At 44.8% G+C, this 57671-nt stretch carries 54 protein-coding genes, 2 tRNA genes, 1 pseudogene and 1 riboswitch (1 of these 58 running past the window's edge); of the genes and pseudogenes, 5 read left to right on the top strand and 52 right to left on the bottom strand.

The features are described 5' to 3' along the window. Positions 1-636: the 5' portion of a DegV family protein gene (locus ACTQ50_RS10100; RefSeq protein ID WP_441484084.1), read on the bottom strand. Its footprint begins 204 nt before the window's first position; 636 of the gene's 840 nt are visible here — the first part of the coding sequence; the start codon lies at positions 634-636; its stop codon lies off the left edge, out of view. Positions 637-796: 160 nt separating this feature from the next. Between ACTQ50_RS10100 and ACTQ50_RS10095 the strand changes: the two genes are divergently transcribed. Continuing rightward, entirely contained in the window at positions 797-1300 is a 504-nt protein-coding gene (locus tag ACTQ50_RS10095; protein WP_441484083.1) for a DUF5721 family protein, read from the top strand. A gap of 30 nt (positions 1301-1330) precedes the next feature. Here the strand turns inward: ACTQ50_RS10095 and ACTQ50_RS10090 are convergent, their stop codons facing one another. From ACTQ50_RS10090 to ACTQ50_RS10065, 6 genes are all read right to left on the bottom strand, one after another. Beyond that, positions 1331-1720, bottom strand: coding sequence for a sporulation initiation factor Spo0A C-terminal domain-containing protein (locus tag ACTQ50_RS10090; RefSeq protein WP_441484082.1), 390 nt, complete (start codon positions 1718-1720; stop codon positions 1331-1333). A gap of 413 nt (positions 1721-2133) precedes the next feature. Next, the gene (gene htpG / locus ACTQ50_RS10085; RefSeq protein WP_441484081.1) at positions 2134-4200 is read right to left on the bottom strand and encodes a molecular chaperone HtpG; all 2067 of its coding nucleotides are present in this window, start codon (positions 4198-4200) and stop codon (positions 2134-2136) included. 239 nt (positions 4201-4439) lie between these two features. Further along, positions 4440-7157: a hypothetical protein gene (locus tag ACTQ50_RS10080; RefSeq protein WP_441484080.1), complete on the bottom strand. Its 2718-nt coding sequence runs from the start codon at positions 7155-7157 to the stop codon at positions 4440-4442. A gap of 180 nt (positions 7158-7337) precedes the next feature. Then, positions 7338-7595: a glyoxalase gene (locus tag ACTQ50_RS10075; protein WP_441484079.1), complete on the bottom strand. Its 258-nt coding sequence runs from the start codon at positions 7593-7595 to the stop codon at positions 7338-7340. A 34-nt stretch (positions 7596-7629) separates the two neighbouring features. Then, complete coding sequence (locus ACTQ50_RS10070) at positions 7630-8298, bottom strand: HAD family hydrolase (RefSeq protein WP_441484078.1); 669 nt, start codon at positions 8296-8298, stop codon at positions 7630-7632. A gap of 12 nt (positions 8299-8310) precedes the next feature. Further along, the gene (locus tag ACTQ50_RS10065) at positions 8311-8898 is read right to left on the bottom strand and encodes a Maf family protein (protein WP_441484077.1); all 588 of its coding nucleotides are present in this window, start codon (positions 8896-8898) and stop codon (positions 8311-8313) included. 147 nt (positions 8899-9045) lie between these two features. Between ACTQ50_RS10065 and ACTQ50_RS10060 the strand changes: the two genes are divergently transcribed. Beyond that, positions 9046-9465 carry a hypothetical protein gene (locus tag ACTQ50_RS10060; protein WP_441484076.1) on the top strand — a complete coding sequence of 140 codons (420 nt, stop codon included), beginning with the start codon at positions 9046-9048 and terminating at the stop codon, positions 9463-9465. 190 nt (positions 9466-9655) lie between these two features. Here the strand turns inward: ACTQ50_RS10060 and ACTQ50_RS10055 are convergent, their stop codons facing one another. The 10 genes and pseudogenes from ACTQ50_RS10055 to ACTQ50_RS10010 form a co-directional block, all read right to left on the bottom strand. Continuing rightward, the gene (locus ACTQ50_RS10055; RefSeq protein WP_441484075.1) at positions 9656-11323 is read right to left on the bottom strand and encodes a glutamine--tRNA ligase/YqeY domain fusion protein; all 1668 of its coding nucleotides are present in this window, start codon (positions 11321-11323) and stop codon (positions 9656-9658) included. A gap of 194 nt (positions 11324-11517) precedes the next feature. Next, a tRNA-Thr gene (locus ACTQ50_RS10050) sits at positions 11518-11590 on the bottom strand. A gap of 233 nt (positions 11591-11823) precedes the next feature. Beyond that, a complete protein-coding gene (locus ACTQ50_RS10045; RefSeq protein ID WP_441484074.1) occupies positions 11824-15900 on the bottom strand; it encodes a SpaA isopeptide-forming pilin-related protein in 4077 nt (1358 codons plus the stop codon). Then, entirely contained in the window at positions 15897-16532 is a 636-nt protein-coding gene (locus ACTQ50_RS10040; protein ID WP_441484073.1) for a hypothetical protein, read from the bottom strand. The genes ACTQ50_RS10045 and ACTQ50_RS10040 overlap by 4 nt, the downstream gene beginning before the upstream one ends. Further along, positions 16529-16990 (bottom strand): signal peptidase I, encoded by a 462-nt coding sequence (locus tag ACTQ50_RS10035; protein WP_441484072.1) that lies wholly within the window; start codon positions 16988-16990, stop codon positions 16529-16531. Before ACTQ50_RS10035 ends, ACTQ50_RS10040 begins: the two co-directional genes overlap by 4 nt. 38 nt (positions 16991-17028) lie before the next feature. Beyond that, positions 17029-18312, bottom strand: a complete 1284-nt coding sequence (locus ACTQ50_RS10030; protein WP_441484071.1) for a hypothetical protein — start codon at positions 18310-18312, stop codon at positions 17029-17031. Between the two features lie 19 nt (positions 18313-18331). Then, a complete protein-coding gene (locus tag ACTQ50_RS10025) occupies positions 18332-19108 on the bottom strand; it encodes a SipW-dependent-type signal peptide-containing protein (RefSeq protein ID WP_441484070.1) in 777 nt (258 codons plus the stop codon). 15 nt (positions 19109-19123) lie between these two features. Further along, positions 19124-19813: a hypothetical protein gene (locus ACTQ50_RS10020; RefSeq protein WP_441484069.1), complete on the bottom strand. Its 690-nt coding sequence runs from the start codon at positions 19811-19813 to the stop codon at positions 19124-19126. Positions 19814-19823: 10 nt separating this feature from the next. Then, on the bottom strand, positions 19824-20312 hold the full coding sequence (locus tag ACTQ50_RS10015) for a hypothetical protein (protein ID WP_441484068.1): 489 nt from the start codon (positions 20310-20312) through the stop codon (positions 19824-19826). Positions 20313-20806: 494 nt separating this feature from the next. Further along, positions 20807-20944: pseudogene (locus ACTQ50_RS10010) on the bottom strand (DUF6783 domain-containing protein); the annotation flags it as partial. Between ACTQ50_RS10010 and ACTQ50_RS10005 the strand changes: the two are divergent. Next, positions 20882-21103 carry a DUF6783 domain-containing protein gene (locus ACTQ50_RS10005; protein ID WP_441484108.1) on the top strand — a complete coding sequence of 74 codons (222 nt, stop codon included), beginning with the start codon at positions 20882-20884 and terminating at the stop codon, positions 21101-21103. The pseudogene ACTQ50_RS10010 and the gene ACTQ50_RS10005 sit on opposite strands and share 63 nt — an antisense overlap. Here the strand turns inward: ACTQ50_RS10005 and sigH are convergent. The 23 genes from sigH to ACTQ50_RS09890 all read right to left on the bottom strand — a co-directional run bounded on the left by sigH (position 21001) and on the right by ACTQ50_RS09890 (position 43238). Next, on the bottom strand, positions 21001-21588 hold the full coding sequence (sigH, locus tag ACTQ50_RS10000) for an RNA polymerase sporulation sigma factor SigH (protein WP_441484067.1): 588 nt from the start codon (positions 21586-21588) through the stop codon (positions 21001-21003). The genes ACTQ50_RS10005 and sigH overlap by 103 nt on opposite strands. Positions 21589-21602: 14 nt before the next feature. Then, positions 21603-22334 (bottom strand): 23S rRNA (guanosine(2251)-2'-O)-methyltransferase RlmB, encoded by a 732-nt coding sequence (rlmB, locus tag ACTQ50_RS09995; RefSeq protein WP_441484066.1) that lies wholly within the window; start codon positions 22332-22334, stop codon positions 21603-21605. A gap of 77 nt (positions 22335-22411) precedes the next feature. Further along, positions 22412-22837 (bottom strand): Mini-ribonuclease 3, encoded by a 426-nt coding sequence (locus tag ACTQ50_RS09990; protein WP_441484065.1) that lies wholly within the window; start codon positions 22835-22837, stop codon positions 22412-22414. Continuing rightward, positions 22822-24231, bottom strand: a complete 1410-nt coding sequence (cysS, locus tag ACTQ50_RS09985) for a cysteine--tRNA ligase (protein ID WP_441484064.1) — start codon at positions 24229-24231, stop codon at positions 22822-22824. The genes ACTQ50_RS09990 and cysS overlap by 16 nt, the downstream gene beginning before the upstream one ends. Positions 24232-24316: 85 nt before the next feature. Next, positions 24317-24790, bottom strand: a complete 474-nt coding sequence (gene ispF / locus ACTQ50_RS09980; RefSeq protein ID WP_441484107.1) for a 2-C-methyl-D-erythritol 2,4-cyclodiphosphate synthase — start codon at positions 24788-24790, stop codon at positions 24317-24319. Positions 24791-25038: 248 nt separating this feature from the next. Continuing rightward, positions 25039-25410 (bottom strand): RidA family protein, encoded by a 372-nt coding sequence (locus ACTQ50_RS09975; RefSeq protein ID WP_226820429.1) that lies wholly within the window; start codon positions 25408-25410, stop codon positions 25039-25041. A gap of 85 nt (positions 25411-25495) precedes the next feature. Beyond that, entirely contained in the window at positions 25496-26998 is a 1503-nt protein-coding gene (locus ACTQ50_RS09970) for a serine hydrolase (RefSeq protein ID WP_441484063.1), read from the bottom strand. Positions 26999-27059: 61 nt separating this feature from the next. Beyond that, entirely contained in the window at positions 27060-29420 is a 2361-nt protein-coding gene (locus ACTQ50_RS09965) for an ATP-dependent DNA helicase (protein WP_441484062.1), read from the bottom strand. A 63-nt stretch (positions 29421-29483) separates the two neighbouring features. Then, on the bottom strand, positions 29484-30263 hold the full coding sequence (locus ACTQ50_RS09960; RefSeq protein ID WP_441484061.1) for a TIGR03915 family putative DNA repair protein: 780 nt from the start codon (positions 30261-30263) through the stop codon (positions 29484-29486). Beyond that, positions 30260-31603, bottom strand: a complete 1344-nt coding sequence (locus ACTQ50_RS09955; protein WP_441484060.1) for a putative DNA modification/repair radical SAM protein — start codon at positions 31601-31603, stop codon at positions 30260-30262. The genes ACTQ50_RS09960 and ACTQ50_RS09955 overlap by 4 nt, the downstream gene beginning before the upstream one ends. Positions 31604-31924: 321 nt before the next feature. Further along, the gene (locus ACTQ50_RS09950) at positions 31925-33244 is read right to left on the bottom strand and encodes an aspartate kinase (RefSeq protein ID WP_441484059.1); all 1320 of its coding nucleotides are present in this window, start codon (positions 33242-33244) and stop codon (positions 31925-31927) included. Positions 33245-33318: 74 nt separating this feature from the next. Continuing rightward, on the bottom strand, positions 33319-34002 hold the full coding sequence (tsaA, locus tag ACTQ50_RS09945; protein ID WP_441484058.1) for a tRNA (N6-threonylcarbamoyladenosine(37)-N6)-methyltransferase TrmO: 684 nt from the start codon (positions 34000-34002) through the stop codon (positions 33319-33321). Between the two features lie 56 nt (positions 34003-34058). Next, positions 34059-35171, bottom strand: a complete 1113-nt coding sequence (locus ACTQ50_RS09940; RefSeq protein ID WP_441484057.1) for an MGDG synthase family glycosyltransferase — start codon at positions 35169-35171, stop codon at positions 34059-34061. Further along, positions 35168-35785 (bottom strand): glycerol-3-phosphate acyltransferase, encoded by a 618-nt coding sequence (locus ACTQ50_RS09935; RefSeq protein ID WP_441484056.1) that lies wholly within the window; start codon positions 35783-35785, stop codon positions 35168-35170. Before ACTQ50_RS09935 ends, ACTQ50_RS09940 begins: the two co-directional genes overlap by 4 nt. Further along, entirely contained in the window at positions 35782-36123 is a 342-nt protein-coding gene (locus ACTQ50_RS09930; protein ID WP_441484055.1) for a DUF1622 domain-containing protein, read from the bottom strand. Before ACTQ50_RS09930 ends, ACTQ50_RS09935 begins: the two co-directional genes overlap by 4 nt. Then, positions 36120-37286, bottom strand: a complete 1167-nt coding sequence (gene rlmD, locus ACTQ50_RS09925) for a 23S rRNA (uracil(1939)-C(5))-methyltransferase RlmD (RefSeq protein WP_441484054.1) — start codon at positions 37284-37286, stop codon at positions 36120-36122. The genes ACTQ50_RS09930 and rlmD overlap by 4 nt, the downstream gene beginning before the upstream one ends. A 74-nt stretch (positions 37287-37360) precedes the next feature. Further along, positions 37361-37915, bottom strand: coding sequence for a phosphatase PAP2 family protein (locus ACTQ50_RS09920; protein WP_441484053.1), 555 nt, complete (start codon positions 37913-37915; stop codon positions 37361-37363). 166 nt (positions 37916-38081) lie between these two features. Then, a complete protein-coding gene (locus ACTQ50_RS09915) occupies positions 38082-38999 on the bottom strand; it encodes an LCP family protein (protein WP_441484052.1) in 918 nt (305 codons plus the stop codon). A gap of 62 nt (positions 39000-39061) precedes the next feature. Next, the gene (locus ACTQ50_RS09910) at positions 39062-39853 is read right to left on the bottom strand and encodes an immunoglobulin-like domain-containing protein (RefSeq protein WP_441484051.1); all 792 of its coding nucleotides are present in this window, start codon (positions 39851-39853) and stop codon (positions 39062-39064) included. A 27-nt stretch (positions 39854-39880) separates the two neighbouring features. Next, positions 39881-40612, bottom strand: coding sequence for a YveK family protein (locus ACTQ50_RS09905; protein ID WP_441484050.1), 732 nt, complete (start codon positions 40610-40612; stop codon positions 39881-39883). A 38-nt stretch (positions 40613-40650) separates the two neighbouring features. Further along, positions 40651-41382: a CpsB/CapC family capsule biosynthesis tyrosine phosphatase gene (locus ACTQ50_RS09900; RefSeq protein ID WP_441484049.1), complete on the bottom strand. Its 732-nt coding sequence runs from the start codon at positions 41380-41382 to the stop codon at positions 40651-40653. Positions 41383-41437: 55 nt separating this feature from the next. Further along, positions 41438-42145: a polysaccharide biosynthesis tyrosine autokinase gene (locus ACTQ50_RS09895; protein ID WP_441484048.1), complete on the bottom strand. Its 708-nt coding sequence runs from the start codon at positions 42143-42145 to the stop codon at positions 41438-41440. A 229-nt stretch (positions 42146-42374) separates the two neighbouring features. Further along, a complete protein-coding gene (locus tag ACTQ50_RS09890; RefSeq protein WP_441484047.1) occupies positions 42375-43238 on the bottom strand; it encodes a 3D domain-containing protein in 864 nt (287 codons plus the stop codon). A gap of 213 nt (positions 43239-43451) precedes the next feature. On the opposite strand from ACTQ50_RS09890, the gene ACTQ50_RS09885 reads away from it, so the two are divergent. After that, positions 43452-43524: transfer RNA gene (locus ACTQ50_RS09885), tRNA-Gly, on the top strand. Between the two features lie 221 nt (positions 43525-43745). Here ACTQ50_RS09885 and ACTQ50_RS09880 read toward each other — a convergent pair. From ACTQ50_RS09880 to ACTQ50_RS09825, 12 genes are all read right to left on the bottom strand, one after another. Continuing rightward, positions 43746-44930, bottom strand: a complete 1185-nt coding sequence (locus tag ACTQ50_RS09880; protein ID WP_441484046.1) for a phosphoribosylaminoimidazolecarboxamide formyltransferase — start codon at positions 44928-44930, stop codon at positions 43746-43748. A 111-nt stretch (positions 44931-45041) separates the two neighbouring features. Continuing rightward, a complete protein-coding gene (locus ACTQ50_RS09875) occupies positions 45042-45755 on the bottom strand; it encodes an IMP cyclohydrolase (RefSeq protein WP_441484045.1) in 714 nt (237 codons plus the stop codon). Between the two features lie 68 nt (positions 45756-45823). Next, positions 45824-45907: riboswitch (ZMP/ZTP riboswitch) on the bottom strand. A gap of 160 nt (positions 45908-46067) precedes the next feature. Next, positions 46068-46841 carry a peptidoglycan recognition protein family protein gene (locus tag ACTQ50_RS09870; protein WP_441484044.1) on the bottom strand — a complete coding sequence of 258 codons (774 nt, stop codon included), beginning with the start codon at positions 46839-46841 and terminating at the stop codon, positions 46068-46070. Then, a complete protein-coding gene (gene guaB, locus ACTQ50_RS09865) occupies positions 46841-48298 on the bottom strand; it encodes an IMP dehydrogenase (RefSeq protein WP_441484043.1) in 1458 nt (485 codons plus the stop codon). Before guaB ends, ACTQ50_RS09870 begins: the two co-directional genes overlap by 1 nt. A gap of 81 nt (positions 48299-48379) precedes the next feature. Then, positions 48380-48886 (bottom strand): DUF6106 family protein, encoded by a 507-nt coding sequence (locus tag ACTQ50_RS09860; protein WP_441484042.1) that lies wholly within the window; start codon positions 48884-48886, stop codon positions 48380-48382. Between the two features lie 197 nt (positions 48887-49083). Further along, positions 49084-50706, bottom strand: a complete 1623-nt coding sequence (groL, locus tag ACTQ50_RS09855; RefSeq protein WP_441484041.1) for a chaperonin GroEL — start codon at positions 50704-50706, stop codon at positions 49084-49086. A 45-nt stretch (positions 50707-50751) separates the two neighbouring features. Next, positions 50752-51036, bottom strand: a complete 285-nt coding sequence (gene groES, locus ACTQ50_RS09850; RefSeq protein WP_226820452.1) for a co-chaperone GroES — start codon at positions 51034-51036, stop codon at positions 50752-50754. Positions 51037-51163: 127 nt separating this feature from the next. After that, positions 51164-51304, bottom strand: coding sequence for a hypothetical protein (locus ACTQ50_RS09845; RefSeq protein ID WP_441484040.1), 141 nt, complete (start codon positions 51302-51304; stop codon positions 51164-51166). Between the two features lie 26 nt (positions 51305-51330). Next, positions 51331-52116 carry a GTP-sensing pleiotropic transcriptional regulator CodY gene (codY, locus tag ACTQ50_RS09840; protein ID WP_295307351.1) on the bottom strand — a complete coding sequence of 262 codons (786 nt, stop codon included), beginning with the start codon at positions 52114-52116 and terminating at the stop codon, positions 51331-51333. A 303-nt stretch (positions 52117-52419) separates the two neighbouring features. Then, positions 52420-54498 carry a type I DNA topoisomerase gene (topA, locus tag ACTQ50_RS09835; protein WP_441484039.1) on the bottom strand — a complete coding sequence of 693 codons (2079 nt, stop codon included), beginning with the start codon at positions 54496-54498 and terminating at the stop codon, positions 52420-52422. A 75-nt stretch (positions 54499-54573) separates the two neighbouring features. Further along, entirely contained in the window at positions 54574-55458 is an 885-nt protein-coding gene (dprA, locus tag ACTQ50_RS09830; protein ID WP_441484038.1) for a DNA-processing protein DprA, read from the bottom strand. Between the two features lie 34 nt (positions 55459-55492). Beyond that, on the bottom strand, positions 55493-57070 hold the full coding sequence (locus tag ACTQ50_RS09825; RefSeq protein WP_441484037.1) for a YifB family Mg chelatase-like AAA ATPase: 1578 nt from the start codon (positions 57068-57070) through the stop codon (positions 55493-55495). A 257-nt stretch (positions 57071-57327) separates the two neighbouring features. Here ACTQ50_RS09825 and ACTQ50_RS09820 point away from each other — a divergent pair, with 257 nt between their 5' ends. Further along, entirely contained in the window at positions 57328-57543 is a 216-nt protein-coding gene (locus ACTQ50_RS09820; protein ID WP_441484036.1) for a helix-turn-helix domain-containing protein, read from the top strand. Positions 57544-57671: the final 128 nt, after the last annotated feature.

Raw genomic sequence — 57671 nt, 5'->3', positions numbered from 1 at the left:
TACCAGGGCTTTATTCATTCCTCTGGCTTGATCTAACTGGCAGATGCTTCCCTCAGGAGTGGATCCCATAATAGGTTTGATCTTAAGGGCAGTTGCCACAAGCGCCTTCACACGGCTGAGACGGCCATTTTTACGCAGGGTTTCCAGATTCTCCAGCACGAAAAAGGTGTGCTGCTCTTCAATATATTTATTCAAAACACTGACCACATCCTCAAAGGGAAGGCCAGCATCCTCACACTGTGCAATTTTCATAGCGATCAAAGTCTGTCCTACAGAAGCGGAGCAGGAATTAAACACATGGACCTGCACCCCCTTCTTCTCCTCATGCAGAAGGCTTGCGCCAAGAACTGCACTGTTATACGAGCCGCTAAGCTCTGCGGAAAGAGTGACGCAGTAAACATGGTCTGCATCGCAGTCAAATGCCTTTCTGTAGCTCTCCGGAGACGGGCAGGCTGACTTCGGACATTCCGGGCAAGCCGCAACCTTCTGAAGAAAATCTGCCTGATCAAATGTCTCGTCATCTATTATATTCTCACTTCCCACAGTCAGGGTAAGCGGTACGGATGCAAATCTCTCATCCTGCTTCCACTGCTCCAGAAGTTCTCCACAGCTATCTATCACAATTTTATAGCTCAATTATATCGTCCTCTTTTCCATAATATGTAGTTTTAAATACCACATCTATATTAACACATTACTATGTGTTTGAAAAGAGTTTTTTCTTCCATTTTCTTTCAAATTGCTTTATAATAAAAAGCACTAACGAATTTCGCTCTTTTTATGAAAGGAGGCTTTTATGCTCGCCCTAAAGATTACTGATCAGAAGGATTTTACCAACAAGCTTTTCCTTGGAGAAACCTTCGATGCTTTCTGGCTGAACCAGGCCGAAATTATTACCAGCAACATTTTTTCCATTGATGGCAGACTCCAGACTGATTTTTTCGACAACGACGAGCAGGAATTTCTGGCTTCCAGCCACCGTACTTTTTCTCTCTGGAAAGAGGTGAAGCCTTTTTGTTACTCGATCATACGTGGAAAGCGTGCTCCTCTTTCTTTTAAGATCGTGCTCCAGTTTTCCCCTAATAAGGCAAGCGCATTGCTTCAGAATTCTGCCATCTTAATTTCACCCGAGCTGGTGACTGGTCTTTACCTGAATCTACAATACAAAAACAAAACATTGCTTTGTACTACCGGAACCTCTATAAAGACCTTTCTTCCCGGAAAAGAGCTGGACCACCTCTGGGAACAGTATATCGCAGACTTCTTCCGCCGCAATGAATTATCGTTCGAGGAAATATAAGTCAGCACAATTGACGCCTTGCCGTGTAAATCAGAATACATGCTCCATGATTTTCCCTGGAGCATCATTTCGTAAGCCCAGATCCGGAATGTTCCTTTCTTTCTCACTTTCCAGATAAAATGCGATCATATCAACAAACTCACTGTTGGTCGGTCTGTATTCCAGAGGATATCCGGCAATCTGTTCCAATCTTTCTCTGTGATTTTCCCAACATACATTTACAATTGTGCGGATATCATGCTCAATATTGGACGGTTTAGATTTGAATTTCTTTGCAAGTCTTGGATAAATGTCCTTTGTAATTTTCATAGGACGCTCCTGAAATTCCATTGTCATATGTATGGCTTCTGCCACAAAATAATATCCCTTGTATTTTGATGTTGCACCTAATCTACGTATCGTTCCGTATACCTCTCTCATTTTTTGTCCCTCCCACAATAAGTTACCTTTTGTATGTGCCTTTTGCCATAGAATTCTCTTCTGGATATCAGCACAACCGTTGCTCCTGCAATGCAGTTAGCAATCATTTGCCTCTACATATAATACGAATGAAATTTCCCTTTTTTAGCTTTTTGAGACAAAAATTAAGAAAATTGTAATAATTTTTAGGATTTTCGAGATTTGAAAACGTCATATAACTGTTTCATCAAATAGGTCCATTGCTCTATTTTGTTGTTCTTATAGGCTTTACGAAAAAAGACAGATATTCGAATGTGATCACTCACTTCAAATATCTGCCTTCTCAATAATATTATGGAAAGGGCTTTCCCTTTCATTTTCCCAGTAAACGGACATGTCACCAATCTGCGGCATCACCATATAGGAAAGGATACTTATTTTGTCAGCATAAGAAGAATCTCATTGCTTCTCTGTACAAATCTGGTCATCTCTTCCGGTGAAAGCTGCTTATGGCTTAACATAGCAAGATCGTACAGTTCCTCGCAGATCACAGGAGTCTTCTCAGAATCCTTATTACCTGCTACAAACTGAACCAGCGGATGTTTGGCATTGAGGACCAGTGTCTCCTGTCCACCAAACATGGATGGATCCATACCGTACATATTGTACATCTTCATCATATCCTGCATACGGCGGCTCTCCTCAGAAAGAGTCATCATTGCAGCAACCTTCTCATTCTTCAGGTTCTCAACCTTTACTTCCAGCTTGTCATTCTTCAGCGCACTTCTGAATACTTCTGTAAGAGTCTTGGAAGTCTCCTCATCCGCAGCGCCATCCTCGCGAAGCTCTTCGGAAAGGTCTGCATCAATTCTCTTGAACTGGATGGTCTGGTCTCTCTGCTCCAGATGGGAAATAAATGCGCTGTCAATATTGTGCTTCAGAACAACTGCGTCCTTCTTTGCCTCACGGAACATATTGATATACTGGCTCTGCTGAACCTCATCTGTTACATAGAAGATGATTGTCTTCTCCGGCTCTTTCTTATCCTCTGCAGAGTCTTCTTTCTTCTCTTCTGTGGACTCCTTTGTCTCCTCAGCTTTAGCCTCTTCCTCTGGCTTCTTATTCTCCTCGATGCAATCCTTCAGAGTAAGATATTTGCCATCAATGTTCTTAAAGAGAATATAATCACTCATCTTATCTGCAAATTTCGCATCCTTGATGCAGCCATATTTGATAAATGGGCTGATGTCATCCCAGTATTTCTCATAAGACTCTCGGTCTGTCTTACACATTCCGGTAAGCTTATCAGCAACCTTCTTGGTAATGTAATCGGAAATCTTCTTTACAAATCCATCGTTCTGCAGTGCAGATCTGGATACATTCAACGGAAGATCCGGGCAGTCAATCACACCTTTCAGAAGAAGCAGGAATTCCGGAATTACTTCCTTGATATTATCTGCGATAAATACCTGGTTGTTATAAAGTTTAATGGTTCCCTCAATGGAATCGTATTCTGTATTGATCTTCGGGAAGTACAGAATACCTTTCAGGTTAAATGGATAATCCATATTCAGGTGGATCCAGAACAGAGGCTCCTTATAATCCATAAATACCTTGCGGTAAAATTCCTTGTATTCTTCGTCTGTGCAGCTGCTTGGATGCTTCATCCACAGCGGTTCCGGATCACTTAAGGATACTGGACGCTTGTTGATCTTTACTTTATCCTTGGCAGGAGATACTTCTACAACTTCTTTCTCGCCCTTGTCGTTCTCCTTCTCTTCTGTCTTGGCGTCCTCATGGATACGCTCTACAACTACATCATCCTCGCGAAGCTCAGACTCCTCAATGGTCTCATATTCCTGAGGAGCATTCTCCTTGGAAAGATAGATATTTACCGGCATGAAGGAACAATATTTCTCGATTACTTCTCTCATGCGGTATTCATTAGAAAATTCTGTACTCTCATCATTTAAAAACAGGGTAATCTCTGTACCAACGGTAGTCTTATTGCCATCCTGCATATCATACTCGGTACCGCCGTCGCAGGTCCAATGTACTGGTGTAGCACCCTCTTTGTAAGAAAGAGTATCAATCTGGACTTCGTCTGCTACCATAAATGCAGAATAGAATCCAAGTCCGAAATGACCGATGATCTGGTCATCTGTTGTCTTATCTTTATATTTGGAAAGGAACTCTGTTGCTCCGGAAAAAGCAATCTGTGTGATATACTCTTCTACTTCATCAGCTGTCATACCAAGACCGGTATCAACGAACTTCAGAGTCTTCTCTTCCGGGTTCACAATAACATGCACTTCTGCTTTATAATCATCTGGAAGTGTGTATTCACCCATAACATCCAGTTTCTTTAATTTCGTAATCGCATCACAGCCGTTAGAAATCAGCTCTCTTGCGAAAATGTCATGATCAGAATATAACCATTTCTTTATAATTGGAAAAATATTTTCACTGTTAATTGATAAACTACCATGCTTCTCAGCCATGCAGCTCACTCTCCTTTGTCTTCTTAATTATATCAACTATAATAATACCAAACTGACTAAAAGTCAAGAAAAATTTAGCACTCATTTTAAATGAGTGCTAGCAATATTGTAGGTGGATAATAAATCCTATTTTTTACTTTTATACATAGAAGAAGGAGTACCATTAACAGTACCCCTTCGCCTTTTCTATTCAGCCTTTTCTATTCAGCCTTTTCTATTTCCAACAAGGTGAACACTTATTATTTCTTTTTATTACGATAAACAAGAATTCCTGCGATCAGCGCAACTGCTACGAGCAGAATGATCACAAATGGAAGGATTGGAGTGTTATCTCCAGTCTTTACTGCTTTCTTCTGGTTTGCATCGGTTTTATCTGCTGCTGGTGTCAGTGTCTGGTTCGGGGAAGCGTTTACGGTAAAGCTAACTTTCTTAGTATCCTGTGTACCAGTGTTTACCCAGTTACTTCCATCGAATTTCTGCTGATTGTAGGTAACAGTCAGTGTATAGCTGCCTGTCTTACCCATACGGAAGGTCGCAGAATATGGAGCGCTGTCCCAGCTTCTCGCTTCAAGGACTTCCCAATTGAGAGGCTGATATCTTACATCCCCCTTGATCGGATTTTCAATATCCATTCCCGCACCAACTGCTGTGAAGGTAATCTTAGTCTCTGTGGTATATACACCATCAGAACTGATTCCGGTAATGGTGTTATTCGCTGCATCTGAAACAATTGGTCCACGCTTTACAGACACATTTGCAGATACTACCAGACTGAGGTTATCCGGATTGGTAACGCCATCTGGAAGAACAACAGTACCATTTACAGAGAATTTCTGTGCCTCAGCACTGTTCTGATTATATGCGCAGCCCTTTACATCCCATTTTACAGATGCATTCATCTCACCTTTATTGGTAGTGATCTTAACGGTTCCTGGAAGCTGTAATCCATCTGCAGATTTCTCTACGCCATTTGCCACGGTAATATCTGATACCTTGCCAACTGCGGTAAGCTTGGTAGCAGCTTCTGTAACAGTAAAGCCTACTGGGATATCATAGGAACCAAGCTGATCTGCCTTAATAGAAATTGTCTCATTATAAGTTCCTGCTGCAAGTCCTGTAATTGGAGCTACTGTAAAGGACGCTGCCTGGTCAGCATTTGCTTCTAACTCTGTCTGAGACGGTGCACTAACTGCAAAAGCACTTCCAGTTACGGTTACGGTAATTCCTGTAAGTTTTACATTACCATTGTTTGAAACATGAACTGTTTTAGCTGCCGGAGCTTCTGTGTAGCCAGCTTCTTTGCTGTCGAAAGTAACCTCTGTCACATCTGCGGTAAGGGACGGTGCTGGCTGTTCCTGTACTGTGTAGGTTACCGGAATGGTAAGTAATGTAGTCTTAGGATCAGAATCTGCATTTGCGATAATAATATTATCCGTTACAGTTCCTACAGTTGTGGTATCGATTGGCTGTACTGTCACTACTGCGGTAGTGCTTCCATCAGCCGGAAGTTCTGTTTTATCAAGTGCAGCCTGTACTTTTCCGCTTTCTGTGGAAATTTCAAGATTTACGGTTCCTGTTCCGTTATTCTTTATTGTAACGGTTTTGGTGATTCCGTCAGTTCCTGTGCCCTGGGTAATAGTTGTATCTGAGAAATCTACGGATGTTACACTCTCATCAGCAAGTTTGATATCCGGTACATTTTGAACTGGTTCCTCCGGTGTAGCTGGATCTTCCGCCGGTGTGGTCGGATCCTCAGCTGGTGTAGTCGGATCTTCCGCCGGTGTAGCCGGATCCTCAGCTGGTGTAGCCGGGTCTTCTGCTGCTGGCTCCTGTGGGTCTGTATTGCCATCGTCTTTCTGAGGATCTTCTACTGTAAGATTTGCGTTGAAAGATAAAGTCACACCTTCCTCAGTTGTATAAGTGATCGTATCACTGTAAGTTCCTGCTTCAGTACCCTCTCTTGGCATGATCCATGCGTCAGCAGATTCGCCAGCTGCAAGAGAAGTCAGATCCTGAACCATAAAATGCTCCGGGCTGATTTCCTGGAAATTAAGAGTACCTGTACCAGTATTCTTAATAGTGACTGTCTTCATCATGGAACTTTCTGCATCTGCCTGTGTAAAACCAGCCTGTACAGTACCAAAATCAAGAACGGTATCTCCACTCTCAGTTACAACTTCTGCTGTGTATACCGGAGCTTCCTGTGCAGGAGTCTCTTCTGCAGGTGTTTCCTCTGCTGGAGCTTCGCTCTGGCCATCTTCAGGGATTTCCAGATAATCTTCGGTTCCAATATCGATCACGCTGTCATCGGTACTGCTGTCCTGTGCACCAGTGATATCCTCTGTCGGCTCTTCTGCTGGCTGCATCACATCCTCAGATGAATCTGTAGGTTCGCCACCGATCTCAATAACCTCATCCTGCTGGGTATCAGCTGATGCATCTTCAGCTGCCTGTGCGCTCTCATCAGTCTGTCCCTCTTCTGAAACATCTTCTGCCGGAACGTCCTCTGTTGGTTCTTCTGCCGATGCAGCTTCCTGCTCTCCTTCTGGAACCTCTGTGGTCTCTTCTGGAGCTTCTTCTGGTGTCGCTACGATCTCCACTGTGTTCGCTTTCAGCTCACCGGTTACTCCCATCTCAGATTTTCCAGTAATCTTCAGCTGGATCTTATTTCCCAAATCCTCATCTGTAAGCTTATAGGTCTTCTCTGTACCAACTTCTGTGAGCTGGTCTCCTACTTTTCTTGACCAGGAAAAACTTACATAATCATCTGTAAGCCCCTCTGGTGAAGCTTTCGTATAATCTGCACTTAGTTCAGATCCTACTGCAGCTGTTCCTTTGATCTTCAGCTTTCCTCCAAGCTCTCCTTCCGGCACTGCTGATGCAAATACCAGAGATGGAAGCAAGGAAAGCATCATAAGAAATGTCATAACCATTGCTATAATTTTCTTAGGTCTCATATGCCATCCTCCTTTACATTTCCCTTTAGGCTGACCTGTAACATTATTGTAACATATTTTAAATATTTCCACAAGCATTTTTTATACCTTCGTAAAACTGGATAATGCCTGTTCCCTTGTTTATGGTCATTATAGCAATCTGTTTTTATGCTTATGTAATTTGAATTTATCTGGCAGGAATCAGCCCTCCACAATAAGATATTTCCCGTCTGGAAGGGCAAAAACCTCACTGGCTTCTTCCAGTTCCTCCTTGCTCATGCCGTCCACATCGGCTCCCATTCCGGACAGATATCTGCGGACTTCGTCGATAGAATCTGCGACAACCGCCATACAGTCTTCCAGAAATTCCTCTGCTTCCTCATAAGTTTCTGCCACCGGCTCATCAAAAAGCTGCTCCTGTTTTTCCAGAAATGTCTGGATACATTCTTCTGAATACATTTTTCTACCTCCTGTATATTTGTATTTTTATCCCTTAACCCTTACATTTTTCCTCGTAAACATCCAGAATATCTTCCGGAGCATCTACAAGATCATCCGCGCCATTTTCCTGAAGCTCTTCTTTCTCTCTATAACCCCACAGGACACCAACGGTATACATACCAGCAGCTTTTCCAGTCTGCATATCCGTACCGGAATCACCAAGATACATACACTCTTCCGGGAGAACCCCAAATTGTCCGGCTATTTTTAACGGACCATCTGGAGCAGGCTTCTTTCGAACGGTCTCGCTCTGTCCCATAACCGCATCAAAAATATGATTTCCAAACATTCTCTCCACTACTTTTACAGCCGCTTCGTGAGGCTTATTTGAGCATACGCCAAGTTTTACACCTCTTTTTTTCAGTTCCTTTAAGGTTTCCGGCATGCCTGGATAATGCTGGATCTTATAAAACGGATCCTTGTTAAATTCCTTCCTATACAAAGTTCTTGCTTCTTCATAATGAACCAGTTCCGGATCTCCGGCATCGATCAGAAGCCTTTTTACCAGCATATCTGCTCCATTTCCGCAATAATATCTGTAATTCTCAACAGGCATCGGATTCAGGCCATATTTCCCGACTACCATATTTCCTACTGTAGCCATGGAATCCAAAGTATAAGCTAAGGTTCCATCCAGATCAAAAATACATGCTTTTATCATTTTTTGTTCCCCTTATATATTCATTCCAATTTTCTTGAGTTCATATACCAGTCGTCCAACTGGAAGTCCCACTACATTATTGTAGTCGCCACAGATCCCTTTTACATAAATTCCAAATTTTCCCTGGATTCCATAGCTGCCGGCTTTATCCATAGGTTCTCCTGTGCTTATATATTCCATAAGCTCTTCTTTTGAAACCGGGTAAAACTGCACATCTGTTTTTTCGCTGAACGTATGAGGCTTCCAGGTATCCTTTTCCTTTACCAGAAGTGTGACGCCTGTATAAACCTGATGTGCATTGCCCTGAAGTCTGGATAACGTATCCAGAGCGTCCTTTTTATCCACAGGTTTTCCCAGAATTTTCCCCTCAAACGCAACTACCGTATCTGCGCCGATGATCAGACAGGGCTCATTTTCCTGCAAAAGCTTCCTTGCAACTGCCATAGCCTTGTCAAAAGAAAGCTTCTCTACCATTTCTGCCGGATCCGTCAGATCTGTTTTCTCTTCCCCATCGCTTACCACTACCGAAAATTTCAAACCGGTCCTTGCAAGCAGTTCTTTTCTTCGCGGGGAGCCCGAAGCTAAAACAATTTTCTCCATAATCTCTCCTTTTCTGTCTTAACAGTATACCCCGACCTTTATACTGGTGCAATGATTTTTTTCTTTTCTTTTTGTCTGAAAAGTATTACAATATAAGCAACTCCATTCTGCCAGACCAGATGGAAAATACCGAAAGGAGCAGACAATATGGCAAAGATAAACAAATATTGGGGTATGGTTGCACTTGGTGCAGTAACCGCAGCCGCAGCCGGTGCTATAGCAGCTACATTTGCAAAACGCAGGGCACTGGAGGAAGCAGCTGATCTGGAAGAAGATTTTGAAGATGAGCAGGAAACCAACGAACAGCCTGAAGAAAAAGAGGTTCGTGAAGATTTCGTATCCTGGGAAGCAACCTCCGAAGAAGAAACGGAAGAAAGTACTGATACAGATGAGCCTTCTGATGACAGCGATGCTGAACCTGCTAACACAGATGACGAGCCGGCAGATGAAAGTGCAATGGATGAGAATCTTGAGAAAGCGAAAAAGCTGGAGGAAGAATTCGAAGAAAATATAGCAGAAGCTGAAAAAGAACAGGATGAGGAAGAAGCATCTATCCATATTGACTAATCCTCACAGGAACCGCTTCACAATGCACAAAAGCCGTGTCAGCCTATCTTGAGCCAGCTTTATCTTTTAAGTTAGCAGGTAGGTGACTTGAAATCTTTATAAGACCCAAAAGTCCCATGACATCAGATTCTATTCCAATCTGTATGTCATGGGACTTTTCTTTATGATTCTTTAAGTTTCTTATTCTCTATCAGGCTTTTGGAAGTTTGAAAGAACTCTTAAGGGATACAATACGGTTAAATACCGGTGCACCATCCTTGGAATCATGGATATCTGCACAGTAGAAACCATTTCTTACGAACTGATAGCTGTCCAGACCTTTTGCCTTAAGAAGTTCTGGCTCAACATAAGCAGAAACCTCAACAAGAGAATTCGGGTTCAGGTTCAGCTCACCAGTCTCTTTATCATAAACACCCTTTTCTTCATCAACAATGTTCTCATAGAGACGTACCGGAACCTTACCAGCGTTGGAGGCTTCCACCCAATGAATGGTTCCTTTTACCTTACGTCCGTCAGGTGCATTTCCGCCCTTTGTCTCTGGATCATAAGTACAGTGTACTGCTGTAACATTTCCAGCATCGTCAGCCTCATATCCGGTGCAGGTAACAAAATATGCGTTCATAAGACGTACTTCTGTTCCAACAAAGAGACGTTTGTATTTCTTCGGAGGCTCGACCATGAAGTCTTCTCTCTCGATATAAAGTTCCTTTCCAAATGGAACCTTTCTGGTTCCAAGTGCCTCGTTCTCCATATTATTCGGAGCATCCAGATATTCCACCTGGCCTTCCGGATAGTTATCAATGATCAGCTTAACCGGATCAAGAACTGCCATATAGCGGGGAGCCTTTAATTTAAGATCCTCACGGATGCAGTACTCCAGCATTGCGTAATCTACAGAGCTGTCTGCCTTGGATACACCGCAAAGCTCAACAAACTTCTGAATGGATTCCGGAGTATAACCACGGCGGCGTAAACCGGAAATAGAAACCAGTCTTGGATCATCCCATCCATCTACAATACCAGTCTCAACCAGCTTCTTGATATAACGCTTACCAGTTACCACATTGGTCAGATACAGTTTCGCAAACTCGATCTGTTTCGGCGGATGAGGGTATTCCAGTTCTCTTACTACCCAGTCGTATAACGGTCTGTGATCCTCGAACTCCAGAGTACAGATAGAATGGGTAATTCCCTCGATTGCATCTTCGATCGGATGAGCAAAATCATACATCGGATAAATGCACCAGGTATCCCCTGTTCTATGATGACTTACATGGGCAACACGGTAGATAACCGGATCACGCATGTTCATATTCGGAGAAGCCATATCGATCTTCGCTCTCAGAACTTTCTCTCCATCTGCGTATTTGCCCTCTTTCATTTTCTCAAAAAGCTGAAGGTTCTCTTCCACGCTTCTGTTTCTGTATGGGCTTTCCTTACCTGGCTCCTTTAAGGTTCCACGGTACTCTCTGATCTGGTCCGCAGTTAAGTCACATACATATGCTTTTCCTTTTTTGATCAGCTTCACTGCAGCTTCGTACATCTGTCCAAAATAATCAGAAGCAAAGAACAGTCTGTCTTCCCAGTCAGCTCCCAGCCATTTGATATCCGCTTTAATGGACTCTACAAACTCAGATTTCTCCTTGGTAGGGTTGGTATCATCAAAACGCATATTAAATTTACCATTATATTCTTTCGCCAGTCCTGCATTTAAAAGGATAGACTTGGCATGTCCAATATGAAGATATCCGTTTGGTTCTGGCGGGAAACGTGTATGAACGGTGTCATAAACTCCTTCTGCCAGGTCTTTATCAATAATATTCTCAATAAAATTTTTGGAAACCTTTTCGTTCTCCATGGTTCTCCCTCCTGAAATCAACTCTTTTATAGCAAAAAATCACACTATTATTAGTCTTAGTTGATTTATCTTATCATAAATAAATGGAATTTAAAAGTTTTTCTTATAAAAAACTTGATTTTTCTGCTGCTTTATGAGAAGATAATAATTTCTGCCACAAAAAAAGTCCTTGATCTATAATCAAGGACTTAAAGAGCTGATGACGGGAATCGAACCCGTGACCTCCGCCTTACCAAGGCGACGCTCTACCGACTGAGCCACATCAGCACTCTTGTGTCTCGGCGTTTCTACCGCTCACAGTTGATTATATTACCAGAAGGTTGTTCTATTGTCAACAGTTATTTTCAAATTTTTTCAAAAAATATAAAAATTTTAAAAGATTTTCCTGTAACTCTGCCAAAGCTGAATAGACTGCTCAGCCAGGCAGAGTCTTTTTTCCTATTGTTCACATGAACTCTTCAGCCAAAAAACTTGCCAATAAAGTAAAATACCATGTTTGATCAACTCTCCGGAATTACCACATTTCTTACCAGTCCAGTGTCAGTAAGAAACCGGTCATCTTTTTTCTTATTGGTAAACACCGCCGCTCCGTTCTGATTGGCAGTCAGTTTAAATTCCACCTGACTCTCCTGTACAGTTCCGTTTACCACCTGGTCGATTTTTTCAAGCTTATAACGCATGGTTGTCTCTTCTTTCACCTTATAGGTTCCGGCAGGAAGGGTAAAAACAACCCTTTTACTTACATCCGCTCTGGTATCTGTATTGTCTTTCGCAAATTCAACCATATTGGTATAAGTATGCTCCTCACCATCCAGATCGGTCCCTTTTACTGTAAATGTAAACACCGGATTTCCCTGCGCCCAGACGATCTCGTCTCCATGAAGAACTTTATCTACCGTGATGGTCACCAGTTTTACATCTGAAAGAGAAAATTTCTGTACCTCAGGCAAACTTTTTACAATACATTTTACAGCCTGTCCTTTTTTGTATCCAGAAGGTGCACGAAGTTCCGTAAGCACATATTCCCCTGCTTCCAGTCTGTTTATTCTATGCGCAGTCAATTCTGAGGTCCAGGTATCGATCACCTTGCCACTGGCATCACAAAGCTGCAAAACTGCTCCAGCTACCGCTTTTCCAGTTGCCTTATCTGTTTTTAAAAATTCTGCCTTTGTATAAGCATTTTCAATTACGATCGTATGGCCATGCTCTTTCTCCACAAGACCATTTTCATCCACTGTAAACTCATAAACTTTTCCATCTGACACATAACCTGTTGGCGCGGCAATTTCTTTCAGCTGATAAGTTCCTGGTACGATTCCGGTTAGCTTTATCTGTCCATCTTTCCCTGTAGTATAAGTTTTTCCAGAATCCTCTGCCTTCGTCTTTTCCCACAAAAGGAAGTTTACTCCGCCAAGCACCTCCTGGGCATCTCCTGCATTCTCCTTTTGCGAGATTTTCTTTATGATCACCAAAGTCTCTTCGTCCTGAAACAGAACTGTTTTTTCCATTTCTGTTTTACTGATCTGGATTTCAAAGAATTCCTTGGAAATGGTATATCCAGCCGGAGGTTTTATCTCTTTTACAATGTATTTTCCAAGATAAAGCCCCTTTGATACTGCTGTTCCATTTTCACCGGTTGTAACGGTATCTGCAATTTCACCGGATTTAAGCAGAATATTTCCTGAAGCAGAGCGGATATCTTCTGCTGCTGTAATCTGAAACACGCCGCCGGAAAGCTTTTTCTGGCTCTTATCTGTTTTTTGTACCGTCAGCTTCCCTTTTGGAGTATTCTCCTTTATTACTACCTGGGTTTTCTCTGTATTTTTGGAAGTAGAAGAAGGAACTCCCCCGATCCATTCAAAACTGCTGGTCGCAATATTGTATATATATGCTTCCAGAATATTAGGATCTGCATTTTCCACATAGTACAGCTGCAGCTCACTGTCACTTTTCATATCCACAGTAAGCACCAGTCTGATCTCCTGTCCATAACAGCCATCTGGCAATGTGCCTGTAGTCCCGACCGTGATTGCAGAACCGTTCATTGTCATGGACCACGCGCCCTGTGTGCCTCCATTTGCATCAAAAGAAGCCAAAACAGTTTGTCCCTGATACAATTGTGCAGATTTCAACTGAAAACAGTTTTCCAGAGTGTCCTGAATTTTAAAGCCTTTTATCTTCCATTCTCTTTTATTAGAAGGAATTTCCTGTACAATTTCAAATACGGTACTAAAATTCCTTCCTTCGTAGGTTTTGGAAGCTACTCTTTTTTCTCCGTCCAGAATCCACTTTTCAGGGTTTTCCGGCTCTGTTCTGCTGACACTTGCCCTGTCCGCAACATTGTTTGACGTAAGAATGGTGTCCTTGGTATCACCTTTATGTCTGACCGTAACTGTAAATTTGTTATTTACAGCGTAAGATGCCACTGTCCCATTGTAAGTACATGAAATCTGGTCAGGCACCATTTTCGCAGTCACGATCACATCATAGCTCTTTCCATAAAAAGACCGGTCTCCCAGGGCAGCACTTGTGGCGCTAATGGTAATCTTTTTGCCCGCTGCATTCACGGTAAAACGGCTATCTGCACGAGTCTGTCCGTTTTCATAGATAATAATAGAATCTGCTGTCTTCTCCACTCCGTCTGGCAGTGTATCCGCAAGTTCCAGTTTCGTCATATACCCGCCGTATTCATTATCCGGCACTTTTACACTCAGCTTATACTGATATGTACTATCCGGGTTCGGAAGAAGCAGATCTGTTTTCCAGATATTTTCCTGCAAATTTGCAGTATATTTTTTTACCTCTGTACTTGGAATTCTGTTTTTCGTCCTGGTACAGCTGGTAGTCACTTCATTGGACCAGTTTGTTCCTTCCTGTCCATTTATATGCTTACAGGAAATAGAAGCCTTGTTTTTCACTTCATACTTATAACTATCGCCACTGTATACAGGTGTTATCTCCGTAGGATCCATTTTTACTTTTATCTGAAATTCATAGGTTTTCCCATAGAATTCTGCCTTCGCCAGCGCTGCAGGTGTTGCCTGGAAATTCAGCACATCGCCAGCTGTCGAAATGGTAAACCAGGAACTTACATCCGATTCAGAAGGGAGCATTTTTACAGCTGCAGATCCATTGTAATCTACCCCCGCAGGCAGAGTATCCGTAACTTTACAGGAGCTGTAATAATAAGCAGAATGCTCTTCCGGAATATCTGTCTGTAACGTATAATAGAATTCTCCTGTGCTGTCAGAAAGACTGTTGGAATTTCCCTGGGATGCAAGAGTATTTCCTGTTTTTTTCACCAATGACGGATATTCTACAGGGCCATATCCTTTTGCGTCCCAGTTAAGACCAGCTGATGTTCTAATATTTCCGGTCTTGGTTGCCTCAAAAGTCTTTTTAATCCGGGCTTCTGTTTCAATGGAATGGGAGCCACAGCCAGGTCGTAATATTGCCAGATAGAAACCAGAAGAATTATCCAGTTCATAAACAACCGTATTCTGCGGAACCTCTCCCTTTACTTCCGGGGCAGGCGCAATCAGAACTTCATAGGTCTGGGAAAACTGAGTTTTCTTTACCACGTTTACTACAGAATCTTTTGTGGCATATCGGTGCGCGATCGTACCATTTTGGAGCCGGATGCCAAATCTCTGGTAAAGATCAATATCCAGCCAGCGGAAACGATAGTTGCCTGGAACTGGTGTATTGGTTCCGCTTTTTACAATGTCTATTTTTATTTCCTGGGCAGCTAATTCATCTTTAAAAACAATCCAGAGTTCCTTGGAATTGCCCACACCAAACATGGGATAAATCCCTTCTATCTTTTTTCCTGTATAATCATAGGTATAGTTGTGATAATTGGTTTCGGTCAGCAAAAGATCCAGTTTTGTATTTGTCTCTTTATTATAGCCAACATGGGTAATCCGAAATCCAAACTTTCCTTTCGCAGTATCATTTAACGGAACAAAATATGGACAGTCTATTTCCTCTCCTGGGCGCAGACCAGTATATACATTACTTCCAGCATTATTCCATGGATAAACCTGGCTATCATCATTCCAGCCAAGCCTTGTATATTTACTGCTGAAATAGGTTTCTCCGATGGTTACCGGTGTAAAACCACCGCTTCCATTCTTTACCGGATCGCCCTCCTGTACATAGTTGTCCGGTGCGATATACGTGGCGATCATATCATCGGTATTGCCTTCCATGAAGAAGTCATCTTCTTCAAGAAGCTCCACAGCATTTCCATCAAAGAAGCTGTCTCCTTCCGTTTCTTCTGATACGTAAAAGCCATCTCCGAACGTGCTGTCCTGCTCTTCCGGATCAGAGGGCGTATCTTCTATCATAAGATTACTTCCTCCTGGAAGTTCCCACTCTTCCTGGTCTGAAACTGGATTTTCTTCAAATGCTGTGTCTTCTTCCGGCACTTCTTCGGCTTCTGTTTCCTCTGGTACACCCTCTTCCTGCATAACAGGCTCGTCCTGTGCCATTATTCCAGGATCCGGATAGGACATTGCCATGGGAACCGCCAGTACTGCTGCCAGTATCGCTTTTCTTATTTTTCTGTATTTCATCCTATCCCCTCCTTTTTATCATTCTCATATTGCTTTATATATTCCTGGTAAACTTCCTTCATGGTCTTACTATCGTCCTGTTTTTGGATCACACTTGCAATAACCGGCACATCATAGCTTTTCGAGGGATCCAATTCCCCCTCTAAATAAGGGACCATCACAATTTCCTGAAACAACGGTGCTGTAGTCTCTCCTGGTTTCAACACAGTTTTATATCCATAGACATATTTTCTATTTTCCTGTGTCTGTTCTTTGGATAACAGCGTCCATTTGGAGTCATCCGCCTGAAAACTGAATAGCTCACGTTTTTCTTTCAGAAGCTTTTTTCCTGTATTCTGGTCCAGAATGGAAATACTCTGCATGGGAATATTTACTTCCAGAAAAACATTTGCATCATTTTCCCCTGTATTTTCAACTGCCGGATCTTTTTTCAGTACCTGTCCAGGGTAAGTTTTCCCCGCCAGAGCAGCATCCCAGTGTGCCTCTGTAAGCTGCGCGTTCACTGATCCTGCCGTAAATACATTTCTCACCTCATTCACAGATTTACTTAAATACGCAGCTGTCCCTCCTGCCGAAACCATAATTCCGGCAATTCCTGCCCCAACTGCCAACAGGTATTTTTTTCTTTTCAATCTGTCTCACGCTCCTTTTTTATAATTTCACCTCCAGACATTTCTGTACAAAGGGAAAATGCCAGCAAAAAAAACAGCACTGCTCCTTTTCCATTTCCACTTCCCAGAAATTTCAATATATAGCCTGCATACGGAACAGAAAAAACAACTGTTCCGCATAGATTTTTCCATTTTACAGGCTGTATATCCTCACTCTCATTGGCATCTCCTTTTGTAATAAAAGACTGCCTCTCTTTGTCGTTTTTTACTACCCGGTGCGTGATCCGCACACCGCCGGTATCTGTGGTAAACGTTATGATCTCACCCTTTTCTACCAGTTCAGGAGCCTTTGCCTTTACATAGACAGCACTTCCAACCCCAAGTGCCGGAACCATGCTGCCCGAAGCAACTGCATACCCCTCCATTCCATACAGCTGTGGAAAAGAAAGCCCGATCAAAAGAACAACTGTCACCAGCATGATTAAATTCCCAATTATTTTTATCGGGCTTTTTCCTTTCATAGACTCTTGTCCTTTCTGTACAGCTTTCTGCCAGTCAGGAATATTGCAAGCAATGCAGCAAACAGCGCGATCCATTTAGAAAACATTTTCGTCTCATCACCTGTTTTGGGACTTGTAGAAGCAGTGGCATAAAGTTCTCCTTTCTGATCGGCTGCACTGCTTCCACCACTCTCACTCTCCCTTACATTTCCAGATGAACCATCCGAGCCAGATCCATCATCCCTCTTAGCTGGATCAGGATCCTTTCCTCTGGCTGAAAATACCCATTTTACCTTTGCTAAAAGGTCTTCGTATTCATTGTTCATGTTTTCATCCAGAGACAATTTCACAACCAGATTTCTTCCCTGTCCAGGCTCGAAGCTTCCAAGAGCAATTTCCTTTTTCATGCTCCAGCCGGAACCGGAAAGATTGCCATCTACGGTTCCCTGATAGATCACCTTCTCATTTTCCCTTATCTCTATCACTCCATATTTGGTCAGAAGCTGCTGGATCAATTCCAGATTTTTTTCTTCCTGTTCTACCGCTTCTGCACGCAGATACAGCTGAATCGCAGCATCCGAAGTATTGGAGATCCGAATGGTCTGGCTTCTGGAGCATCCCGGCTGCAGATTTTTGAAATTCGCAAACAGATCGGTAGATTCGCCCCCTATTGTGAGCCTGTGATCCTGGTCAAAAATAACGCTTGTCACAGTTTCGCAGGTACAGGGCTGGTAGGTAATTCCCAGATCTTTTTCATCTTTGCCCCATACTGTTTTCATTTCACTGGCTTCTGCCTGTATACTCTCCAGATTCACAATGATCCTTGCTTCTTTATTCTTGTAGCGGTTGTCCGCTTTTTCGGACAGATAGTAACTGTCCATCAACGGCTTCTCCGTACTTTTTCCTGCAAGGAGTACATCTTTGTAATACCAGTAGCCATCCTCCTCCAGTTTCCAGAAATCCGTATTATAATGGATTTCGATCATTTCCGGGTCTAACTGCGGATCTTCTGCAAATTCACCGGTAGCACTGCTCGTTCCAAACGTTCTCCTGATTTTCACCCGGACAAAGGAATCCACATTTCCTTCATTCTTTATGTAGACTTCCTTTACCACCTTCTGTCCGGGATCCACATGATCTGGCTGGTTGTAATTCTCTTCTATAGAGTTTTTGTAAGAGGTCATGGACAAAAGATTGATTGCATACTCTGAAACATTCCAGGCAGCCAGTGCGCTTCCCGCTGCAAGTAATATTCCGGTGAGCACAGTTATGAAGACACATGTGAATTTATGCTTCTTCATAGTACCTCTTCCTTTCTGATTAGTTCTGGCTGTCACGATCTACTTCCTGCAGGGTTCCTCCTTTGATTTCTTCATCCAGCATGCGGTACGCCTCAGACTGGGATGCGAAGCCTTTGCTCTGAATTGCCTGAGCCGTTACCTTCAGCTGGTAGTTGCCCACCTTCTGCATCTGTGTCTGGTTCCAGTCTGTCGGAATTACAACATTCGTAAACAAGGTAGACTCTTCCCCAATGTTCAAAATTCCGTCTCCCTTTTCTCCCATATAGTTAAAAACAAGACTGGATGCAGTGGATCGTGAAGTGTCCTTTCCCCATAAAGGATTTACCATAGGATAGGACGCCAGCTGTGCAAGACTGTAGCCCGGGATACGATCCTGGACAAGTCCGGTTCCATAGCCTTCTTTCTTATCATAACTTCCGTTAAATGTTTTATCGAAATAAATAGTTTTGTAAATAAGATTGAGGGTCTGATTGTCTGTAACAGGGCTTCCCTGGCTGTTGAGAATATCCACTGTCATCCGTACATAACAGGGCTCGTCCCCATTTTTGTCCGAGGTGATATTTTTCACGGTAGGATTCTTATATACGGTGTATCCCGGATACATGTTCTTTCCATCGTTGTCTTCCGGATCCCAGCCAGGCTCTTTCAGCCCAATGTCCAGATCTCCTGTTGTAAACACGTTAGTCTGTACTGCGTTCTCAGTAAAATATGCCATTGTATTTCCAATTCCAAATAACATGGCACATGAAATTGCTCCTGCAAACAAAATATTTCTTTTCCCTCTGCTGATTCTCATTCTTGCTTTTCCTTTCTATGCTTCAAAATCAAACAGTCCCGCTTCATAGGCATTTTTCGGATTGTCCAGTCCAAAATACTCTTCTCCTGCCATCTGCTGGAGAACCTGTCCCGAAATTTTAATATCTACTCCGCCGATTTCGCGGATCCACTCCTGTTTCCGGTTATTTACACTTTTATCAACCTGCACCTTTGTAAACAAAGGGATGGTGGTTTCTTTTCTTCCTGCTATATTTCTTTTCAGGACCTCTGAATAGTAAAAACACTGTACGGCATCGCTTTTCGTCTGCCCGGCAAAACGGATCCAGTTTCCCTTTGTCCTGTCATCACTGTCATAATCAATGGCATAGACCTGAACTGCTTTTTCCATATCCCGGGGACTTAAAAGTGTTCCCCTTTTACTTTTATCCGGACAGTTCTCAGAATAAACAAATTGACATTTCAAAGCCACCAACTCATTCATATCCAGTTCCGATGTGTTTGTGATCTGAGGATCCTTGGAAATTACACTTCCAGGAACTGTGAGAAGCGCGCTTTCTGCCTTCCAGGATGGCTCTGTAAGTACCGCATCCAGTCCTTTTTCTCCGGCAAACACCAGCTGATTGGCAATCTGCCCACTATCATTCATATACGCCAATGTGCCGGCTGCACCTGCGCTTAAGCAAAGGACTGATAGCACAAGGGCGATTCCTTTCTTTTTTTTCATAAGAACCTCCTTACATTTCCCCAAAGGCATCTTCCGGTGAAGAAAACCCTTCTGCCTGTACAGACTCTTCATACACCAGAATATCAAAAGGTACCATTTCTTCTTTTTTTACTGTATTATTTATAACAATATTATCAAAAACCGTTTCTGTTCTTTCTCCTGGAAGTAATTTTTTCTGATAATAGTAATATTCATCTTTTCCTGTTTTCCAATTGCTGTTTATAAGCAGCGGCTCACATTGTGCCTGTGCTTCTCCACTGCTAAATGTAACTTTTACCCTGATATACACCGGAATGGAAGAATCATTGACGATGCAGGGCTTTTTCTTAATAACCTGTCCTGGCTGCGGATCCTGCGGAGGGTCAAATTCTTCTTCAATGTGGGTACTGTTTTCTACTGCTTTTATCTGATTTACCCTTTCCTTTCGGTCAATCAGGTAGGCATATGCCATAGAGCCGGTTATTCCCACAGTGAGACAGCATACAAGTGCAAATATCATCCATTTTTTTCTCATGGACCTGACACAGCAGGTTCCTCCCTGCTGCCTCCTTTCTTCTTAAATTTCAGCAGACATAGCTGCAAAAGGCTACTGTTTTAGGACCAGTGCCTGCAAACATACTCAGCACAATGGAATCACCTCCTTTAAAACTTACAAATTCTTGAATAAAACATTAGTGAATTTCTGATCGAAATGATTTTGAAAAATAGAATGATTAAAATAATGTGATTTATGGAATTGAGAAATATAAAAAAGATTATTTCAATTTTTTACAATTTTAACATTATAGTGATAATTAAATAGTAATTAAATGGATTTTTATAACTGAATTAACATATACAAATAATAGATTAGATTGACACGCCGTTTCCGACGCATTGATTAATTGATATAATATCATATTTTTTCAAAAAGTCAATACAGGAAATCTTAAAGAAAAATAAATTTTAAATCTTCGTCCCCGTAAACTGCCGAAACAGCAGCAATCTCCTGTATTAACCTGTAACATACAGATAACAAAATAATTTTAAGCCCGGCCTGGAGCGTGTTTGAAAAAGGCTTTCTGCAAGATGTGCGTCACAATTTGTGGGAGATTTTGCCCGGATGAGGGCGTCGTAGCGGGCTACGACAACCGAATTCGGGTGAAATATACCCCAAAGCGGGGTGTACAGATTGCGGGAATGATCTTTCAAACACGCTCTAGTACTTCACGGATCTTTGCCCGGATCCTCTGCAATGCATTATCTATGGACTTAGGGGATTTGTTTAAAATCCCTGCAATTTCCACATAGCCCTTTCCCTTCAGGTATAAATCCAGCACCTTATTCTCCATTGGGCTGAGATAATCTGAAATTTTTTTTCTCAGATCCTGTGTATTTTCCTGGTCAATGATAATGGCTTCTGGATTTTCCACACTCAGTTCCCAGATCGGACTGTTCTCATCCTCCTGGTTTAAAGACACATAGGAATTTAAAGGCTGGTGTTTCTGACGATTGGAGTTTTGGATGGCACTGTAAATTTGACGGTCGATACACATTCGGGCAAAGGTGGCAAAGGATGCCTCTTTCTCCAGTTGAAAATCCCGCACTGCCTTAAACAGTCCGATCATTCCCTCCTGGATCAGATCATCCGTATCTCCGCCAATGAGAAACATGGCCCGGGCTTTTTGGCGCACCAGGCCTTTGTATTTCTCCATCAGATAGTCTTCGATAGCAGTTTCTCCATGCCGCAGACGGGCAATCAGTTCTTCATCGCTTATTTCATCGAACTTTCCCATAATTCCTCCGGATCTTATTTCATTCTCTGGCGGACTACCTCATAGGCAAGAATTCCTGCTGCAACAGACGCATTCAGGGAATCAATGTCACCTTTCATTGGAATTGCAGCTACGAAGTCACATTTTTCTTTTACAAGACGGCTGACGCCCTCTCCTTCGTTTCCGATCACAACCCCCATAGGTCCGGTAAGGTTCAGGTTGTACATCAGTTCGCCGCCCATATCTGCGCATACAAACCACATGCCTTCTTTTTTCAGCTCTTCAATGGTCTGTCCCAGATTAGATACCTTGGCAACAGGTGTGTAATTCAGAGCTCCGGCAGAGGTTTTGGCAACGGTGGAGGTTAATCCTACCGCATGTCTTTTGGGAATGATCACACCGTGGGCACCTGCAAGGTTTGCAGTACGGATGATAGCTCCCAGATTATGAGGATCCTCAATATCATCAAGAAGGAATATAAAAGGTGGTTCTCCTTTTTCTTTTGCCTTATTTAAAATATCCTCTACTGTGGAATATTCATAAGCAGCCACCTGCGCGATCACGCCCTGGTGCGCGCCTGTCTCGCTTAACTGATCCAGCCGCTCTTTCTGTACAAAATTTATAATAGTGTCTTTCTTTCTTGCCTCACGGATAATGGTGCGCACTGGTCCGTCCTGACATCTGTCCAGAACAAAAAGCTTGTCCACACATTTTCCTGAGCGGAATGCCTCTAAAACCGCATTCCTTCCTTCAATCTGCTCGCTCATTTACAGCCTCCTGTTTGATTGCTTCTGTACTATCACTGTTTGCCGGCCAAAGCCTGTCCAAAACAGTTTCTGCTATTTTATAAGTTTTCTTCCGGGATTCCTTTTCTCACAAGCTCCACAATCCGGGAATAATCTTCCTTCAGGTACAAATACCCCATCAGTGCCTCAAAACCTGTGGCTCTCCGGTAATCTGCCATTGTAGCGTGCTTGGCCATTGTAGGGGAATGTGCATTTCTTCCCCTTTTGTAAACAGCAAGCTCTTCTTCTGTAAGAACCGGCTCCAGAACTTCCATCATCCTGGACTGTGCCCCTGCTTTCACCAGACTGCTGGCTTTTTTATGCAGCTGGTTCACCGGACAATTGCCTTTTTTTACAAGGATGGTCCGGATCACCAGCTCATAAACGCCATCTCCGATATAAGCCAGTGTCAGCGGAGAATAAGTCCGCAGATCCCGGTCTTTTAACCCAAACAGTTCTTTTAATTCGTTTAAGCCCGTTTCCATTTTACTCCTTCACGTGTATCCTTAAGAATGATTCCTTTCGCAAGAAGTTCGTCACGGATCTCATCTGCTCTTGCAAAATTCCTAGACTTTCTTGCTTCCTGGCGTTCCGCGATCAGATCTTCGATTTCTTTATCCAGGATCTCATCCTTCTTCAGAGCCACAAGTCCAAGTACGTCACACAGCTTCACAAGGATTTCAAGAAGTCCTGCTGCAAAAGCAGAGCTGCTCTCTTCTGTTACATTTGTGTTTGCAAATTTAACCAGCTCAAAGACAGCTGCAAGTGCGTCAGCTGTATTGAAATCATCTTCCATTGCCTCTTCGAATTTCTCCACATAGCCTTTCGCTTCTGTAAGAAGTTTCTGCTCTGCCTCTGTCAGCTGGGCAGCTGCTGCATTCTCCTTACGGTCGTTCAGACGGCCTGCTGCCTCTGTGATTCTCTCCAGGGCATTCTTGGAGGATTCCATAAGATCTGCACTGAAATTCAGCGGACTTCTGTAATGTGCGTTCAGCATGAAGAAACGAAGCACCTGCAGATCATACTGCTCACTGATCTCACGGACAGTACGGAAGTTTCCAAGGGATTTGGACATTTTACGGTTGTCAATGTTCAAAAATGCATTGTGCATCCAGTATCTTGCAAAAATCTTGTCATTGCAGCATTCACTCTGAGCGATCTCATTCTCATGATGTGGGAAAATAAGATCCTCGCCGCCGGCATGAATGTCGATCTCATCTCCAAGGTATTTCTTGGACATTACAGAACACTCAATGTGCCATCCTGGACGGCCATCGCACCATGGTGAGGTCCAATATGGCTCTCCTTCTTTCTTCGGTTTCCAGAGTACGAAATCCAGCGGATCTTCCTTCTGATCCTCACCGGAAACCTGAAGTGCACGGAAGCCGGACTGCAGATCGTCCAGATTTTTGTGGGAAAGCTTGCCATATTCCTTAAATTTTTTCACGCGGAAATAAACAGTTCCATCGGAAGCTGCATAAGCATATCCCTTGTCCATAAGAGTCTGGATCATGCTGATCATGCCGTCAATTTCCTGTGTTGCCTGAGGATGCGTGGTCGCAGGCTTTACATTCATGCCTGCCATATCCTTTTTGCATTCTTCAATATAACGCTGGGAAACTTCCTCTGCGGAAACGCCCTCTTCAATTGCCTTTTTGATAATTTTGTCATCTACGTCTGTAAAGTTGGATACATAGTTTACTTCGTATCCTTTATATTCCAGGTAACGGCGAACTGTGTCAAAAATGATCATTGGACGAGCATTTCCAATGTGGATCAGATTGTATACAGTTGGTCCGCAGACATACATTTTTACCTTTCCCTCTTCAAGGGGTACAAATTCCTCTTTCTGACGGGTAAGCGTATTAAAAATCTTCATGGTATTTCTCCCTCCGGTCCTTAATTTCAGTAAAACTTATAACGCAGCCATTCAGCATATGCTGTAAAAATGCTGAATCGCCACATTATTTCTTGTATAAAAGGCAGACTGCCTGGGAAGCGATTCCTTCTTCTCTTCCGGTAAATCCAAGCTTCTCTTCTGTGGTAGCCTTGATGTTCAGACAATCCGGTTCCATGTGCAGCGCTGCGGCAATGTTCTCCTTCATCTGGGGAATATGGGGTGCCATCTTTGGCTTCTGTGCTATGATCACAGCGTCAATATTTCCTACTCCATATCCTTTTTCCTCCAGAAGAGCGGCTACATGCTCCAGCAGTTTTACGCTGGAAATTCCCTCGTATGCCGGATCCGTATCTGGAAAATGCTGTCCAATATCTCCGAGAGCTGCTGCTCCCAAAAGAGCATCCATGATCGCATGAATCAGTACATCTGCGTCTGAATGTCCCAGCAAACCTTTTTCCCAGGGAATCTTCACACCGCCAAGAATCAGGTCTCTGTTCTCAGTCAGTCTGTGTACGTCATATCCCATTCCAACTCTCATAAGATTTTCCAAATTTTGTCCCTGCCTTTCTTTTTGAAGGGGATTCCTGAACAAAGCAAAAAATCCCCATGCTATCGTTGGGTATTATACATGATTTTGCCATAAAAAGCAATCCACTTGAAGTTGAATATCACAGGTAATTCTATCGCCGCGAAACCGTCACTCTCCTGTCAGAAAGCGCTTCATAACGATCCTAATTAAAGAAAGGCCCTCCGGAATAACCGGAAGGCCTGATTTGTTCGCGTAAATTAAACTTCTGCGATTACCTCAACCTCGCAAAGAACATTCTTTGGAAGAGTCTTAACAGCTACGCAGGAACGTGCTGGTTTGTTTACGAAATATTTCGCATAAACTTCGTTAAACTTCGCAAAGTCACCCATATCTGCAAGGAAGCAGGTAGTCTTAACTGCTTTCTCAAAGCTGCTGCCAGCTTCTTTCAGTACTTCGCCAAGGTTCTTCATAACCTGCTCAGCCTGAGTCTCGATAGTATCTCCGCTGATCTCGCCTGTGGCAGGGTCTACCGGAATCTGTCCGGATGTAAATAATACTCCATTTAAGATCATTGCCTGTGAGTACGGTCCGATTGCTGCCGGTGCCTTATCTGTATAAACTACTTTCATGATGTAAATCTCCTTTCGTGATCTCTTTTGTTATCTTCATGCTATCGCAAAAAATTGTTAGTGTCAAGCAATATTTTTGTATGTTTCACCAGTTCAAATAATAATAGACCAACGCCGAGAGCGTCTGAATATGAGAAACAGCCTCTTCCTCTTTTCCCGCATCTTCTGACATGACACATAAAATATAATCGGTTCTGTCCCCATATACAATCGCAATATCATGCTGGCTCTTGTCATTTTCGCCTGTTTTATTGGCAACCTGGATGGCCTCTTTCAACCCTCCAGGGATCTTCGTCCTTGTGTCCTGGTTCAGAAGCAGGGACAGCATCTGTTCGGAAGCCTCCTGGCTCACACATTCCCTGCGGTAAATCTTCTCCAGCAGCCTGCCGCAGTCCTCCACTGAAGTGGTATTGCTGCTGCCAAGCCCCACCGGATCTGTAGCGGAAGGCGCAAGGGTATGAAGGACCGCAGTCTCTTTATAGCCCTGCCCCCGAAGGTACCGGTTTATGGATCTGGCTCCTGCGTTAAACTGGTTGGAAGCCGTCTGCAGCCGTACCATTTCATTGAAGGATTCATTATCGCTGTAAGTTACCATGTTCTCCATCACACGGTACAATTGATTGCTGACCGCATCGCTTGCCGGATCCGCCTTCAAAAGAGTCCCTTCATTTATCCGGATATCCTCCATATTCTCATAGCTGGCCGCCATTGTAAAAGCCTTGATCAGACTTGCGGAAGACATAGCATGATCGTTAATGGAAAACTGTTTGCCGCTTCCCAGGTCTTTTACATATACGCTCCAGTCTCCTTCCAGATCATCAGTGAAAGCTTCCAGGGCTTTTTTCAGATTTTTGATTCCAGGGCTGGTCAGTTCCTGAATGCGGCCACTTTTCTTTACCGTCAGCCCTTCCGGAGTCGTTCCTTCCCCGGATAGAACTCCCGTCTGCTCATCAAAATAATAATATCCAGAAAAGGTCTTTTTGCCAATTTTCATTTCCTGGATATAATGAATGCCACCCTCCTGACAGACGCGGCCGTTTTCATCCACATAGTAATATCCACTTAATTTCACCGTTTCAACCTGCTCTTCCAGGTTACATATCCTGCCGGTTCCAGACAGCCTTCCCAGATTGTTTACCACATAGATTCCGGCACTCCATCCGGATTCTGTATTTCCATCATCTGTTTTCGGAAGGATATCCTCCGAAACCGTCACCAGTCTGGCTTCACCAGCTTTAAATTTTCCAGTCTCATCATGATAATAATAACCGTTGAATACAGTTCCATCTACCGAAAAGTGATCAAAATAATGAATGGCTGGTGTACAATCCCCGGAACCATCTTCATTCAGGCAATAGAACCCGTCACTTTTCAGCAGGTATTTCCCATTGCTTGCAGGAATTGGCAGTATCTTCGCCTCTTCGGTTACAGAAGAAAGGCTTCCGCCACTCTGCTCCTGCGCATACACCGACAGACTTCCTCCCAAAAGCATTGCAGGATCTGCTATACTTCCTGAAGCTCCCGCTCCCAAAAGTACCGCAAATACGGCTACTATATATTTCCATCTGGTCTTTATACTTTTTTTCATGTTATTCTCCTTTGATAAAGGCAGTATAACTGTTTTCCCTTCAGTATGCAACCAGATTTCCTCACCTTTTCTCAAGGCCTTGCCAAAATTTTTGCAGCTGTTCTTCCACATTTGACAGTGTGCATGACTTCCTGTCATTCCATTCTACCGGGAAAAGGCTGCTGTATTCTCTCTGGCGGAAACGCTCATCCAGAAGCAGGATCACCCCGTGGTCCTCTCTGGTGCGGATCACTCTTCCAGCTGCCTGCAATACCTTATTCATGCCTGGATACCTATAAGCGTAATCAAAGCCATTCTCTCCATTTTCAGTATAAAAGGAGCGAAGGATTTCTCTCTCATTGCCCAGCTGGGGCAGCCCGGTTCCCACTAAGATCGCACCGATCAGTTTCTCTCCAAGCAGGTCGATTCCCTCTGAAAAAATACCACCCATAATACAAAAAGCCACCAAAGCCTCCTGATCCTGTTCAAATTCCTGCAGAAATTCCTCTCTTTCCTTCTCTTTCATGGAACTGTTCTGACAGATGCATCTCACCCAGCTTACAGAAAACGATTCCTCATAAACTGCATAAACCTCTTCCAGCATTCTGTAGGAAGGGAAAAACACCATATAATTCCCCTTCTTCTGCCATACCGTCCTGGCAATATATTCTGCAATCTTGTGATATTCCTCATACCCTCTGCGGCTGTACAGGGAGCTTACATCTCCAGCACTTAGAATACAGCGGTTCTCCTGGGAAAAGGGGGATTCTACATAAATGCCATAGTCGTCCTGCCGACAGCTGAGCAGTTTTCTATAATAACTCATAGGCAGCAAGGTGGCAGAGAAAAAAACTGCGCTGCGGCCCTTCTTTAAATATTCCCCAAGATTCACTGCCGGATTTACACAAAACAATTTTAGCCGGAATCGTCCATCTTCTCCATTCTCTGCGTAGATCACGTAGTTCTCATCCACCAGCTCTGCGATATTCAAAAAATTCCGGATGTCAAAATAGAACTGTCTTACCTCATCTTCCAGTTCTACATCTTTATGTTCCTCCAGAAAGGTATCAAATTCCCCCTGAACTTTCAAAGCGGTCATGGTGATCGAACCAGTTCCTGGCAGGATCCGGTAATTCTCACATTCTTCCTGTAATTCCTTCAGCTGGTTGTTCAGCTTCCCAAGAGAACGGTAAATCCGGGGCGCCCTCTCTTTCATTGCTCTGCGCACCAGAAGCACATCCTCCCGGCACAGGGATGCACTGTACATCTCCCTTCCCCGCTCTGCCAGGTTATGGGCCTCGTCGATCAGGAAAATATAATCACCTCCTGCCCCTTCTCCGAAAAAGCGCTTCAGATGTACGGTGGGATCAAACACATAATTATAGTCACAAATGACAGCATCTATCCACACAGCCAGATCCAGACACATTTCAAAAGGACACACCTGCCACTTCCGGGCCTGCTCCTGGATCGTCTCCCGGTCGTATCTGCTCTTCGTAGTCCACAGTTCATAGACCGCATCATTTACCCGGTCAAAATGTCCTCTGGCGTAAGGGCAATGACCAGGATCGCATTTGGTCTCATCCATGAAACACAGCTTCTCTTTCGCGGTTATGGTCACTACTTTGTACTTCATTCCCTTTTCACGAAGCACTTCAAAGGCTTCCTGGGCAACGGTTCTGGTGATGGTCTTGGCAGTAAGATAAAAGATGGTCTCCCCTTTGCCCTCTCCCACTGCACGAACTGCTGGAAATATGGTGGACATGGTCTTGCCTACCCCTGTAGGGGCCTGAATGAAGATCTGACGGTTTACTCCAATTGCATGGAATACACTGCTGACCATCTTCCGCTGGCCTTCCCGGTAGTAAAATGGAAATTCCAGATTTTCAAGCGACTGGTTCCGCTCTTTTTTCCAGCGCAGCTGATAGCTCAGCCATTTATGATATTCGTCCAGAAGCTTCTGGTACCAGTCCTCCAGTTCCTTCATGGAAATCATTTCCCGGAAGCGCTTTACCACTTCCGTCTCCAGATTGGCGTAGGTCATCTGGATTCCAACCTGTGCCAGCCCTTCCTGGCTGCCATAAATATAGCCGTAACACATGGCCTGGGCCTTATGCACTTTCACAGGCTCTGCCAGCTGCTCCACATTGCCATAGATTCCCTTGATCTCATCGATCCAGACTTCTTCCCCTTCTGTAAAAATTCCGTCTGCACGACCCTCCAGCAGTATCCCAAGATCCTCATAATCCGTTTCCAGTTTCAGGGGAACCTCGGCCCTGTAGGCACTTCCCATCTGCTTCTGAAGCTTCCTGTGCAGCCTGCTGCCCTTTAACATGGCCTCTTTATCCATGGTACCTCTGCTGCTGTCAAGGTCTCCGCCCTGCAGGATAAATTCCACCAGATTTCGTACTGATATTCGTGTTACCGGATTCTCCAATTCCATCTTACCGCCTTTTCCACTACAATTTATAATAATTCCAGTATAACACGAATTCTCGTTTCCTGCCTATCCTTTCATGGAAAACTCCGGCATATTGTTCCGGAAACGGAGCGGCAGCATCTGCTTCTGAAGCTTCTCATTGTGTCTTGCCTCAATGGACACACTGTCACAAAACGCCCTCCAAAGCTCTTCATATTCTCCTCGGTCCCCCATGGCATTCCTTGGGATCTGAAGCCGCACCTCTCTTTTTATGACACATTCTGTCCCCTTTCCGTGGCACAGTGCCTTCTGTCGGCCTTCATCATAGATCACCCAGTTTTCGTTTGGGAAACGATTGGAAAAATGAGGGGCAAGAAGGGGCAGAATATCATTCTCCGGCTGGATCTGGGCAAGCAGGAACATTCCGCTGATCTCCCGAAAGCGGATAAAGCCAAAATAGTGATGATATTCCCGCTTCACCCGGAGGGCCAGCTTCACCACCTCATTCACATAGGGATCTGCTAATGCTTCCATAACTTTTGTCTCGCATCTTCCATGGCCCAGTGCCCGGTGAAGTACATAATAAATCGCAGTTCCCCTGTCCGGATCTGCGCCTGCAGCTGCCAGGCAGATCTGCTCATAGGCTTCACTTCCAAGCTTCATCAGGATCGTCCGCATGACCTTGCCCGACTTGCTTCTGTCCGTATCAATCTCCCGGTAAGTGGTAAACAATTCCATATTGGTAGGAAAACTGGTCTGCACCGACACCTTCACTCCTCCCAGACATTCCTTCCAGCCATCATAAACAGCCGAAAAAATACCTTCCAGGGAATCCTCACAGACTAAAATTCTTTTCTCCTGGGTCATATGATCAGCTCCTTTCCTGTGAAATCTGCCGCTGGATTTACCTGGTATACTCTTTTTGCACCCATCTCTTCTCCAAATAAAGACAACTGCCTGAATGCAGTCTTATCTCCCCTAAGTTTCTCTTCGTCCAGAAGATTGCGGACAATATAATTCTCCTCCAACCGGGTATTGTACATCATTTTGCCATTGCAGGTGATAAAATACAAAGCCCTCTTTAAAACCACTCCCATTCTCTTTAAGTCCTGAAAATCCAGGGAGTGGGTCCTGCGTGCTCCTACAATTCGCCTGGCCGAGGTATAACCAATCCCCGGTACCCGAAGAAGCTCATAATAATCTGCCCGGTTGATCTCCACAGGGAAAAATTCCAGATGGGATACAGCCCAGTCTGCCTTTGGATCCAGAAGCAGATTAAAATCCGGATGCTTCTCAGACAAAAGCTCTGAGGCCCGAAATCCATAAAACCGCATCAGCCAGTCAGCCTGATAAAGCCGATGCTCCCGAAGAAGGGGCGGACCAGACAAGGGCATGGGAAGATCCTTATCTTCATTCACTGCAACAAAAGCAGAATAAAATACTCTTTTCAAGGAAAATTTCTTATAAAGAGATTCTGCTACAGATACGATCTGATAATCACTCTCGCCTAAGGCTCCAATGATCATCTGGGTACTCTGCCCAGCTGGCACAAACCTTGGCGCATGGCGGTACAAAACCAGCTCTTCTTTATTCTGGTCTCTCTGCTGCTGGATCTGCTTCATGGGACCAAGAATGGTCTTCCGGCTCTTATGGGGTGCCAGCTTCTTAAGCCCTTCTGCAGTAGGAAGCTCCAGATTCACACTCATACGGTCCGCCAGATATCCAGCCTGGGCGATCAGCTCCGGCGACGCCCCAGGAATGGCCTTCAAATGAATATACCCCTGAAAATGATATTTATGGCGGAGCAGCCTCACTGTACCAAGCAGTTCTTCCATGGTGCGATCCGGACTGCCCTTCACTCCCGAGCTCAAAAAGAGACCTTCTATATAGTTTCTTCTGTAAAATTCCATTGTCAGATGGCACACCTCCTCCGGAGTAAAGCTGGTACGCACCACATCATTAGACGCCCGGTTCACACAGTACTTGCAGTCAAATACGCACTCATTGGTGTAAAGGATCTTCAAAAGGCTGATACACCTGCCATCCTGTGCAAAGCTGTGGCAGATCCCGGCGGCAATGCTGTTCCCCATGCCGCTGCCGTCTCCCTTTCTGTCCACACCGCTGGAAGTACATGCCACATCATATTTCGCCGCGTCTGATAAAATCTCCAGTTTCCGCTTCAAAGTCATTGATTCCTGAATTATCATCCCATTCACAAAGCTCCCTTTTTATATTATCTGTTTGCTCGATTTCTCCATTTCGAAAGCAAGAACATTTGTTCTGTTTTTCTCTTATTTTAGAACATGTGTTCTGTTTTGTCAATATCATAAAACGGGACGAAAAATTTTCCATAAAAGTAATTCCTTTCCCAATCTTCCCGATCTTTTCCCGGTAAATTTTTCACACAAAAAGAGCCACAAACCAGAAGCAGGTCTGGAGCATAAAAATGCCCCTAACTTCTGATTTATGGCTCTTTCTTTCCTTTTTATAAACTCCCGGTGTCAAAAAATCTTTGACGCTCCCGGCCTTTAAATCTGTGTCAGCACAAAAATATCGTAAATTGCTTTCACAGCATTTTCAAAATCACGGTTCTCCACGCCGATGATGATATTCAGCTCACTGGAGCCCTGGTCGATCATCTTCACGTTTACATTGGCATGGGCAAGTGCGGAGAAAATCCTTCCAGCAGTACCACGGGTGGACTTCATTCCACGGCCTACAACTGCGATCAGCGCAAGATCAGATTCCATCTCCACGAAATCTGGCTGAACCAGACGGTGGATTCCGGCGATCACCTGTTGCTCTTTCTCCTCAAATTCGTCCTGATGAACATAGACTGTCATGGTATCAATACCAGATGGAACATGCTCAAAGCTGATTCCTTGGTCTTCAAATACCTGGAGAACTTTTCTGCCAAAACCGATCTCGCTGTTCATCATGGATTTCTCAATGTTGATGGAACAGAAGCCCTTCTTTCCGGCAATACCGGTGATGGTATATTTCGGCTTGCGGCAGGTGCTCTCTACAATGAAGGTTCCCTTGTCTTCCGGACGGTTGGTATTGCGGATATTGATGGGGATTCCCTCTTTTCTTACCGGGAAAATGGCATCCTCATGAAGAACAGTAGCTCCCATGTAGGAAAGCTCACGAAGCTCACGGTAGGTAATGGTCTCGATCACAGCCGGATCCTTGACGATTCTTGGATCTGTTACAAGGAAACCGGATACATCTGTCCAGTTCTCGTACATATCTGCTTTGATCGCTTTTGCAACCAGAGAACCGGTCACATCAGAACCGCCTCTGGAAAAAGTGGTAACCGTTCCATCATCCTTAGCACCATAAAAGCCTGGAACAACTGCATTCTCACACTTGGAAAGTCTCTTGTTCAAAAGCTTGTCTGTCTTCTCCGGATCCAGATTGCCGTTTTTGTCAAAACGGATCACATCCGCTGCATCTACAAACTCATAGCCAAGATAAGCAGCCATTACCTTACCGTTCAGATATTCTCCACGGGAAGCAGCGTAATCTCTGCCGATCTGAGCCTTAAAATTCTCTTTGATCACCTGGAAATCCTCTTCCATGGAAAAATCAAGGCCAAGTCCTTTGATGATCTCATAATAACGGGATTTGATCTCTTCTAAGATTTTCTCAAAATCTCCATCATTTCCAGCTGCGTCATAACAGCTGTACAGAAGGTCTGTTACTTTGGTATCCCCGTCAAAGCGCTTACCAGGTGCGGAAGGAACCACAAAACGTCTGCTCTCCTCACTTCTGATAATCTCTCCGACTTTCTCGAACTGCTCCGCATTCGCAAGGGAGCTTCCTCCAAACTTTACTACTTTTTTCATAATCCTTGTGCTCCTCAAAAAACTTTTCTTCCATTTTATGAGAAAAACCGACTTTTTGCAAGGGTTTTTTCGATTTAATCTGTGAAAGTGTTTATATCCAGCACTTTCAGCTTTTCCCCGTCCACCTTAAAATGGACATCCCACCTGCCAAAAGACATTCCATACTTCCGCTCCGGGTCTTGCTGATAGCCTGGTCTTGGGTCATCTGCAAGAACCGCCAGAAGGGCTTCTCTTTTTTCCACTGGGATCTTCTCCAGATATTCTGCCGGGAACTCCACTTCCAGCTTGTGATCCTGGATCCGGTCTGTGAAACCGCCTGCTGCCTCAGGATGGCTGTCCACATAAGCCAGATAAGGCTTGACATCATAAATCGGCGTTCCATCCATAAGATCTGCCCCGGAAACATGAAGCACCGGACCATCCTTCTCCGTAAATTCCACTCCCTCCAGCTTCACGCTGGAAAGACCGATTGGATTGGGGCGAAAAGGAGATCTTGTTGCAAAAACTCCCTTGCGCACATTTCCCCCAAGCCTTGGCGGACGCACTGTAGGAGACCACTCCTTCCGAACTGCCTGGGAAAACTCCCAGATCAGCCAGATATGGGTATATTCCTCCAGTCCCCGAAAGGCTTCCTGGTTGCGGTATTCTGGTTCAAAGATAATATCCGCCTTTAGTTCCTGTATCCTGCCGCTCTGGTGGGGGATTCCAAATTTCGTTGGAAAATCACTTTTTATATGAGCGATTACTTTCATTTCCATTCTCGTTGCACCTTTATTCCTCTATGCCGCCGTTTACCCTGTAAACAGCAGCTGATCTATTGCTCTATATGTTCTCTTATAAACTCACAGATATCCTCTGCCGCTGCCTTATTCATATTTTTCCGCTGGTTTTCCCGCATCTGCTCTGCAGCCTCCTGATCATAGAGAAGCCGGATTCCAGCCTGCACCTGCCCTTTCACCGTTCTGGCAGAAGTGCTCATGCCAAGTCTTCCAAAAAACTTGCGGTTGGCCGTCTCGCACCCTGGGATGGGATCTGTATGGACCATGGGAATTTCGGCCACAGCCCCTTCCGTAGAGGTCAGTCCTCCAGGTTTGGTAAAAAGCACATCACAGGCTTTCATATAAAGAGTCATCTGATTGGTAAAGCCCAGGATCCTCATTCTTGGCTCTGCTCCAAAGGCTTTTTTCAGCTGATTCTCCATCTTCGTATTACTTCCGCACACGATCACCAGTTCTTCCTCTTTGGTTGCTTTTAACAGAGCGTCCACCATTTTTTTCATGTCTCCGGCGCCCATGCTGCCGCCAGCCGCCAGAATATATTTCTTCTCAGGTGCAAGGCCAAGCTTTTCTCTTGCTTCCTTCTGGGAAATCTCACGCCTGCAGATCCTGGACACCGGGATTCCAAGAGGAACCAGCTTTTCCCTGGGGACGCCTCTTTTCACGCAGGGCTTTATCAGACTTTCATGAGGGGCGATATAATAGTCCACATCCGTCTCCTCCCAGAAGGGAATACAGGTATAGTCCGTCATCACCGCCACGGTAAGAGGCAGCTTCATCCCTTTTCTCTTCATATAGGTGATGGTCTCCGCAGGATAAAGATGTGGCATGACCAGCACATCCACAGGATTCTCTGTAAGATACTGGTTCAGATACTTGGCCATGCGGCCATTCACATAATACACCGGGGACTTTCTTGTCAGCCGGCTTACCAGCATTCCCAGCTTGTATACCAGCCCGAAAAGCTTCGGCGTCTTTTTGACGATCTGCACATACCCGTCGCCCACCAGCCTGGATATGCCTTCTCCAGCCAGCGTCAGGTAATCCATCACATAAGCCTCATCCCCCTGCCAGGTCATGGCTTCTGCAATGGCTCGCCCTGCGGAATTGTGTCCGCCGCCGGTATTGCAGGACAAGATCAATGCCTTCATTGAGTTCTCCATTTCTTTCCATCTGCGTCCTCTGCAGCCTGCGCAGATTCCACATGCTTATACACAACGACCAAGGAAATGATCAGAATCCCCAGCCTTACAGCCCCTTCCCAGCCTGGGAAAAAGGAGGTCACACAGAAACATCCGAAAGTGAGCACACTTCTTTTCAAGTGGGATTTCACCGGAACCACAAGGGAAAAGAAAATATAAAATCCAGCCAGCACAAGAGCCGGCGTCCACCATGGAAAAAGTCCAAGAAGCACGCCGAAGCTTACGGCAATTCCCTTCCCGCCTTTTCCCTTATGGAAAATGGAAAAAGCATGTCCCAGTACCGGTGCTGCCAGCACCCCGGCAAAAAGCAGGGAATCCCTGCCTGCCCGCATAGAGCAAAAATACACTGGCAGAAATCCCTTCAAAAGCTCCAGAAGAAGGACCAGGACTCCACATCCCACTCCTCCAAACAGGAAGGCATTGAAGGTTCCTGGATTTCCATCCTCAGACACTTCCCTGATATCAATATGTTTCCAGATTCTTGGAACTTCGTAGGCAAACAGGATGCTGCCAAGAAGAAATCCGCTTATCATATAAAACAAATATATTTTTTCCACTCTCATTTATGACCGCCGCTTTTTTCCTCTTCCTTGATCTCCCAGTGAAGCAGGAAGGTAAGTGCCGCACGAAGGGCTATGATCCCTGCTACAATTCCGATTTCTTTCCATTCCCGTACCACTACCGTACGAAGGATCTCACTTCCCATTTTAAATTCCAGGCCCATGGCAAGCCCTCTTGCCAGGTAAACACCGGTATCGCTGGCGTGCTTCAGCCATTTGAGAAATCCGGTAATACCACTCCAGATAATAATGGCAACTCCGATAAATTCAAAGATCACAATTGCAAATCCGGCAATATTTTCCAAAACCCATTCCATGGTCCCGGTTATGGTATTCATCATAAGCCACCTCTTTCCAGCCAGGTCACAACCTCTGTGTGGTCTGTAAAACAGAACATTTCCACAGGCTGAATCTCTTTTACTTTATAATTCTTCTTCGTCAGGTAAAGAAGATCTCTTGCCAGGGTTTCCGGATTGCAGGAAATATACACAATTTTCTTCGGAGCCAGCCGGATCACGGAGTTTAAAAATTTCTCGCTGCTGCCTGAACGGGGAGGATCCATAAATACCACATCCGCTTTCTCCCCGGCAGCGGCCATAGCCTCCATAAATTCTCCTGCATCGCCCTGGCGGAAGGAAATATTGACCACCTTATTCTCCCTGGCATTGATCCTGGCATCGCGGACTGCATCTTTATTCAGTTCCACACCGATCACTTCTTTTGCCTTGCCAGCTGCCACAAGGCCGATGGTTCCAATTCCACAGTATGCATCTATCACCTTCTCCTTCCCTGTAAGCCCGGCAAATTCCACTGCTTTTCCGTAAAGGATCTCTGTCTGCACCGGATTTACCTGGTAAAAGGATTTTGGTGAAATGCGGAAGGACTTTCCACAAAGGGTATCACGGATAAAGCCTTTTCCGTAAAGTACGATTTCCCGCTCCCCAAGAACCATACTGGTATTTTTGTCGTTAATGTTCAATACCACCGTACTGATCTCTGGATAAGCCTTGCGCAGTGCCTTCACAAAGTTATTTTTAGATGGAAAAATAGGGGAAGCCACTACAAGGACCACCATAACTTCACCGGATGTAAAGCCACGGCGTACCAGCACATGGCGGAGAAGCCCGTAGCCGGTATCCTCATCATAGGTCTTGATCTTGAAGGATTTCAGCATTCCCCGGATCGTCCGGATGATCTCCTGGCTTTTCTCATCCTCGATCAGACACTGGTCGATAGGCACTACCCTGTGGGAACCAGCCTCATAAATTCCTGAGATAATATTGCCTTTTTTGTCTCTGTCAAATACGGCATGAACCTTATTCCGGTAAAAATAAGGATCCTTCATACCGATCACCGGTTTCACATTTCCAAATTTCTTCAAAAGTCCCTGCACCTGATTGTGTTTCTTCTTAAGCTGCGCAGGATAGGGCACTCCCTGATACTGGCAGCCCCCGCATTTTTTCGCATATGGACAGGCCTTCTGTGTATTTCTTTTCTCCTCCATAAATTCTCCCTCAAACTTCCTCTATTTATCTTCTGATAAGAAAATTATCCCCGAAACATATGGGAATGTCAATCTTATACTGCATTTTTTCTATTTCCCCAATAGGATACCAGTTTCATGGCACAAAGGGCACTTAACCAGCCCACCAGGGCACCTGCCAGGACATCTGTGGGATAATGGACCCCCACATAAAGCCTTGACAACGCGATCAGCACAGCTAGAATAAGAGCTGCTTTTCCCGGCTTTCCCGGATACATCTTATCATATACCACTGCACAGGAAAAGGAAGCACAGGTATGACCGGAAGGGAAAGAATAGTCTTTTAGCTTCGCCACAAGGAGCACCAGACCTTCCACTGCGTCATACGGACGGATCCTTGCAACTGCGGTTTTCAGCACCAGATTTGTCACAATAGAACCAATCACCAGGGCCAGGGCAGCGGTAAAGCCTGCTTTTCGTGTTTTCTTTGGGAATAGCAGCACGATGGCAAGCACAATCCAGAACCAGCCTCCATCCCCCAGAAAGGTAATCCCCTTCCAGAACCAGTTAAACATATCATTTCTTAAATACTGCTGGATAAAAAGCAGTATCTGTGCATCCATATTATGGATCCATTCCAGAATTCCCATTCATTTTCCTCACTTTCTATTTCATAATAAGAACAACCCCTGAGAGCTGCGACGTCTCATAGCGAGACGCAACACATTCTGCGAGTTTTATTCGGCTCGTCTGCCCACGTAAATAACATAACAGGCGGTTCGTGTGATTCGAACCGCCTGGATTTATTCTTTCTCTTTATTCACCTGCATGATACAGGATCTGCTGAAGATATTCACGATTTTGTTCCAGATCCGGAACCAGAACCTGCATGCCATCAATGGTCTGAGGCGTATAGCTTCCATCCTCAGGGATACGGTAAGACTGTATCTCGTCCGTTCCAATACTCATGACATCCATCGCATATCCGGTCATATCCCACAGGGAAAGATCGGTGGTCACCAGTGGAAGCACATCCTTGATCAACCCGCCAATCTCCAGAACATTTAAGTCCTTTATCTTGGCAAAAGCGGCTTTCAGCACATCCTGCTGCCGCTCTGTCCTGCGGTAGTCAGAATTGCCAATGGAACGGTTGCGGGCATGAATCAGTGCCTGCTCGCCATCCAGATGGTTCACGCCTTCCTGAAGATCCCAGTCTGTACGAAGAGGCTGTGGATAAAGAACGCTCTGATCTCTTCCACATATGTAATCCGCTTCTGCCTGGGTAAGCTCCAGGTCGATTCCTCCAACCTTATCCACCAGAACCTTAAAAACTTCGAAGTCCACTTCTACATTGCCATCTATCTGAACTCCGAAATTCTCTTCCAGAGTCTCATCCAGAAGCTCCATTCCGCCATACGCATAAGCTGCGTTTATACGGGTACTGGAATATCCCGGAATGGCAACGTAAAGATCTCTCATAAAAGAGGTCAGGCTGATGGTTCCCTGATCTTTATCCAAAGTGGCAAGGATCATGGAGTCAGAACGCTGACGTGTCTGATCGCCCTGCTTGTCCTGTCCAATGAGCAGAATACTTTTTATATTGCTGGTATCAACTGTAGAATCGTTCTCCTGGGCCTTCACTGTATATACAGCCGAAGCTGTGACTGCCGGGCTCTCCAGTAATAATCCTGCACCAAGACAGATAAGGCCATTTTTCAAAATAGAGGATCTCATCTTTTCACTCCTGTAAGTACGGTGGTCATATAATAGGTATTCGGGTTATGCTTCTTAGCCGATTATTTTACTACAATTGTAAGGACTGCACCATTGGAAGCATTTCCATTGGAATCCACAACATAGTAGGTCAGCTCATAGGTACCTGGTGTATTCACATCCACATTTCCAGTGATCTGGATCTTGCGATAAAGCTCGTTAGATGCATCTTTATCATCCTGGATATCTTTTACATAGCTCAGCCTGTCAATCTGGGTTCCCTTTGCGATCTCAACATAGTAAGTTGTGAGATAGAAACGGGGATCCTGGGGATTCAGCTTGTCAATCTTTGCCTCTTCCCTTTCCTGGGCTTTCTCTTCCTCGGTCAGCTCTGCATCTTCTTCGGAATCCTCTTCGGAAGTCTCATCAGAACCATCCTGTAAATCTTCGCTGTCCTCAGAATCGCTATTGGTTTTCGCAGACCTGCTCTTATTCAATGAGTTCTTATCAGATGCTTCATCTCCGGAAATAACACTTCCAGGCAGAACTCCATCTGATGTCATGTGATAAGTCACTTTTGTTACATTGTTGCTTTTGTCCTTTGCAACATAGACAACCGTTACCTCATCGCCTTTTTCATTTAGATATACGTTTTCAACTGTCAGACTGTCAGATACATCTCCGTCCTTTTCATCAACAGCCTTTACACCTTCCAGAAGGTCTTCAGTGGTCATATCCGCTGTATAACTGTCTTTTTTGCTGTCAGCAATGGTGATCTCAGGTCCCTTGCGGTCCTGGCCCACATACAGCCATCCAAGAATGGCTGTCGCTCCGATTGCCACTGCCGCCATTAAAACAACTAACCATTTACGCATCTCTCATGCTCCTTATACTCGTTTTTATCAGCGACGTTTTCTTGCTTTCTGTTTCTTGGATCTGGACTCTTTCTCAGAATATGGAATACTTCCCAAAACAGACAGACCAAGGTAGCGCTCTACATCTTCTTCGATCTTAATGGTGTCATTTGTCAGATAGATAATGATCACAACAGCCATGGCAATGATCACTCCCAGAAGACCGCCGATCACACCGTTCTTGCCAAGGCTTGGGCTTGCTTTCTCGCTTGGGATATTGGCACTGTCTACTACATTGACAGCCTCGATATCCATTACAGACTGAATATGCTCTGCTGCCATATCACGAATGGCATTTGCCATTTCACTTGCTGTATAAGGATCCTCATCGGACACGATAATTGTTACAATACGGCTGTCTGTAGAGGTCTCTACAGTCAGCTTGCTAAGCAGCTGCTGATAACTGATATCAAGGTTCAGCTGTGCGATCACGCCTTCCAGAACTGTACGGCTCTTAATAAGCTCTGCATAGTCCTTGGTCAGCTGTGTACTGGTCTGCATATCTGCACTGGTCAGTGTATTGCTGTCCTGTTTATTCAGTACCATGATCTTCGTGGTAGATTCATACTGTGGAGTGATAAAAAGCATTGTTCCAATAATGGAGATCACACCCAGAATAATACCAGAAAGAATAATGACTCCCAGTCTGCTGAGGATCAGGTGAAAAATCTCACCAAGATCGATTTCAATTTCATCGTTGTTTGTAACCTGATTTTCCATTCTTCTTCTCCGTTACCCTGTAATTTTCGTTTTTCCCTTTAAAATCTTTCATTATGGATAATACATTCCGGATTACTGATAAAAATCATATCCGCATAATCTGTACCCATCATTTTTTCAATTTTGTCGTAACATTTGCCCATATGGGGAGTACGCTTCGCCATGTCATGACCATCTGATCCTACAAAATCCAGCATTTCTTCTTTAATTACTTTTTTGCAGAAACGCTTGATCGTAAAACCGTCCTCGCCAATGATGCTGTCTGCATTCATCTGGATATACGCTCCCATATCCCTGAGCTCATCAATAAAAACCACGCCGCCTTTTACAACAGAACGGTACCGCTCTACATGTGCAATAATAGGATAATACCCTCTGCGGATCAGCGCCTGTACTCTCTCCCTGATATAAGATTTCTCATCTGTAGTGCGGAATTCTGTAAGTACATAGCGAGAACCTGCCATGGTAAGCCTTTCACCGCTTTTCAGGCAATCTGTCATGTCCATGCTGGAATGAAGCTCACATCCAAGATACATCTGGATCCCGTCTTCCCCAATCTCCGCCGCTGCTTTCCGCAAACGAAGAAACTGCTTCTTCACTAGTTCCAGCGGTGGCTCAAACATATCATACCGAAAATGCGGGGTTGCAATAATGTTACGGACACCATCATCATATTCCTTCTGAAGCATGCGGACAGACAGTTTCAGATCCTTGGCACCATCATCCACACCTGGAACTATATGACAGTGAATATCATAAATACCTTTCATTCGCTTCGCTCATTTCTATTCTCGTATCTTATGGTTTCCTATCTGCAAAGCAGGATCAATACTTGCCGTATTCTCCATACTTGCCATATTTACCATACTTGCCGTATTTGCCATACTTACCATATTTTCCGTATTCCTTGGTGTCTACTTTATTTAAAATGGCGCCAATGATCGGGCAATTGGTCTTCTCAAGCTGGCTTTTGATCTCCTGTACGAAATGATAGCTGATGCTTCCGGACTCGATTACGATCACAGTTCCATCGCAGGAATCTGCTACAACAGCACAGTCGATGACACGTCCAAGAGGCGGAGTATCAATAATAATATAGTCATAGACATCTCTTACAAGACGGATCATGTCCTTAAAGAGACGGCTTCCAAGAAGCTCTGTCGGGTTTGGCGGAACAACGCCGGAAAAAATAATATGAAACTTCGGAAGATTTGTTGCACAAATAACATCAGAAAGTTTCGCCTGTTTGGAAAGGTAGTGGGTAAGTCCCTTTACCTCTTCCTCTACCTGTACTCTACCCATAAGTACAGACTTACGAAGGTCTGCGTCAATTAAAAGTACGGATTTACCGCTCTCTGCAAGGGAAGCTGCAAGATGGAAGGTTACATTACTCTTTCCTTCATTGGGTGTACAGCTTGTAAATGCGATTACCTTTTTGTCAGCCCCGCAAAACTGAATGTTGGTACGAAGTGCCTTGTAGGCCTCGTCCATGGAAGTATCAGCTTTCCAATCGCTAATTTTTACTTTTACCATAATTTGTTTTCACCTTATCTATTTGTTATCCTGTAATGTGTGCCGGTATTCCTTTGTTCTGTTCACTCTGTGAAACCAGACAATTCCCGGACTTTTAGGCGGATGCTCTCTTTATGGACAGTATCCGCCTAGTTATTATACACTACACTACAACTGTTGGCTAGTGTATTTTAACGCTTATTCTATACAAATTTTCACAAAAGTTTCACGGTTTTTTACAACTTTTTGCTTACTCGCCCTGGTTTTCCGCCTGAACATCCACATTTTCTTCCTGAAGATCCTCTGTGACTTCAGAAGACTGGCCTTCCTCAAGCAGATAAACTTCGGTCTCATACACGCCCTTTTCTTCAGCCTCTGCGTGACTTCCTACATAGATATCAATGCGGTTATTTTTGATGGCACCACCGCAGTCCTCTGCAATATATACCTGGCCATCGATCACAACCTTAGAGCCATATGGGATCACAGTAGGATCTACCGCAATGGTCCTGTTGGTAACGGCTGTAGAACCCGTAGAAGTCACACCATTGGCCCAGGGACCGCAGCAGATGCTGCATGGGCAGTAATGGGTGATCCGAAATGTTCCAAGAGGACGCAGGGAGCTGTCCGCGGATGCCATAACCACATCCCCCACAAGGATGCCCTGATCCCCGCCTGTCTGCGTAACTCCTTCTACTGCATCTGCAAAAATTCCGGTTCCGCTGCTCTTATGTATAATGCCAGCCTCTACTGCTCCGTCAGAAGTACTCTCTTCTTCATATCCTTTCAGAATGGAATTTGGAACATAGCCGGTCTGTTCTTCTCCATTCTCATCTTCAAATACAATCCTGCTCCAGGTATCCGAAATGGTTCCAGTACGGCTGACCTCATCCTCTGCCAGTACTTCCCCGATCACGTTTCCCTCTTTTCGTCCAGGATAGTCCAGTACATCTGTATCTTCTGCAATGGTAACTGTATCCTGAACTGCAGTTACTTCAGATTCCTCTATCTGTGCTGCCTCTGTAACCGTTTCAGAAGCAGCCTCCTCGCCCCATGCCGAAACAGGCATTAATGTGGACGCACACAAAGCCATAATCAATATCTTTTTCTTCATGGATCTATATCTCCTAACTTGTCTATTCTCTTTTTGACTTTCCCCTACTCTTTGTTATCATAGCACAGCACTTCCTGTATTTCAAACCCTGTCCGGCTTTTTCTTATTTTTTCACATTTCCTTTCTTTTTTTGAAAAAGCATTTGACAAAAAGGCGTTTATACTGTAAAATAATTATTGCCGTCGAGATAATTAATCGACTTATAATGAAAATGCGATAGTGGCGTAGTTGGTAACGCGCGACCTTGCCAAGGTCGAGACCGCGGGTTCGAGCCCCGTCTATCGCTCTGGAGCTCCGAAGTGATCGGAGCTTTTTTTGTGTGTGGAAACTTTAAAAAAATATTTTTTATGTATTTCTTCCTATAATTAATAAGATAAGAAAAGCCCTGCACAGACAGCCTGGGAAACAAACGCATCTGCCGTTGATCCCGGAACATACGTTTTTTCGTTTCTGCTTCTGTACAGGGCTTTTCTTTTTATTTCTTTCAAATACTTCTTATTCTGACTCTTAATGATGGAACAGTCTGATTCCGGTAAATGCCATCGCCATATTGTATTTGTTGCAGGTGTCGATCACGTCTGCATCTCTTACGGAACCACCTGGCTGTGCAATGTATTTTACGCCGCTCTTATGTGCTCTCTCAATGTTGTCACTAAATGGGAAGAAGGCATCGGAGCCTAAGGTCACCTCTGACATCTGATCCAGCCATGCGCGCTTCTCTTCCTTTGTAAATACCTCCGGCTTCTTAGTGAAGGTTTTCTCCCAGTTTCCATCTGCCAGAACATCCATGTACTCCTCGCCGATATAAACATCAATGGCGTTGTCACGCTCTGCTCTGGAAATGGTATCTTTAAATGGAAGGTTCAGTACCTTCGGGCTCTGGCGGAGGAACCAGTTGTCAGCCTTCTGGCCTGCAAGGCGGGTGCAGTGAACTCTGGACTGCTGGCCTGCACCAACGCCGATAGCCTGCCCGTCTTTTACGTAGCATACGGAATTGGACTGGGTGTATTTCAGAATGATCAAGGAAACTTTCATATCCCTTTTCGCTTCTTCCGATAATTCTTTATTCTCAGTTACAATGTTGGAGATCAGCTCATCATCAATGGCAAGCTCCTGTCTTCCCTGCTCAAAAGTAACTCCAAATACCTGCTTATGTTCCAGTGGAGCCGGTACATATTCCGGATCGATCTGGATCACATTGTAGTTGCCTTTTTTCTTCTGTTTCAGGATTTCAAGAGCCTCCTCTGTGTATCCTGGAGCGATCACACCGTCGGAAACCTCTCTCTTGATGAGAAGTGCAGTGTCCTTATCGCATACATCCGAAAGGGAAATAAAATCACCGAAGGAAGACATACGGTCTGCGCCCCTTGCACGTGCATAAGCGCAGGCAAGCGGGGAAAAGTTCTGCCAGTCCATATCCTCTACCCAATAGATTTTTGCAAGTGTCTCTGTAAGCGGAATGCCAATGGACGCGCCTGCCGGGGAAACGTGTTTGAAAGAAGTAGCTGCCGGAAGTCCGGTTGCCTTTTTCAGATCACGTACCAGCTGCCAGCCATTAAACGCATCCAGAAAATTGATATAGCCAGGTCTTCCGGAAAGTACTTTGATTGGCAGTTCACTTCCATCCGCCATGTAGATCTTAGATGGTTTCTGATTCGGGTTGCAGCCATATTTTAATTCTAATTCTTTCATGATGATTTCCTCCATTTTTATCCAAAAACGAATTGTCTTAAGTATCTTATATTTTTTACGAAAAGAATTTTAGAAAAGGCTTTCTGCAAGTTTTCACATACAGCAGAATGCTTAGTGATTTTTATTAATGATCCTGGATTCATATTTACCAGTCTCAATGTCGATATATCTCACAAAAAGAGAAACCTTGTTGTCTTCGTTCAGGCTCTCCCACAGCATGTTTGCAAATGCATCCATGTCATCCGGGATCTGAACCAGCTTTGGCTCGCCTTCAAAGCTTGGCAGCGGGTTTCCATCACATTTGTAGGTGTGGATGAAATGTCCCTCGCCGGCCTTTGCATTCTGGTATGCGAAGGTGTAACGGTTGCAGGAGGATGGATCTCCGTTGTTGCTCTTCAAAATAGACATTGCATAGCTGTAAGAACCGTTCTCCACATGCATGATTCCGGAAATACGTGGTGTGTAGTTTGGTCCGTCCGGCTCAAATTCTCTGGAACGTAAGGACTGCTCAAAAGTAAGCTGCTGGTCCATACCTTCGTAAATGGTATCTGTCTGGTCACCGTTTGTTACAATAGTTTTATTTCCAAGGACACGGACAGGTGCATAAATGATCAGGCTTGGATCTACCAGCTTGGAAGGGTCAAATGCCTGTGTGCGGATTCCCTCTCCGTCCTCCACAAATACACGGTTGCGGCTGTTCTCGCTTCTTCCCATAATGAAATAGGCTGCAACTGCCTTGGTTCCATCGGTGCTGCGGCCAATGATGATTCCTCTTCCCGGATAAGAATTTCCTTTCAGTTCTTTGTCCAATGCTATCATTTCCATGCAGATGTTCTCCTTTCGAAATCACATATAAGTAATAAATATAAAAAAACGCCTGGGAAGCCCTTCATCCAGGCTGCCCAGGCGGTCGGCACAAAAATATCTACTGCACTCCCTGTGGGTATCCCCACGATCCGCCAGTCATGCAGTTCTTTTTTATACTACAATATTTTTTTTCCTATTTCAAGATGGGAAATCTTTTTCTTTTATATACAATTTTTTTGGCGTTACGGTTCACGCCCTTCAAAGCAGAATCCTTCGCAATGTACGAAAAACCAGACATTCCTCTCCTGGGATTTTCCGCTTTCCTCTTCTCTAGGAAATGCCCATCAGTCCCTGATCTACTGTGATCTGTGCACTGATATCTGCTTTCATCTGCTCCCACGCATCCGGGTGGTCCACATAATACTTGGGACACTCCTTGCCTGTCACATCATAGTGCCGGATCACCTGCTCTGAGGTCAGTCCGAAACGGGCACAAAGCCAGGCTGCAAGCCTTACCACGGAATCATAGGTTGCCTGCTCAAACACTCCGGTATCATCCATATGACAGCACTCAATGGAAATACTGTCCACATTCCGGGAATTGGTGGCATAGGACATCTCCGAAGTAGGAATGCACTGGATCACTTCCCCCTCCAGCCCTACTACGAAATGGCTGCTTACCTTAGCCTCATGGGAGGTTGCCAGATTTTCGAAATAATCCCGGTTATTCTGGGCTGTCGCCCCCGGATTGGCCGTATAGTGAATGGCTATGTAATCTACCTGGTTTAAAGGCAGCTGTGGTCTGGAATATTCATTGGGCGTCAGCAGCTGCACATCTATGTAGGGTGCACCCTCTGCCATCCATTCTTCCGGTCCATAGCCATCGCTTCCATCTGTCTCCTGTGAAGTCTCTGTATTTTCCTCCTGCTTCTGTCCATGTCTGACCACCAGAATGATGATCCCGGTCATAAACAGAAACAGCAGGATCACCAGAAATGCTACTCTTTGGTTTCTCTGACGGATTCTGCCGGCCTTATCCAGTTTTTCTCTTTTGTGAAAAGAAGGCCGCCTTGAAAAAGACGGCCTTGCTGATTTTCTTGTCATTATTTGTCATCCACACTGTAGTTCGGTGCTTCTTTTGTGATGTGAATGTCATGTGGATGAGACTCTTTCAGGGAAGCAGCGGAAATCTTTACGAATTTACCGTTCTGCTTCAGAGCTTCGATATTCTCTGCTCCACAGTAACCCATACCGGAACGAAGTCCTCCGATCAGCTGGAATACGGTATCCTCAAGGTGTCCCTTGTATGCAACACGTCCTTCCACGCCTTCCGGAACAAGCTTCTTGGCGTTCTCCTGGAAGTAGCGGTCCTTGCTTCCATTCTCCATGGCTGCAATAGATCCCATTCCACGGTATACTTTATATTTTCTTCCCTGGTATAACTCGAAGGTTCCCGGGCTCTCGTCGCATCCGGCGAACATGCTTCCCATCATACAAACGTTTGCACCAGCTGCGATTGCCTTGGTAACATCTCCAGAGTACTTGATACCACCGTCTGCAATGATCGGGATACCATATCTCTTGGCAACCTCATAGCAATCCATAACAGCTGTGATCTGCGGTACACCAATACCAGCAACCACACGGGTAGTACAGATAGAACCAGGTCCGATACCAACCTTAACTGCATCTACGCCAGCGTCGATCAGGGCCTTGGTAGCAGCTCCTGTAGCAACGTTTCCTGCGATAACCTGCAGTTCCGGATATGCGGCCTTGATCTCTCTTACTGCACGAAGGATATTCTCTGAATGACCATGGGCGGAATCCACAACGATCACGTCAACATTTGCCTTCACAAGTGCGTCTACACGGGCAAGCACGTTGGCAGTGATACCAACAGCGGCACCGCAGAGAAGACGTCCCTGCTCGTCCTTAGCAGCCAGAGGATATTTGATCTGTTTCTCAATATCCTTGATGGTGATAAGTCCTTTTAAGTTGAAATCATCATCTACAATGGGTAATTTCTCTTTACGGGATTTCGCAAGGATTGCTTTCGCCTCATCTAAGGTGATACCTTCTTTCGCTGTGATAAGGCCCTCAGATGTCATGGACTCTTTGATCTTCTTGCTGAAATCTGTCTCAAACTTCAGATCACGGTTGGTAATGATACCTACTAACTTCTTGCCTTCTGTGATCGGGACACCGGAAATACGGTATTTTGCCATTAAGTCATTGGCATCCTTTAAGGTATGCTCCGGAGATAAGAAAAATGGATCTGTGATAACACCATTCTCAGAACGTTTAACCTTGTCTACCTCGTCTGCCTGAGCTTCAATAGACATGTTCTTGTGAATGATACCGATACCGCCCTGACGTGCCATGGCAATTGCCATATTGTACTCCGTAACGGTATCCATTCCTGCACTCATCATAGGAATGTTCAGTTTAATCTTCTTTGTAAGGTAAGTTGAAACGTCGACCTGATTCGGGATTACTTTAGAGTACGCCGGAACTAAAAGGACGTCGTCGAAAGTAATGCCTTCACCAATGATAGTACCCATTGCTTTTCCTCCCTTGTCTTATTGTGTCTTTGGTTTGTAGATTAGTGTAGCAAAAAACTAAAAATGTGTCAATCTAGTAAATTAGTCTAAAAATACTTTGCTTGGAGCAGTATTTCTCATGGTTTTTACTAATGTTTCATCTGGCTCGATAATCACTTTACAGGTATCTGCACCATCACGGCAGATGATCGCAAAGCGCTTATGTTCCGGATTACCGGAGGAAAAATCCTGTACCTTCAGCTTCTGGTTGCTGTTGTAATAGTCCATTCTGTGGGAGTTAAGCGGTGCCATAATGTCACATTCTGTGATGTTCAGGCTTTTTACCCTTTTTCTTTTGGACTTTGCCATGATCTTGTCAATGTCAAGCTCTCCGTTTACAAACAGGTACTCAAATTCCAGGTCTGTTCCCGGAAAAATGAAGAGATAAGCACAGACGCCAAGTACAATGGCAACGATCAGAAGCAGCGGCATGATAAAAAGGCCAGCCAGTACAAAAAGCACGATCAGGGCGATCACACCGCCTTTTTCCAGCCTGTCCTTTGCAGTCCGCTCCTTTTTCACAAGCAGCTCTGAATACAAATCGCTCATATTACTATTCTCCTTTGTTTTTTCGTGCCCGGGTTTCTTTCACTTCTTTTTAAAAAAGTTATCCCGGCACCGTATTGATTTTAGTATAACACACAAAAGGGCCAGCGTCTATGACACCGACCCTTATGAATTCTAAATTTTTCGTAAAAAACAATCCATTAGCGGAATTTTTCACTCTATTTTTCTGTTCCTGGAAATTACATCATTCCCATGCCCTGGCCACCTGCTGGCATTGCCGGAGCGTCTTCTTTGATGTTTGCAACAACAGACTCAGTTGTAAGCAGAGTAGATGCAACGCTTGTTGCGTTCTGAAGAGCACTTCTTGTAACCTTTGCAGGATCAAGGATTCCCTCGTCTACCATGTTTACATATTTCTCATTCAGAGCATCAAATCCAACACCTGGCTCAGACTCTCTTACTTTATTGATGATAACTGCGCCTTCCAGACCAGCGTTAGCTGCAATGCGGAACAGCGGAGCTTCCAGTGCTTTCAGGATGATGTTTGCACCAGTCTTCTCATCTCCCTCAAGAGTAGCTGCAAGTTTTGCAACCTCTTTGGAAGCGTGGATGTATGCGGAACCGCCGCCTGCGATGATTCCCTCTTCAACTGCTGCTCTGGTAGCTGCAAGAGCATCCTCCATACGCAGTTTTGCTTCTTTCATCTCTGTCTCAGTAGCTGCACCAACACGAACGACTGCTACGCCGCCTGCAAGTTTTGCAAGTCTTTCCTGAAGTTTTTCTCTATCGAAATCAGATTTTGTCTCCTCGATCTGAGCACGGATCTGGGCAACACGGTTAGCGATTGCTTCTTTATCTCCCATACCATCAACGATAACAGTTGTCTCTTTTGCAACTTTAACGGATTTTGCACGTCCTAACTGAGCCATTGTAGCGTCTTTCAGTTCCAGACCTACTTCGTCAGAGATTACAGTACCGCCTGTAAGGATTGCGATATCCTGAAGCATTTCTTTTCTTCTGTCGCCATAGCCAGGAGCTTTGACTGCTACTACCTGGAAGGTTCCTCTTAATTTGTTTACGATCAGGGTTGTAAGAGCCTCGCCCTCAACATCCTCAGCGATGATCAGAAGTTTGGCACCAGCCTGTACGATCTGCTCCAGTAACGGAAGAACTTCCTGGATATTGGAAATCTTCTTGTCTGTGATCAGGATGTATGGATCCTCAAGGTTTGCTTCCATCTTCTCCATGTCTGTGGACATGTATGCGGAAATGTATCCGCGGTCGAACTGCATACCTTCTACAAGATCAAGCTCTGTATGCATGGTCTTGGACTCTTCTACAGTGATAACACCGTCGTTGGAAACCTTCTCCATTGCGTTTGCAACAAGCTCTCCAACTTCTTTATCTCCAGCGGAGATAGATGCAACGTTTGCGATCTGTTTCTTTCCGCTTACTTTCTGGCTCATGTTCTTGATTGCCTCTACAGCAGCGTCTGTAGCTTTTTTCATACCGCGTCTCATAACGATCGGGTTAGCACCTGCTGCCAGGTTCTTCATTCCTTCGTGTACCATTGCCTGGGCAAGTACAGTAGCGGTTGTAGTACCATCACCAGCTACATCATTTGTCTTGGAAGCAACTTCTTTGATCAGCTGAGCGCCCATGTTCTCGAAAGCGTCCTCAAGCTCGATCTCTTTTGCGATTGTAACACCGTCGTTTGTGATAAGCGGAGCACCGAACTGTTTGTCAAGTACTACGTTTCTTCCTTTCGGTCCAAGTGTTACTCTGACAGTATCAGCAAGTTTATTTACACCAGCCTCTAATGCGGTTCTGGCTTCTGCACCATATTTAATCTCTTTTGCCATGATTGATCATCCTCCTGATTTCAAGTTATTTACTATGATATTCAATTATTTCACAATTGCAAGAATGTCGCTCTGTTTTACAACGATATACTCTTCACCGTCAAGCTTAACCTCTGTTCCTGAATATTTGGAATAGATAACCTTGTCGCCGGCTGCAACTTCCATCTTAACTTCTTTGCCATCTACTACTCCGCCAGGTCCTACAGCGATTACTTCTGCCTGCTGGGGTTTCTCCTGTGCCTGTCCCGGAAGAACGATACCGGATTTTGTTGTCTCTTCTGCTTCTAACTGTTTTAATACAACTCTGTCACCTAATGGAACTAATTTCATGATCTATGTCCTCCTTTAGAATTATTTTTCTTTTCTTTACTAGCACTCATTATTGCTGAGTGCTAATCACTGTCCATTATATTATTGAATTCTGTGATTTTGTGCAACTCTTTTCATTGTGGTGTTTTTAAGTATATTCTTTTTTATGCTCTTTTATTCTCTCTTTTTCTCGCATTTTCTCACTTTGATAATTTTCTGAAACTTTTTGCCCACAAAAAAGAACTGCTTCCCCTTTCTTCCTGGGAAAAGCAGTTCTTCTGTTTACCATTTATCAAATTTTATCCGTGAAACCTATCAGGGCTTTTTATTTCTCTGTGCCTTGATCTCCTCCAATTCATCAAAGATCACTTCATTGAGGACTTTGATATAGGTTCCCTTCATACCGGAGGATCTGGACTCGATCACACCTGCACTCTCGAATTTACGGAGTGCATTTACGATCACTGATCTGGTAATGCCTACCCTGTCCGCAATCTTGCTTGCAACAAGGATTCCCTCATCCCCGTCAAGCTCGTCAAAAATATGGATGATCGCTTCCAGTTCAGAGAAGGAAAGGGTGTTAAAGGCGGATTTCACAACCTGTTTCTTCCGGTCTTCCTCTGCATTCTCCTCGTGTACAGCACGCATCATCTCAAGACCCACTACTGTGGTGCCATATTCACTGACAATAATATCCTCAATGTCATACGGACGGTCCTTGCGGTACATAAATACAGTTCCAAGGCGCTCTCCTGCAATATCAATAGGATTGATGATTCCCTGATAGCTGCTGGAAACATGCTCAAAACCAAGTGTCTGAAGATTCACGTTCTCCTTGGTGGATAAAACACCTAAGAATCTCTCATTCAGCAGAGGGTCAACATGACCGCCCACCTCATCAGCTATCAGTTCCCGGATTTCCTCAACACCGGGGCAGAAACTAACGCCGAGTACCTTACCCTTCTTACTGAGGACCAGGATATTGGAACTTAAGGTATCCATCAGAACCTGGCAGATATCATTAAAAACCACCTTACTGGAACTGCTGTTATGCAGAAGCTTATTGATTTTTCTTGTTTTATCAAGTAACTGAACGCTCATTTTGTCCTCCCTTCGCTTTTGTTCCGTTAAATTCACTTGTTACTCTAATACTACACGTTTTTCGAACTATTTACAAGCTATTTTTTACTATTTTTCAATTTTGTTTAGCTTTTCTGAAAATATTACGTTTTTGGAACTATTCACCAAACAACGGCAGTAATAGTTTTGCGTAAAGTCACGTGCAAGCACAGTCTTTGGCTCACTGCCCGCGTAAAAAAATCCCCCTGCAAAACAGTCATCCTGCCCTGCAAAGGGAACTTTTTCCAAATTGTTGCAGTTCACGGCTTAACCAGCCGCATAACCTTAATTTTCTTTTTCGTCTTTTGGCTTTGCTTCTACATAGCCGCAGGTTTCCTGGCTGCACACCAGTTTATTTCCCTTTTCCACCATGTAGCTTCCGCATACCGGACACTTCTTGGCAGACGGCTTCTGCCAGGACATAAAGTCGCACTCCGGATTATCCTCACAGCCGTAATATTTACGGCCCTTCTTCGTCTTCTTCAGAACCACTTCCTTGCCGCACTTCGGGCAGGCTACGCCGATCTTCTCATAATAAGGCTTGGTATTTCTGCACTCCGGGAATCCAGGACATGCCAGGAATCTTCCGTGAGGACCATATTTGATCACCATGTGGCGGCCGCAGTTGTCACAGACTACATCGGTTTCCTCATCATGAATGTCAACCTTCTCCAGTTCCTCCTGGGCCGCATCCACATCATGCTTCAGATCCGGGTAGAAATTACGCACAACCGTCTTCCACTGTACGGTACCATTCTCCACACAGTCCAAAAGCCCCTCCATAGTAGCGGTGAAATTCACATCCACAATACTTGGGAATGCCTGCTTCATAATGCTGTTTACCACCTCACCAAGCTCTGTCACGTAAAGATTACGCTGCTCCTTGGAAACATAGCGGCGGCTGATAATGGTGGTGATCGTCGGTGCATAGGTACTTGGACGTCCAATGCCAAGCTCTTCCATGGTCTTTACCAGGGAAGCCTCTGTATAATGTGCCGGCGGCTGGGTAAAATGCTGCTCCGGCTTTAATTCCTTCAGTTTCAGCTTCATGCCCTTGGTAAGGCTCTGGCTTAACACATTTCCCTTCTTCATGTCCTCTTCCTGCATATAGACAGAAAGGAAACCGTCAAATGCCACCTTGGAAGCAGATACGGTAAAGGTATACTCGCCAGCTGCCACCTTTACAGAAGTGGTTTCATATCTGGCCGGTGCCATACGGCTTGCTGCGAAACGCTTCCAGATCAGCTGGTAAAGACGGAATTGGTCTCTTGTAAGGGATTCTTTTATCTGTACAGGTGTACGGCTGATGTCAGTTGGACGGATTGCCTCATGGGCATCCTGGATCTTCTGTCCCTTCTTCACTGCCTTGGCGGACTCTGCCACATATTCCTCTCCATACTGGCTGCCAATATAACTTCTTGCAGCTGCATCTGCCTCGTCGGAAATACGGGTAGAATCTGTACGAAGATATGTGATCACACCCACGGTGCCGCTGCCCTTGACGTCAACACCTTCATAAAGCTGCTGGGCCAGACGCATGGTCTTCTGGGTGGAAAAATTCAAAGTCTTGGATGCCTCCTGCTGCAGCGTACTGGTAGTAAAAGGAAGAGGGGCATTTTTGATCCGCTCTCCTTTTTTCACCTCAGAGATCTCAAATTCTTCGTTTTCAAGCTTCTTAAGGATTTCCTCCATTTCGGCCTTGTTATGGATATCCATCTTTTTGTCTGTTCCATAAAACTTAGCTTCCAGAGGCTTTTTCTCTCCCTCTACCAGGAATTCACCATTCAGGCTCCAATACTCTTCCGGGATAAAAGAGTTGATCTCCTCCTCCCTGTCACAGATGATACGAAGTGCAACAGACTGCACACGGCCGGCACTTAAACCACGCTTTACCTTGGCCCACAAAAGGGGGCTGATGGTGTAACCAACCATACGGTCCAGCATTCTTCGTGCCTGCTGTGCATCCACAAGATTCATATTCAGTCCCCTTGCATGCTTCAGGGAATCCTTGACTGCAGTCTTTGTGATCTCATTGAAGGTAATTCGGTGCATTTTCTCAGGATCTTCCTTCAAAGCCTGCATCAGATGCCAGGAAATTGCCTCTCCTTCACGGTCGGGGTCAGTTGCAAGATAAATCTTATCGGCCTTCTTGGCAGCCTTGCGAAGCTTGGCAAGCAGCTCTCCTTTTCCACGAATGGTAATGTATTTGGGCTCGAAATCGTTTTCAACATCTATTCCAAACTGACTCTTGGGAAAATCACGAACATGTCCGTTAGACGCCTCTACTTCATAATTTGCCCCAAGAAATTTCTTAATTGTCTTTACTTTTGCAGGTGACTCTACTATCACCAGATATTTAGCCATACTACCTCTCCTACTTTGTATTGTAACTGCGTCTTACCTGCACAGTTACTTTAGATCAAAACTCGTTCCTGCAGATTATCCCCCTGATAATCTGTAGTACTGTCTGCCAGTCTCTCCTACAAGCCCCATAAGCTGAAGCTCCGTAAGAAGAGCGCTGACTTTTGCCGCTGAAAAGCCTGTTTTTCGTATCAGATCATCCAGGTTTTCAGGTCGTAAATCGAGACCACTATACACCAAATCCAAATCTGGCGCAAGCCCCAACTTCTTTTTTTCCATATTTTGAGGGTTGTTTTTTGCTTCGATTCCCCATTCCATAAGCATGATTTCCGGGCTGTAGGCAATTCCTGCGCCGTCAAAGATCAGCTTGTTGCAGCCCCGGCTCAGCTCCTCTGTCACCGCCCCTGGAAGGGCATAAACACTGTGTCCGTGCTCCAGGGCAAAGTTTGCCGTGATCAGGGAACCGCTTTGTTCCTTTGCCTCCACCACAAGAACTGCATCAGAAAGTCCGCTGATGATCCGGTTTCTTGCGGGAAACGCCCAGTTCATAGGCGGAGAACCTGGCGGAAGCTCGCTGATGATCCCGCCGCCCTTCTCCAGGATTCGCTGATAAAGCCGCCTGTTGGATTTTGGATAACACACATCCACGCCGCTTCCCAGTACTGCAAAGGTAGGGGTATCTGTATCCAGTGCCCCCTTATGTCCTTCTGCGTCAATTCCTCTGGCCATTCCGCTGATGATCTGTACCCCATACTTAGCCATGGTCCTGGCATATTTGAAGGCCTGGCATCTGCCGTAGGGACTGCACATGCGGGCGCCGATCACCGCTGCGGAGGGCTTTTTCGGATCTGGCAGGTTTCCAATGTAGTACAGTTTTTTGGGCATCCCGGAAAGCTTTCGAAGCCGCTCCGGGAAGTTAGGATCCTCTTTGGTGATACACTTGATTTTTGGGATTACTTCCATACTAAAATACCTCCTGAACTACGTTTTTATGCCTTCATCCTTTGTATTTCTTATCAAACGCTTTATAGGTAAGTGCCTCCGCAACATGTCTCGTATGTATCAGCTCCTCACCTTCCATGTCCGCAATGGTCCTAGAAACCTTCAGGATCCGGTGATAAGACCTGGCGCTGAGCGCCATAAGCTCAAAGGCATCTTTTGCCACCTGAAGGGCATGCTCCGTCAGCACACAATATTTCTGGATCTGTTTTCCGGACAGTTCCCCGTTAAAACAGATTTTCTCCTTTTCATAGCGTTTCTGCTGTATTTCCCTTGCTTTTTCCACCCTTTTCCGGATAACGGCCGAACTTTCGCCCGGTTTCTTCCCTGAGATCTGGGAAAAATTTACAGGCGGCACATCTGCACAAAGATCGATCCTCTCAAGGAGGGGCTGGCTGAGCTTATGAAGATAATGGCTGACCTCGCCAGGTGTGCACCTGCATTTGTTCATGTCTGGGTAATAGCCGCAGGGACAGGGGTTCATGGCTGCCACCAATATAAACCCGGCGGGAAACACATAAGTCCCACTGGCCCTGGAAAGCTGAATCTGCTTGTCCTCAAGGGGCTGGCGCAATACCTCCAGGCTTCTTCTTGTAAACTCCGGCATTTCGTCCAGGAACAACACGCCCCTGTGCGCCAGTGTCACCTCCCCTGGTCCTGGAATTCTGCCGCCTCCAGCCAGAGATGCAGACGAGCTGGTATGGTGGGGATTTCGAAAAGGCCGTACCTGGATCAGCGGTCTTTTTTGACTTAAAAGCCCTGCAATACTGTAAATTTTCGTAAGTTCCAGACTTTCTTCAAAAGTGAGGGACGGCATAATAGTAGGAATCCGCTTCGCCAGCATGGTTTTGCCAGCGCCCGGCGGACCGATGAACAAAATATTATGAAACCCGCTTACCGCAATTTCAGCCGCTCTTCTGGCACTTTCCTGCCCACAGATCTCCGAAAAATCCACCGGGCCGGTCTCTGTAATACTACCATCCCGCTCTTCTTCAGAATGCATCCTTTCTTTTTCAAAAGTCTCCGGATCTGAAACGAATTTCAGAACCTCCCCAATATTGCGGACACCAACCACCTTCATATCCCGCACCAAAGCAGCTTCCTCAAAATTTCCCAAAGGGATCATGCAATACCGGCAGCCAAGCTCCCTGGCCCGAATCACTCTTGGCAGCACACCAGAAACGCTTCGCACCTCTCCATTTAAGCTCAGTTCTCCCACTACCAGAACCCCCTTAAGAAGCTTTGGATCAAGAAATCCCGCTGCTGCCAGAACCGCCGCAGCTACCGGCAGGTCAAATCCTGCCCCCTCTTTTTTCAAATCTGCCGGTGCCAGATTTACCGTCACCTTCTTGGGCGGCAGACTGATTCCATTATTTTTCAGCGCAGTACGCACTCTGTCCTGGGCTTCTCTCACCTGGGTACTTGGAAATCCAACCATGGTGAAACAGGGAAGCCCGTCACTTACATCCGCTTCCACCTGGACCGGGCATACCTCCATACCGGAAATTGCCGCTGATAAAACGCTTGCAAACAATCTTATTCCTTTCTGCAGATACAGTCTGTCCCCGTATTTCAAACCATTCTGCCATCAAAAACTTCTCTGGAATAAAAACGAATAAAAGATCAAAAAATGATAACTGTGAAAGTACCGCACAGTTATAAAAAATGCTGCTGGGCTGGCTGAAAACCAGCCCCTAAAGACATGCTTTAAAGATATATAAAATTCATTATAGCCCATTTTGCTCTGAATTGCAATAGTGCATTTCGTTCTGATTTATACTTTCGGAAAGGATTCTCCAAAAGGAATCCCACAGAAGAAAAAGAGGTGAACCAATGAAATTTCAGAGAATTCAGGACCTTCGGACAGACGCCGACCTGTCCCAGAAACAGATCAGCGATATCCTGCATATCAGCCAGCGTTCCTATTCCCATTACGAAACCGGCTCCAGGAATATCCCAATTGAAATGCTGATTCGTCTTGCAAATTATTATGAGACCAGTATTGACTATCTGGTTGGACGCACCGATAATAAAAAGATGCCAAAATGAGGGGGACTCTGGTCCCCCTCATTTCAGACTGTAGACAAACTTGGTGTTGGGTGTTATGCCCAGCACCATTTTTCTTTTAAAACTTCTTTTCTTTTTATTTTTTTCAAAATCAACAAAAATCTGGCTGT

Source organism: Blautia sp. Sow4_E7, assembly GCF_052116245.1.
Lineage (GTDB): Bacteria > Bacillota > Clostridia > Lachnospirales > Lachnospiraceae > Blautia_A.
Note: the sequence above shows the minus strand (reverse complement) of the source record. Positions and strands in the feature narration are given on the sequence as shown.

Bases quoted from the DNA above. Each gene is read 5' to 3' on its own strand.
- ispF (WP_441484107.1), bottom strand. From the start codon at position 24,790: ATGAGAGTTGGAATGGGATATGACGTACACAGACTGACTGAGAACAGA.
- ACTQ50_RS09915 (WP_441484052.1), bottom strand. From the start codon at position 38,999: ATGAGATCCTCTATTTTGAAAAATGGCCTTATCTGTCTTGGTGCAGGA.
- dprA (WP_441484038.1), bottom strand. From the start codon at position 55,458: ATGGAAGTAATCCCAAAAATCAAGTGTATCACCAAAGAGGATCCTAAC.
- ACTQ50_RS10015 (WP_441484068.1), bottom strand. From the start codon at position 20,312: ATGATATTTGCACTTGTATGCTGTCTCACTGTGGGAATAACCGGCTCT.
- ACTQ50_RS09955 (WP_441484060.1), bottom strand. From the start codon at position 31,603: ATGATAATTCAGGAATCAATGACTTTGAAGCGGAAACTGGAGATTTTA.
- ACTQ50_RS10025 (WP_441484070.1), bottom strand. From the start codon at position 19,108: ATGAGAATCAGCAGAGGGAAAAGAAATATTTTGTTTGCAGGAGCAATT.
- ACTQ50_RS09990 (WP_441484065.1), bottom strand. From the start codon at position 22,837: ATGGAAACGGGCTTAAACGAATTAAAAGAACTGTTTGGGTTAAAAGAC.
- ACTQ50_RS10060 (WP_441484076.1), top strand. From the start codon at position 9,046: ATGGCAAAGATAAACAAATATTGGGGTATGGTTGCACTTGGTGCAGTA.
- ACTQ50_RS10055 (WP_441484075.1), bottom strand. From the start codon at position 11,323: ATGGAGAACGAAAAGGTTTCCAAAAATTTTATTGAGAATATTATTGAT.
- ACTQ50_RS10035 (WP_441484072.1), bottom strand. From the start codon at position 16,990: ATGCTGGTGACAGTTGTTCTTTTGATCGGGCTTTCTTTTCCACAGCTG.
- ACTQ50_RS09905 (WP_441484050.1), bottom strand. From the start codon at position 40,612: ATGGAAAATCAGGTTACAAACAACGATGAAATTGAAATCGATCTTGGT.
- topA (WP_441484039.1), bottom strand. From the start codon at position 54,498: ATGGCTAAATATCTGGTGATAGTAGAGTCACCTGCAAAAGTAAAGACA.
- ACTQ50_RS10065 (WP_441484077.1), bottom strand. From the start codon at position 8,898: ATGGAGAAAATTGTTTTAGCTTCGGGCTCCCCGCGAAGAAAAGAACTG.
- ACTQ50_RS09935 (WP_441484056.1), bottom strand. From the start codon at position 35,785: ATGAGAGTGGAAAAAATATATTTGTTTTATATGATAAGCGGATTTCTT.
- ACTQ50_RS10090 (WP_441484082.1), bottom strand. From the start codon at position 1,720: ATGAGAGAGGTATACGGAACGATACGTAGATTAGGTGCAACATCAAAA.
- ACTQ50_RS10045 (WP_441484074.1), bottom strand. From the start codon at position 15,900: ATGAAATACAGAAAAATAAGAAAAGCGATACTGGCAGCAGTACTGGCG.
- tsaA (WP_441484058.1), bottom strand. From the start codon at position 34,002: ATGGAAATGAAAGTAATCGCTCATATAAAAAGTGATTTTCCAACGAAA.
- ACTQ50_RS10005 (WP_441484108.1), top strand. From the start codon at position 20,882: ATGTGCGTCACAATTTGTGGGAGATTTTGCCCGGATGAGGGCGTCGTA.
- ACTQ50_RS09875 (WP_441484045.1), bottom strand. From the start codon at position 45,755: ATGGAAATGATAGCATTGGACAAAGAACTGAAAGGAAATTCTTATCCG.
- ACTQ50_RS09940 (WP_441484057.1), bottom strand. From the start codon at position 35,171: ATGAAGGCATTGATCTTGTCCTGCAATACCGGCGGCGGACACAATTCC.
- ACTQ50_RS10095 (WP_441484083.1), top strand. From the start codon at position 797: ATGCTCGCCCTAAAGATTACTGATCAGAAGGATTTTACCAACAAGCTT.
- ACTQ50_RS09845 (WP_441484040.1), bottom strand. From the start codon at position 51,304: ATGGTAAACAGAAGAACTGCTTTTCCCAGGAAGAAAGGGGAAGCAGTT.
- rlmD (WP_441484054.1), bottom strand. From the start codon at position 37,286: ATGGAGGAGAAAAGAAATACACAGAAGGCCTGTCCATATGCGAAAAAA.
- ACTQ50_RS09920 (WP_441484053.1), bottom strand. From the start codon at position 37,915: ATGGGAATTCTGGAATGGATCCATAATATGGATGCACAGATACTGCTT.
- ACTQ50_RS09895 (WP_441484048.1), bottom strand. From the start codon at position 42,145: ATGGTAAAAGTAAAAATTAGCGATTGGAAAGCTGATACTTCCATGGAC.
- ACTQ50_RS10030 (WP_441484071.1), bottom strand. From the start codon at position 18,312: ATGAAGAAGCATAAATTCACATGTGTCTTCATAACTGTGCTCACCGGA.
- ACTQ50_RS09870 (WP_441484044.1), bottom strand. From the start codon at position 46,841: ATGACAAGAAAATCAGCAAGGCCGTCTTTTTCAAGGCGGCCTTCTTTT.
- ACTQ50_RS09860 (WP_441484042.1), bottom strand. From the start codon at position 48,886: ATGAGCGATTTGTATTCAGAGCTGCTTGTGAAAAAGGAGCGGACTGCA.
- ACTQ50_RS09960 (WP_441484061.1), bottom strand. From the start codon at position 30,263: ATGACCCAGGAGAAAAGAATTTTAGTCTGTGAGGATTCCCTGGAAGGT.
- cysS (WP_441484064.1), bottom strand. From the start codon at position 24,231: ATGAAGATTTTTAATACGCTTACCCGTCAGAAAGAGGAATTTGTACCC.
- sigH (WP_441484067.1), bottom strand. From the start codon at position 21,588: ATGGGAAAGTTCGATGAAATAAGCGATGAAGAACTGATTGCCCGTCTG.
- ACTQ50_RS09970 (WP_441484063.1), bottom strand. From the start codon at position 26,998: ATGAAAAAAAGTATAAAGACCAGATGGAAATATATAGTAGCCGTATTT.
- ACTQ50_RS09880 (WP_441484046.1), bottom strand. From the start codon at position 44,930: ATGAAAGAATTAGAATTAAAATATGGCTGCAACCCGAATCAGAAACCA.
- ACTQ50_RS09965 (WP_441484062.1), bottom strand. From the start codon at position 29,420: ATGGAATTGGAGAATCCGGTAACACGAATATCAGTACGAAATCTGGTG.
- rlmB (WP_441484066.1), bottom strand. From the start codon at position 22,334: ATGAGCGAGCAGATTGAAGGAAGGAATGCGGTTTTAGAGGCATTCCGC.
- ACTQ50_RS10070 (WP_441484078.1), bottom strand. From the start codon at position 8,298: ATGATAAAAGCATGTATTTTTGATCTGGATGGAACCTTAGCTTATACT.
- groL (WP_441484041.1), bottom strand. From the start codon at position 50,706: ATGGCAAAAGAGATTAAATATGGTGCAGAAGCCAGAACCGCATTAGAG.
- codY (WP_295307351.1), bottom strand. From the start codon at position 52,116: ATGAGCGTTCAGTTACTTGATAAAACAAGAAAAATCAATAAGCTTCTG.
- ACTQ50_RS10075 (WP_441484079.1), bottom strand. From the start codon at position 7,595: ATGTATTCAGAAGAATGTATCCAGACATTTCTGGAAAAACAGGAGCAG.
- htpG (WP_441484081.1), bottom strand. From the start codon at position 4,200: ATGGCTGAGAAGCATGGTAGTTTATCAATTAACAGTGAAAATATTTTT.
- ACTQ50_RS09900 (WP_441484049.1), bottom strand. From the start codon at position 41,382: ATGAAAGGTATTTATGATATTCACTGTCATATAGTTCCAGGTGTGGAT.
- guaB (WP_441484043.1), bottom strand. From the start codon at position 48,298: ATGGGTACTATCATTGGTGAAGGCATTACTTTCGACGACGTCCTTTTA.
- ACTQ50_RS09890 (WP_441484047.1), bottom strand. From the start codon at position 43,238: ATGAAGAAAAAGATATTGATTATGGCTTTGTGTGCGTCCACATTAATG.
- ACTQ50_RS10080 (WP_441484080.1), bottom strand. From the start codon at position 7,157: ATGAGACCTAAGAAAATTATAGCAATGGTTATGACATTTCTTATGATG.
- ACTQ50_RS09910 (WP_441484051.1), bottom strand. From the start codon at position 39,853: ATGCGTAAATGGTTAGTTGTTTTAATGGCGGCAGTGGCAATCGGAGCG.
- ACTQ50_RS09930 (WP_441484055.1), bottom strand. From the start codon at position 36,123: ATGATGAATACCATAACCGGGACCATGGAATGGGTTTTGGAAAATATT.
- groES (WP_226820452.1), bottom strand. From the start codon at position 51,036: ATGAAATTAGTTCCATTAGGTGACAGAGTTGTATTAAAACAGTTAGAA.
- ACTQ50_RS09820 (WP_441484036.1), top strand. From the start codon at position 57,328: ATGAAATTTCAGAGAATTCAGGACCTTCGGACAGACGCCGACCTGTCC.
- ACTQ50_RS09975 (WP_226820429.1), bottom strand. From the start codon at position 25,410: ATGAAAGTAGTTTATACAGATAAGGCACCGGCAGCAATCGGACCGTAC.
- ACTQ50_RS09950 (WP_441484059.1), bottom strand. From the start codon at position 33,244: ATGAAAAAAGTAGTAAAGTTTGGAGGAAGCTCCCTTGCGAATGCGGAG.
- ACTQ50_RS10020 (WP_441484069.1), bottom strand. From the start codon at position 19,813: ATGAAAAAAAAGAAAGGAATCGCCCTTGTGCTATCAGTCCTTTGCTTA.